Origin of the sequence: Streptomyces sp. NBC_01077 (assembly GCF_045162855.1) — a bacterium.
Taxonomy (GTDB): domain Bacteria; phylum Actinomycetota; class Actinomycetes; order Streptomycetales; family Streptomycetaceae; genus Streptomyces.
In genome coordinates, this window is sequence record NZ_CP108669.1 from 2,558,044 (window position 1) to 2,615,714 (window position 57,671).

A 57,671-nucleotide genomic window follows, 5' to 3' on the forward strand; every position below is an offset into this window, starting at 1 on the left:
GATGTAGCCGCGGACGCGCTGCTGCTGCTTGGCGTTGACCAGGGGGCCGACGCGCTCGCCGGGGACGTACTTGGCGACGGCCTCGGCGGCGAGCGCCACCGCCTCCTCGTAGCGGTCGGCGGGGATCAGCATCCGGGTCCAGGCGCTGCACGTCTGGCCGGAGTTGGACATGACGTTGGCGATGCCGACGGCGACGGCCTTGGGGAGGTCGGCGCTCGGGAGGATCACGTTGGCGGACTTGCCGCCGAGTTCGAGCGCGACCCGCTTGACCGCGCCGCCCGCGAGGGCGCCGATGCGGCGGCCGACGGCGGTGGAGCCGGTGAAGGAGACGAGGTCCACGTCCGGGTGCTCGGCGAGCGCCTGGCCGGCGACCGGGCCGAGCCCGGTGACCAGGTTGAACACGCCGGCGGGCAGGCCCGCCTCGTGCACGGCCTCGGCGAAGAGCTGGGCGGTGAGCGGGGTGTCCTCGGCGGGCTTGAGGACGGTCGTGCAGCCGGCGGCCAGGGCGGGGGCGACCTTGGCGACGATCTGGTGGAGCGGGTAGTTCCAGGGGGTGATGGCGGCGACGACGCCGACCGGCTCGGCGTAGACGGTCGAGTTGCCGACCTTCTCCTCGAAGGGGTGGGCGGCGGCGAGTTCGGCGTACGAGCCGGCCACGGCGATCGGCAGTCCGGCGTGGACGGCGGCGGCGAGCTGCGGCGGGGCGCCGAGTTCGGCGGTGACGGTGGCGGCGATCTCCTCGGCGCGGGCGGCGAGCGCGTCGCGCAGGGCGGCGATCCTGGCCCCGCGCTCGGCGGGCGGGGTCGCGGCCCAGCCGGGCAGCGCGGCGCGGGCGGCGCGTACGGCGGCGTCGACGTCCTCGGCGGTGCCGGCCGGGACGTGGCCGATGACCTGCTCGTCCGCCGGGTTGATGACGGCGATCGTGTCGGGACCGGCGGCGGGGCGCCACTCCCCGCCGATGTACATCGTGTCGTACGCCTTCATTCGCTGTCTCCTCACAGTGCCGACTCGTATCGCCGGCTCGCATCGCCGACCGGACGTTACCGACCGGTTCGCCGTCCAGTCCCAAACTAGCGCTGTTAGTTTTCGGGCGCCAGGGTGCCCCGGAGTGCCCCCGGTCTCAGTACCGAACCGATCGTGCCGCCCCCGCGCGGGCCCTGTCCACGGACACCCCGCACAGCCCTGCGCCCCCGGAACTGGCGGAAGTCTCCTCGCGCCCGACGTGACCCTGGCCCCGGCGCCCCGGCCCCTCCGGTAATTCCCCAGTAACGGCCCGGACCTAGCGTCCCCGACCGAGCCCGCCCCGCCTCCCCAGGGCCTTCCCCAGGCCCGTACGGGGAGGCGGGGCGTCGGCTTCCCCCGTACCAGCGTTGGAGGAGCCACCCACATGCACCTGCCCCGCTCGCCGATCCGGCGCGGAACCACCGTCTGGGCCACGGCCGCCGCCACCCTTACGGCCCTGCTCGTGGCCCCCACCGTGGCCGCGGCGCCGTCCACGGCCGTCGCGCCCTCCCCCAGGGCCGCCGAGGCCGCCGTCGATCCCGGTGTCACCGCCGCCGTCCGCGCCGGGGGCGAGGCGACCTTCTTCGTCGTCCTCGCCGACCGTGCCGACCTCTCGCGGGCCCGCTCGCAGCGCGGCCACGAGAAGAAGGCCCGGACCGCCTTCGACACCCTGCGCACCGAGGCCACCCGCAGCCAGCTCTCCCTGACCCGCTTCCTCGACCGCGCCAAGGTCGGCTACGAGGCGTACTGGATCGCCAACGCCGTGAAGGTCACCGGCGACAAGGCGCTCGTGGAGAAGCTGGCCGCACGTCCCGACGTCGCCTCCCTCCGCCAGGAGCGGCACTACGCCCTCGACACGGTCGAGCAGGCCCCCGCGACCGCCGAGGAGGCGGTGACCCCCGAGTGGGGCGTGAAGGACATCGGAGCCGACCAGGTCTGGTCCCGCTACGACAACCGCGGCGAGGGCATCGTCGTCGCGAACATCGACTCGGGTGTGCAGTACGACCACCCGGCCCTGAAGGGCAACTACCGGGGCAACCTCGGCGACGGCACCTTCAGCCACGACTACAACTGGTACGACCCGACCGGCCAGTGCGCCGCCGGCGCGCCCTGCGACAACAACGGCCACGGCACCCACACCATGGGCACGATCGCCGGCGCGGGCGGCATCGGCGTCGCCCCCGGCACCACCTGGATCGCCGCCAAGGGCTGCGAGGCGCGCAGCTGCTCGGACTCGTCCCTGCTGAAGTCGGGCCAGTGGATCCTGGCGCCGACCGACCACAACGGCGAGAACCCGCGTCCCGACCTCGCCCCCGACATCGTCAACAACTCCTGGGGCGGCGGCAACACGACCTTCTACCAGGACATCATCGAGTCCTGGAACGCGGCGGGCATCTTCGAGGCCTTCGCCGCCGGCAACGCCGGCAACGGCACGAGCTGCTCCACCACCGAGGCCCCCGGCGCCCAGGCCCCGGCCTACGGCGTCGGCGCCTACGACGTGAACGGAAAGATCGCCTCCTTCTCCGGCTTCGGCCCCTCCCTGGTCGACGGCTCCATGAAGCCGAACATCTCGGCACCGGGTGTCGACGTCCGCTCCGCCTGGCCGGGCAACACCTACCGCGCCATCTCCGGTACGTCGATGGCGACCCCGCACGTCGCCGGCGCCGTCGCCCTGCTCTGGTCCTCGGCCCCGTCCCTCATCGGTGACATCGACGGCACCCGGGCGGCCCTGAACGGCTCCGCCCGCGACGTCGACGACACCCACTGCGGCGGCACCGCCGCCGCCAACAACGTGTGGGGCGAGGGCAAGCTCGACATCCTCGCCGCCGTGGACCGCGCCCCGCACTCCGCGGCCACCGTCACCGGCACGGTCACCGACCGGGCGACCGGTACCCCGCTGGCCGGGATCACCGTCACCGCGACGGCCGGTGAGGCCCGCCGCTCGGTGACCACCGACGCCTCCGGCGCCTACCGGCTGACGCTCTCCGCCGGCACGTACGCCCTCACCATCGGCGGCTACGGCTACCGGGACCTCGTCGAGGACGCGCTCACCGTCACCACCGGCCAGTCCCTCGCCCACGACCTCGGCCTGGACGCCGTACCCGCGCACGCCGTGTCCGGCACGGTCCTGGACGTCACGGGGAAGCCCCTGAAGGGCGCCACCGTCCGCTTCACCGACGCCCCGCTCACCCCGGTCGTCACCGATGCCACCGGCGCCTTCCGCTTCCCGGCCGTCGCCGAGGGCGCGTTCACCCTCACCGCCACCCCGGCGGCGCCCGTCCTCTGCAACGGCACCTACAGCTCCGCACTCGCCGTGGACGCCGCGGAGACCGTGACGGCCGCCCTGCCCGCCCGTACCGACGCCACGGGGAACAGCTGCCTCCCCGCCGCGTACGCGTGGACCTCCGCGTCGACGAAGCTGGCGCTCTCGGGCGACGAGAACGCGAAGACGATCGCCCTGCCGTTCCCCGTCTCGTTCTACGGCGTCACCTACAGCCAGGCGAGCGTCACCACCAACGGCCTGGTGAACTTCCTCGCTCCCCGGCTCGGCGACTACAAGAACACCGCGCTGCCGTCCCCCGGCCAGCCCAACGGCATCCTCGCCGCCTTCTGGGACGACCTGACCCTGGACTCCAAGTCGGCCGTGAAGACCGCCGTCAGCGGTACCGCCGGCCAGCGGCGCTTCGCGATCGTCTGGGAGAACGCGGCCTTCGCCGCCGACACCGCCAAGCGCGTCACCTTCGAGGCCGTCTTCGAGGAGGCGACCGGCGCGGTCGTCCTCCAGTACCAGTCGATCGGCGCGAACGCCCTGGAGACCGGCGGCGGCGCGACCGTCGGCATCGAGAACCAGGCGGGCACGGACGCCCTGCAGTACTCCTTCGACGAGCCGGTCCTCATGGACCGTTCGGCCATCCGTATCTTCCCGAAGGCGGCGTGATGACCCACCGTTCCCGGCAGGCCCTGCGCCTCGCCTCCGCCCTCGTCGCGGCCGGCCTCGCGCTCACCGCGCTGCCCGCCACCACCGCGTACGCCGACGACGAGCCCCTCGGCCGGATTCTCACCGACCCCCAGGCCGACGCCCTGGAGCGGCGCGCCGAACCGGCCGCGCCCCTCGACATCACCCCGCAGGACGCGGCACGGAGCGAGCTCCGGGGCACGTCCGGCACCGCCGACACCTCCGACACCACGGCCGGCGGCCTGGCCGTCACCAAGACCTCCGGCCTGGAGACCTACCAGGGGCAGGCCGACACCGCCCAGCTCGGCGGCGGGCGCGGCGACTTCCTCGCCGTGCACAGCCTCGGCACCGTCACCCGGCTCACCGAGGAGGGCCGCGAGGTCTGGAAGCGGGACAACGCCTCGCTCCACGCCGACTGGCAGGTCACGAACATCCGCCCGTGGCAGACCGAGCCCTACCCGGCGCGGATCACCACCGGCTACCACGCCAACAGCCCGTACGCCGACAGCTCCGACCGGGGCTGGACGCAGGGCGACCTGACCGGCGACGGGATCGCGGACGTCGTCTTCACGGCCGACGTCGGCACCAGCCCGTACCGCCCGTTCACCTCCCCCGGCTCCACACTGACGACCGGCACCTTCGTCACCGTCCTCGACGGCGCCACGGGCCGCACCCTGTGGTCGCAGCTCTTCGCCGACGCCCAGCAGGTCACACTCGTCGGCGACACCCTGCTCATCGGCGACCAGCCGTCGACGAACCTCAACTCCGCCAAGGACGCCACCGCCGCCCTGCGGGCCTTCCGCTTCGCGTACGACGGCACGAAGCTCACGCCGTCGGCGACCTGGACGTACGAGACGGGGCAGCGGCACGGCCGGTGGGGTTCGACCGTGCCGCTCGGCGACGGGCGCGTCGCCGTGTCCTGGTACGTGAAGAAGACCGCCACGGATCCCGCCGCGGGCCGCACCCTGGTCCTCGACACGACCGACGGCTCCGTGGCCTGGCAGACGGACAACGACCTCTACTCCCGCCAGCTGGCCTACGACGCGGCACGGAAGCGCCTGGTCGCCCTGGAACAGGCCGACTACCGGGACGGCGTGCGGTACGAGCTGGCCGCCTACGACCCGGCCGAGGGGACCCGCACCACCCTCGACACCCGGGTCAACGCGCTCGGCATCGGGCTGCGGATCGGCCAGCTGCGCGGCGACTCCGCCCCGGAGTACGCGATCAGCGAGGCGACGCTCGACGAGTACCTGTGGGTCAACACCTCCACCATCCGTGCCGTGGACGGCGGCGACGCGGCGGAGCTGTGGTCGCACACCGTCAAGCGCGCCGAGGACAACAACAAGGACGGCGACTCGGCGCTCGGCCTGCGGATCGCCGACGGCAAGGTGCTCGCCTCGTACGTCACCACCGAGGGCAAGGACACCGCCGTCAACCCGGGCGGCGGCCGCTTCGGCACCCTGACCGCGCTGAACGGCCGGGACGGGGAGGTCCGCTGGCAGCACACGGGCGCGACCGCCTCGCCGATCTACGCCCAGCCGTACCGCGAGGACGGCGAGTGGCGCGTACGGACCGTGGACAACGAGCAGAACATCCGCTCGTACCGGCTCGGCAGCGGCCGGCAGGCCGCCATCACCCCGCTCCAGGCCAACCTGAGCACGGGCCTCGCGGCCGACGTCGACGGCGACGGACGCCAGGACGTGATCGTCGGCGGCCAGTCCCAGGGACTGTGGGCCTACGACGGACCCTCGCTGGTCTCCGGGAAGCCCAAGGTGTTGTGGCAGGCCACCCTGCCCGGCTCCGTGCAGGGTGACATCCGGATCGCCGACACCGACGGCGACGGCCGGCGCGACGACCTCGTCGTCGCGGCCGACACGGCGGCGGTGGTCGTGGACGCCCGCACCGGTCGGGTCCGCGAGACCATCGACGGGAAGGGGCAGTTCGTCCGCTCCGTCACGGTGGCGGACCTGGACCGGGACGGCGACGAGGAGATCCTCGTGCCGACCGACGCGGTCCGCGCCTACAGCGGCGGCGGGCGGGCCCTCTGGGCGTACACGCCCGCGCCCGGTCTGGTCTTCTCCGACCTGGCCGTCGCCGAGGGCAAGGTCCTCGGCTCGTACCAGACGCGCGGGGTGAGCGACGGGACGGCCGTCGTCGGCGGGACGGCCCTGGACGCCCGTACGGGCAAGGCCCTCTGGTCGGCGGACCCGACCTGGACCGGCGACGCGGACACCAAGGTCTACGCGGCGCAGCTCTTCCACGGCGTGTACGCCTCGCCCGGCATCCCGTACGCGGACGGGCACGCGGTCGTCCACTCCTGGATCGTGAAGGAGGGAGCCTCCTGGACCACGTACCTGGAGTTCCGTGACCTCTGCACGGGCAAGGTCGTGCACACCTCGACCGGCGGCGGCGCCTGGACGCTCGGCAACTGGTTCACCGGCGACGAGGGCCTCGTCCTCGCCGGGACGGCCTCGCTGCGCACCTTCGGCAAGGACGGCCAGGAGTACGGCATCTACACGCTGCCCACCCTGCACAACGCTCAGTTCGGTACGGGTCCGGGCGGGCGGCGGCTGATCTTCGGCGGCACCGAGGGCGCGGCCTACCTGTGGGACCCGGCCGTCCTCACCGCGGGCGACAACTACCCGCAGCACGTGGCCAAGCTGGGCGGCTACGCGACCCAGAACCTGGTCGTCGCGGACCTCGACGGCGACGGCGTGGACGAGGTCGTCGGGCTCGGCAAGGACGACACCGGCTACGACCGCACGATCGAACTGTCCGGAGGCCGCTATCTCCTCCAGGACAGCGCGGTCCACGGCATGGTGACAGGCAGGCTGACCGCTCAGTAGCCCGCCACGGATCACGGACCCCCGCCCACACCACCGGGCGGAGGTCTCCGGCCATCTGTGGACCGCACCATTCCGGTGCAGCGGCCACCCATTACAGTGGGCGCCCTCATGAGCGCAGACATACCAGCGGGTGCACCTCCGGTGCTGCGAGTGCGCCTCTTCGGCGGGTTCCGGGTCGACCGGGACGGCGGGCCGCCGCTCTCCGAGCGGTGGCCCCGGCCGAGCGCGCGCACGCTGGTGAAACTGCTCGCGGTCTCCCCCGGGCACAGCCTGCACCGCGAGCAGGCGATGGAGATCTGCTGGCCGGACGCGGATCCGGGGTCCGCGCTGGGCAGCCTGCGGGTGGCGCTGCACGCGGCCCGCCGGGCGATCGAACCCGAGCTGGCGCCCCGGTCCGTCTCCTCCTATCTCACCGGTGAGGGCTCGCTGCTGCGGCTCGATCCGCGGACGGTACGGATCGACGCCGACGAGGCCGAGGCGCTGGCGGAGGCGGCGCTCGCGCACGGCGGGCACGCCGAACTCGCCGCCGCCCTGGAGGCGTTCACGGGCGAGCTGCTGCCCGAGGACCGCTACGCACCCTGGGCGGAGGCCCGCCGCGAGCGGCTGTCCGCCCTGCGGGAGCGCACCCTGCTCGCCCTGGCCGCCGCCCACCTGGCCGCGGGCGCGCCCGAGGAGGCGGTCCCGGTGGCCGAGCAGGTCCTCGCGGAGGCCCCCGCCGAGGAGGAGGCACACCGGATCCTGATCGAGGCGTACGTACGGCAGGGACTGCGGCGCCGTGCGGTGGCCCAGTACCACCTGTGCCGGGAGGCGCTGGACGCGGAGTTCGGCGTGCGCCCGGGGCCCGAGACCGAGCGGCTGCACCGGGCGGCCCTCGCCGCGCCCGTGCCGGCCTCCCGCTCCGTGGGGCCCGCGCTGCCGGCCGTGGTGCGGCAGCCGCCCACCGCTCCGCTGCGCGGCCGGGACGACATCCTCGCCCGGCTGCTCGCCGCCGACTCCCCGCCCGTACTCCTGCTCACCGGGGAAGCGGGGCTCGGTAAGACCCGGCTGGCGGGAGAGGCGGCGCGGCGGGCGGCCGCCCGGGGCACGGCCGTCCTGTGGGGCGCGGGACACGACGCGGAGGGGCACACGCCGTACGGGCCGTTCACCGAGGCCCTGGACGGCTGGCTGGCGGACCGGCCGACCGTGGAGCGGGCCAGGGCGGGGGCGGAGTATCCCGAACTGGCGGCGCTGCTGCCGTCCTTGGGGCGGGTGCGTCCGGAGAGCGGGCGCAGTCCCGAGGAGGAGCGGGACCGGCTGTTCCGGGCGACGGCGGGGCTGCTCGGAGAACTGGCGGCAGAGCGGCCCGTGATGGTGGTCCTGGACGACCTCCACGCGGGGGACGCGGGCTCGTTCCAGCTCCTCAGTCATCTTGCCCGTCGGGCACGGGAGGGGGGAAGGGCTTGGCGATTTCTCGCCACCGTACGACCGGAGGAGCTGCCCGCGTCCGATGCCCGCCGCCAGGTGCTCGACCTCCTGGCGCGCCAGTCCCTCGCCGCCGCCGTCGAGCTGCCGCGGCTGTCCCGCGAGGCGTGCGTGGCCCTGACGGCCGACGCGCTGGGAGGCGACGGGTCCGTACCCGAGCGGGTGTGGGAGCTGTCGCTCGGCAATCCGCTGTTCGCGCTCGAACTGGCCCGTGCGGTACGGGACGGGGACGAGCGGCCCAGCGCCCCGGAGGGCGTACGCCAGTTGGTGTCCGAGCGCCTGGGCCGGCTGGGTCCGGCGGCCCGCCGGGTGGTCGACGCGGTGGCGGTCGCCGGTCAGGACGCGGCCCTCACCGAGGTCCTCGACGTGGCCCGGCACGGTGGTCATCCGCGGCTCTCGGCGGCCGAGGCCACGGAGGGGGTGGAGGCGGCGGTCGCGGCCTCGGTGGTCGAGGAACGGCGCGTGGTCTCCGAGGGCCGGCCCGTGGCCGGGCTCGCCTTCCGCCATCCACTGGTCCGGCTGACCTGCTACGAGGGGCTCTCGGCGGCCCGCCGCCGCCTCCTGCACGCGGCGTACGCGGAAGCGGTGCTGCGCCGGCGGCCCGACGCCGTGGACACGCTCGCCTCCCATCTGACCCGGGCGGACGATCCCCGCGCGACCGGCTATCTGCGACAGGCCGCCGAACGGGCCGCCGCCCTGTACGCGAACGACACCGCCGACCGCTACTACGCCGAACTCACCGACCGGCTCGACGCGCTGGCCGCCGACTCCGCGCGGGCGCGGATCGACCGCAGCACCGTGCTGCGCCGCCTGGGCCGGTTCGAGGAGGCCGCACGGCTGCTCGGCGAGGCACTGGAGGAACTGGGCCGGCGCGGGGACGCGGACGGCAGGGTCCTGGCGGCGGCGCGGCTCGCGGAGCTGATGCCGAAGACACGCGGTACGGAGGAGGGGTTCCGGCTGCTCGACGCCTGCCCGCCCGGGACCGGAACCCCGGCGGCCGTGGCGAGCGCCCACCACCTGGCCCGCGCCGTCCTGTGCTTCGTCGCCGGCCGGTACACGGAGGGGGTGGCCTCCGCGCGGGCCGCGGAGACGGCGGCACAGGCGGTGACGGGACCGGAGCGACGCGGACTGCTCGCCAGGGCACTGGCCGCGCGGGCGACCTCGCTGGGACTCGCGGGCCGGTTCGGGGAGGCGGGCCCCGTCGCGGACCGTGCCCTGCCGCACGCGGAGGCGTACGGCGATCCGCAGTTGCTGGCCTCGGTGCTCTCGGTGCTGCGCGAGACTGCACGGCGGGCCGGGCGGCTGTGGGAGGCCATCGCGACGGGCCGTCGGGCGCTCGCCCTCGCGGAACGCTCGGGCGATCCGACGGCGACGGTCTTCGAGCGGGCGAATCTGGCGGAGCTCCACCTGCTGGTGGAAGAGGTGTCCGAGGCCCGCGGGTTCGCCGAGGCGGCGGTGCGGGGAACGGAGTCGGGCACCGGATGGTGCGCGCCGTACGCCCTGGTGGCGCTGGCCCGGGTGCGAATGCGGGAGGCCGGAGACGGGGTCGGAGGCGGGGGCGGCGCCGAAGCAGGGGCCGGAGCCGGAACCGAAGCCGGGGCCGGACTCGGAGCCGGAACCGAAGGCGGATCTGGTGGGAGCGAGCTGCTCGATCCGGCCGAGCGGACGGCGCTGGCCCAGGGAGACCATCAGGCCGCGTTCGAGGTGCGGTCGGCGCGGGCCGAGCTGGCGGTGCGGGAGGGCAGGCCGGCGGAGGCGCTACGGCTCCTCGCCGGGAACCGGGAGGCCGGCACCGCGCATCTGGCGGCCTGGGCGCTGCTCTCGTGCGGGCGGGCCGACGAGGCTGTCGAGGTGGCGCGCGCCGAGGTGGAACGCGCGGAGCGGGCCGGGGAACGGCTCTCCGAGACGGAGGCCCGTACGGTGTGCGCCGCCGCGCTCGCGGCGCTGGGCCGGGAGCGGGAGGCGGCGGAGGGCTTCGACCGGGCGGCCGCCCTCGCGGAGGAGTTGCCGTATCCGGCGGGCGCACGCCGGGTGGCGTGGGCCCGCCGGGGCGGGCAGGACGGCGGACGCGGCTGGGGTCCGCCGTTCAGATCCTCTGGGCGATATCGGTGAGGTGGGCGAAGACCACGATGTTCGCCTCGTAGCCCTTGCTGCGGTCGAAGGCTCCGCCGCAGGTGAGCAACCGCAGTTCGGGTCGCCCGGTGGAGCCGTACACCTCCTTGTCGGGGAACTCGGCCTTGGCGTACGTACGGACGCGGTCGACCGTGAAGACGGCGACCCTGCCGTCGGCGCGGGCGACCCGGACGGTGTTGCCCGGGCTGAGCGAGTCGAGGTTGAGGAAGACGGCCGGCCCGGTGCGGGTGTCGCGGTGGCCGACGACGACGGCGGTCCCGCGCTCGCCGGGGGTGACCCCCTTCGCGTACCAGCCGACGACCTGGGGGCTGTCGACGGGCGGCGTGGCGAGCCGGCCCGCTGCGTCGAGACCGAGTTCGGTCACCGGGGCCTCGATGGTGATGGCCGGTACGGCGACGGTGGTCGGACGTGAACGGGCCAGCGGTGCGGGCGGGGGCGACGGCCGGGGCGCGGGTGTGGCCTTCGGCCGTGCCCTGGGCTTCGCCTTGTGGTCCAGGGCGGCCGGCGCCCCGGCCGCCGCGACCGTCCCGGTTCGCTGGGGAGCGACCGGGCCTGCGGTGGGCGGCGGGTCGGCCGGTTCCTCGTCGCCGACCCACGAGACGACGCCGGTCACCAGGACCGCGGTGACGGTCACGGTCCTGGCGAGCCGGAACAGGCGCCGCCGCCTGCGCGTGACGCGGGACGACCTACGCGGCGCCATCGCCCCGACGGCGGGAGCGGCGGATCAGGACCAGTCCGGCCGTACCGGCGATGCCGGCGGCGACGGCCGCCCCGATGCCGAAGGCGGAGGAGTCGTCGGCGGCGATCTCCGCGCTGCCGCCGCCACCGGCGCCGACCGGGCCGTGCGGGGGCTTGCCGTGGCCGTATCCATGGCCGCCGTTTCCGCCGTTGCCGTTTCCGCCGTTTCCGCCGTTTCCGCCGTTTCCGCCGTTGGGCGCCGTACTGGTGGGCGTGGGCGTGGGCGTGGGGTTGGTGATGACGCCACCGGGGCCGCCGTTGTTGTTCGGTACGCAGGTGACCCGGAAGACCTTCGACTTCGCCGCGCCGTTCTGGCCCACCCACGTCCATTCGACCTTGTACATGCCGGACTGCAGGCCGGTGATGTCGTCCGTGTGTCCGTCACCGTTGCTGTCGACGGCGATGCTGCCGTTCTTCAGCGACGGGTCCTGATTGCCTGGCTGGCCCGGCTGCTCATAGATGTTCCACTGGATGCTCTGCAGGCCGTCGAAGTTGAAGGCTGCGAAGCGGAAGATACATCCGACCTGGGGCTGGTTCGCCTGGCTGGTGTCGGGGGTGCCCTGTCGGTGGACCTTGACGTCACCGTTGTCGCCGGGCGCGGCGAAGGCCGAGGGCGCGCCCGCGAGGGCGAAGCTGCCGAGCGCCAGGGTGGCTGCGGCGGTGGCGGCGAGGGGGCGGACGGTACGAGCGGGCATGCGGGTTCCTCCGGAGGGAGCACGTCGGACAGTTCAACCGATAATCGGACTATCTGTCACAACATGGCTACAGAGGGTGGCGACATGCGCACGCCACCCTCCGAAGTCGCCCGTCCGGCTCAGATGATGCCGAAGAGGATCCCCGACGCGAGGACGACCAGCGAGGTCAGCGCCGCCCACTTCACCGTGAACTTGGTGTGGTCGCCGAACTCCACCTTCGCCATGCCGACGAGCACGTACACGGCGGGGACCAGCGGGCTCGACATGTGCAGCGCCTGGCCGACCAGGGAGGCACGTGCGATCTCCAGGGGCGAGACGCCGTGGGCGGCGCCCGCCTCGGCGAGGACCGGCACGACGCCGAAGTAGAAGCCGTCGTTCGACATGAAGTAGGTGAGCGGGATGCTGAGCACGCCGGTGACCAGGCCCATGTGCGGGCCCATGCCCTCGGGGATGGCGCCGACGAGCCAGTCGGCCATGTGCTTGACCATGCCCGTACCGGTGAGGACACCGGTGAAGACAGCGGCGGCGAAGACCATGCCGGAGACGTTGAGGACGTTGTCGGCGTGGGCGGCGATACGCGCCTTCTGCTCCGCCATCTTCGGGTAGTTGACGGTGAGCGCGAGCGCGGCACCGAGGAGGAACAGCACCGGGATCGGCATCAGTTCGAGGATCATCGCGGCGAGCAGCGCGACCGTCAGGCCCGCGTTGAACCAGTACAGCTTGGGACGGAGGGTCGCACGGTTCGGGTCGAGACCCTGGAAGCCGTCGTCGTCGCCCGCACCGGAGCCCTCGCCGGCACCCTCGTCCGGGCCGGGCGCGTCACCGGAACCGCCGACCGGCTTCTTGGTCAAGTCCACACCGCCGCCGCCACCCGCCGTGACGAGCACCGTGTCGGTCTCGGGCACCAGGAGCTCGTCGAGCGTGAGGTAGCCGATGCGCTTCCGCTCGCGGCGCCCGAGGACGTACGCCAGGACGAAGACGAAGAGCAGCCCCATGCCGAGCGCGGGGATCATCGGGACGAAGATGTCGCCGGCGTCCAGCTTCAGCGCGGTCGCGGCGCGGGCCGTGGGACCACCCCAGGGCAGGGTGTTCATGACGCCGTTCGCGGTGGCGGCGACACCCGTCATGACCACCAGGCTCATGCCGAGCCGCTTGTAGAGCGGATACATCGCCGAGACGGTGATCATGAAGGTGGTGGAGCCGTCGCCGTCGAGCGACACGATCGCGGCGAGCACCGCCGTACCCACGACGATCCGTACGGGATCCGCCTTGCAGAAGCGCAGGATGCCCCGGACGATCGGATCGAAGAGGCCGACGTCGATCATCACGCCGAAGTAGACGATGGCGAACATCAGCATGGCCGCCGTCGGCGCCAGCTTGCCGACGCCTTCGATGACGTAGTCGCCGAGCTGGGCCCCCTGCCCGACCGCCACGCAGAAGAGCGCGGGGATCAGCACGAGTGCCGCGATCGGCGACATCTTTTTCATCATGATCAGGACCAGAAAGGTCGCGATCATGGCGAAACCGAGGACGGTCAGCATGGAGGACACCTCACGTTCACCCTTGAACTCCCGCCGAGCGGCGGTCCGGATGACGGTAGGTGCCCTCTTCCGCCGTTAACAAGATGTTGACGCGTGAGCAATACGAGCAAAACCCCAGGTCAAGACGGGGTCACGGCGAGGGCGCCGCGGCGGGGGCCACCGCCGGGGCGCGGCTGGATCACGGCAGGGGCGAGACCTCGACCGGGAAGCCGTTCAGTACGGCCGTGCCCGACAGGGGATCGATCCGGGAGCCGTCGAGCAGCTGGTTGACGTTGACTCCGGGGCGCTCGGACGCCACGGACAGCCGGGTGCCCGGCCGGTCGTGGCCCCAGCCGTGCGGAAGGCTCACCACTCCCGGGCGCACCCCGTCGGTCACCTCGACCGGCACCTCCAGCTCGCCGCCCTCGCTCTTGATCCGGGCGAGACCGCCGTCGGCGAGCCGCAGCCGGGCCGCGTCGTCGGGGTGCACCTGGAGGGTGCACCGGTTGGTGCCGCCGCCGAGCGCGGGGGTGTTGTGCAGCCAGCTGTTGTTCGAGCGCAGATGGCGGCGCCCGACGAGGACGAGTCCGGTCGGGGGCGCTCCCAGGGCGGCGCGCAGCCGGGGCAGATCGGCGGCGATGGGGGCGGGAAACAGTTCGATCCGTCCGCTGCGGGTCCTGAGGAGCTGCGGGACGCGCGGCTCGAGCGGGCCGAGGTCGGTGCCGTGGGGCGCCCGGCGCAGGTCGTCGAGGCTCAGGTCGTACGGGCCGAGGCGCAGCATCAGGTCGAGCCGGCGCTCCGGCCCGCTGGTGCCGGTGAGCCGGGCCGCGAACTCCCTGGGGTCCGCCCCGTACGCCGGGGAGTGCTCCTGGGTCACCGCCTTGGCGAGGGTGGTGTCGATCGCGAGCTGGTCGACGGCGGAGGGCGGCGCCCCGTGCATCCCGGAGACGGCGAGGATCAACCGGGCGTGGATCTCGCACTCGTCCATGCGGCCGTCGTCGAGGGGGACGACGGCCGGTGTGAACCGGGCCTGGTTGCGGACGGCGAGGGCGTTGAAGGCGAAGTCGAAGTGGGCACTCTGCGACGGCGGCGGCGGGGGCAGGACGACGTGGGCGTGGCGGGTGGTCTCGTTGAGGTACGGGTCGACGGCGACCATCAGGTCGAGGGCACCGAGGGCCGCGTCCAGCCGGTTCCCGTCGGGCGCGGAGAGCACGGGGTTGGAGGCGACGGTGATCAGCGCCCGGATCCGGCCCTCCCCCGGGGTCTCGATCTCCTCGGCGAGCGCGACCATCGGCAACTCCCCCTTGACCTCGGGGTGGTGCGAGACCCGGCTGTGCCGGCGGCCGAGGGCGAAGCCCTTGCCGGGCCCCGCGGGGCGCGGGGCGGGCGCGGTGGCGGAGAGCGGGAAGAGGGCGCCGCCGGGCCGGTCGAGGTTGCCGGTGAGGGTGTTGAGGACGTCGACGAGCCAGTTGGCGAGGGTGCCGTACTCCACGGTGGAGCTGCCCATCCGCCCGTAGACGGCGGCGGTGGGCGCGGCGGCGAGTTCCCGGGCGAGGGCGCGGATGGTGTCCGCGTCCACGTCGCAGGCGTCGGCGACCGCCTCGGGGCTGAACTCCCGTACCCCGGCGCGGACCTCCTCGACTCCCTCCACATGGGCGGCGAGCGGGCCGAGGTCGGTGAGTCCCTCCTCGAAGAGGGTGTGGACGAGCGCGGCGAGGAGGAACGCGTCGGCGCCGGGGCGGATCGCGACGTGCCGGTCGGCGAGGCGTGCGGTGCGGGTGCGCCGGGGGTCGACGACGGTGAGGGTGCCGCCGCGCCGGCGCAGTGCCTTGAGCCTGCCGGGGAAATCGGGGGCGGTGCACAGGCTTCCGTTGGAGTCCAGCGGGTTGGCTCCGAGGATCAGCAGGTGATCGGTGCGGTCCAGGTCCGGCACGGGGATCGCGAAGGGGTCTCCGAACAGCAGGCCGCTGGAGACGTGCTTGGGCATCTGGTCGATCGTCGACGCCGTGAAGAGGTTCCGGGTGCGCAACGCGCCGATCAGCAGGGGCGGGTAGAGGGCGCCGGCGATCGTGTGCACATTGGGGTTGCCCAGGACGATACCCACGGCATCCGGCCCGTACTCCTCGATCAGCGGCCGAATTCCGGCGGCGATCGTGTCGAACGCCTCCTCCCAGGTCGCCTCCTGGAGCCGGCCGTCCTTCCTGACCAGGGGGCCGCGGAGCCGGTCGGGGTCGGAGTCGACCTCGGGGAACGCGGCGCCCTTGGGGCAGATGAACCCCTGACTGAAGACGTCGTCGCGGTCACCTCGCGCCCCGGTGACCCGGGTTCCCTCGATCGTCAGGGTCAGTCCGCAGGTCGCTTCGCAGAGGGGACAGATGCGCAGGGCGGTGGACATGGCGTCTCCCTGGGGCGGCGTCGGGTGGCGCCGAGCATACCGACCGGTAGGCACGCATGGGAGGGGTCTGCGGAAGTTACGAGAGCGAGGGCGCCAGATACGCGTGGAGCAGACAGCGGGTCTCGTCGACGAGGGCAGGGTCACCGGCGGGGTCCGTACGGAAGGCGAGCCGGACGAGAGCGTCGGCGGTCTCGACGCCGACCAGGACCTTTCGCCGCAGGACGTCGTCTGCGGGGCGGTTCAGATGGGTGGCGAGGAGTGCGCAGAGACGCTCGGCGACCAGGCGGTTGGGGTCGTCGACGGCGCTCCCGGCCGCATCCTCGCCTTCGCCCGCGGCCTCGCCGTCGCTCTCTCCTTCACCGCCGCCGCTCTCCCCCTCACCTCCGCTCTCGCCGGGAGCGGGGGCCGGCACGCCGAAGTCGACGAGGGCGAACCCCGGGACGGTCCGCTTCATCTCGATGAACTCGTCCAGGACGCCGTCGATGGCCTCGTGGGCGTCGGGGCGCGGCGACGCGGCAAGGCGGGCGGAGACCCGCCGGGCGTACTCGTCGAGGTTGCGGTGCGCGAGGGCGGCGACCATCGCCCGCTTGTTGCCGAAGAAGCGGTAGACGGAGCCGATGGGGACTCCGGCGCGGACGGCGACGGCGCGGGTGCTCAGCTGTTCGTAGCCGGTCTCGTCGAGGAGTTCGGCGCAGGCGCCGAGAATCCGGGCGAGCCGTTCGGCGCTGCGCTGCTGGACGGGGGCCCGGCGGAGCGTGGACGGGGTCTGGGGGCTGGTCTGGGGCACGGGGACCATGATGCCGCTCCGGTCGGGCTCAGGCGATCAGCAGGCCGATGCCGCCGAGGGTGTACGCGATCATCAGCGCGAACAGCGGGAGTTGGCCGGCGACCGCGCGATCGGGCGGGAAGAGGCGCACGGAGCGGTCGTGGGCGGCGACGACCCCGAGGACGTGACCGGTGACGATCGCGGCGACCTGAAGCGTCGCGAGGCCGCCGGGGCCCAGGAACGGGGCGGGTGCGAGGGCGTTGTCAGTGCCCCCTGCCAAGATGACTGTACGTAGCCCTTCTGTGACGAAGAGCGAGAAATAGTGGGCCACGAGATAGCCGAGGGCGATGGGCAGGAGCGAGTGGGCGAAGGAGGTGAGCGGGGTGGTGAGGGTGCGGTTCATCAGGCGCAGGGCGCCCGCGCAGAGTCCGTAGCAGGCGGCGACGAGGGCGACGGCGGCGAGGAGGCCGAGTGTGGCGGTGGGGGTGGGTCCGAGGGGGGAGGTCTGGAGGGTGGTGATCCAGCGGGGGTTGTCCGAGAGGCCGTCGTAGGCGGTGGATCCGAGGAGGACACAGACGGTGGCGACGAGGCCGGGGGTCTGCGGGGTGGCGTCGAGGCCGTGGAAGGGGGAGCGCAGGACGAGCCGGCCGTCGGCGCGGCGGCCGAGCGGGGAGAGCCGGGACAGAAGGGAGGAGTACACCTCGAAGGGGTCGGCGTGGGCGAACCATCGGTCGCCGTAGCGGCCGGCGCCGATGAGCTGGGCGCCGGTGTGGGCGGCGAGGGCGATCAGGAGGGTGCGGGAGGAGGTGTTGTCGGGGGCGACGAGTTCGAGCCAGGTGAAGAGGAGGAGCCCTAGGGCGGCCGGGCGGATGCCGACGGCGGCGGGCAGGGGGCGGGGTGTGTGCGGCGGGTGCAGGGCGTGGAGGGCACGCAGGGGGTTGAGGAGGCGCCAGACGGGGCCGAAGAGGAGGGAGGCGGGGACGAGTCCGACCCAGAGCAGGACGTAGAGGGCGCCGGGCGCGGGGTTGCGGTCGGGGTCGTCCGGGCCGAGAAGGAGGTGGAGGAGGAGGACGAGAGCGGCGACGGCACCGAGGAGCCGGAGCGCGGCGCGGGTGGCGGGGGCGTCGGCCACCCGTTGGAGGGCGGCGGGGAGCGGGCGTCCTGACAGGTCGCCGCGGAAGCGGGAGGAGGACCAGAGCAGCCCGAGGGCGAGGAAGGAGATGAGGAGCGCGGCGAAGGCGCCCGCGTAGGCGTAGAAGGGCGAGAGGGGGAGGTCGTGCCGGGAGCCCACGCCATGGGCGAGCGGAAGACCGAGATCGGGAGAGGAGGCGCGGGCGGGGGCGGTGAGGGCGACCCGCGCGGCCTGGCCGACCTCGGCGGCCTGGGTGAGGAGGTCGGTCATCGGACGACGAGTTGGGTCACGAGGAGTCCGGACTCGTGGGTCTCCACCTCGAAGAGGCCGGTGCGGTCCACGGTGAGGGTGAGGGAGGCGGGTGCGCCGGGAGGCAGGGGCAGTTCGCGGTCGTAGCCGTGCACATGGAGGGTGTCGGCGCGATCGCTGGTGACACGGAGGGTGAGGCGTTCGCCCTTCTTCAACTCGATGCGGGAAGGGGGTGGTGAGACGGTCTTGCCGGTGATGGTGAGGGTGACCGTCCGGCCGGGGTCGGGCGGGCGGGACTCGGTGGGGCGGGGGCTCGCGGGAGCGGAGGGGGTGGGGCGGGGGCTCGCGGGAGCGGAGGGGGTGGTGGCAGCGGGCGTCGACGTGGCGGGGGCAGGGGTGCCGTCCAGGCGGACGGCGGTCTGGACGGGGGTGCCGGCGACGGCCCAGACCGTGTGGTCGTCCGCGTGGAGCCGGACGGTCACGGTGTGGGCACCTGGCGGCACGTACCCCCACGGGCCGTAGAGGCGGGCGGTCTCCCGGCCGTCGACGAGGAGGCGGGCGTGGCCGCGGCCCGGGAGGGCCGCACCGCCGGTGCTCTCGGGGGTGAAGCGGAACCTCTCAACCGTGAGGTGGACGTTCCAGCCGCCCTCACTGTCGGGACGGGCCTCGGCCTTGACGGTGGGCGCGTCCGCCGTCGGCACCTCCCGGAGCCGGTGGCCGCCCTCGTCGCGGGTCGGGAGCAGAGTGCCGCTGCTCCCGGTGGCCTCCTGGTGGCTGGTGCCGGGCTTGTGATGGGTGGTGGCCCGGCCGCCGCAGCCCGCGAGGGCGAGCGCGGCGGCCAGGACGAGGACGAGGACCAGCACCGGTGCTGGCACCGGCACCGGCACCAGGGACGCGACGGACGCCCGGGGCGCCAGGGCGTGACCGGGCGTGACCTTGTGCGGGTACGTCATGCCGTTCCCTCCCCGTGCGACCGCGTCTCGGTGGCCGGCTCGTGATCGGCCCTCGACCCCGGCTCGGGCACGGACCCCGGCTCGGGCACGGACCTCGGCTCGGGCACGGACCCCGGCGCCTGCTCCCCTCCCGCCGCGCGCGGGTCGCGGGCTCCCGCTGCGACCACCGCCCACAGGACCCAGACCACGCCGAGCAGGAGGCGGAGCCAGGCGGGGCTCAGGGGGATGCCGGGGACCATCAGGATCGCCTTGTCGAAGGCGTCGAGGAGGGTGAGGGCGCCGAGGACCACGGTGGTCCAGGCGAGGACAGGGCGGGTGGGGCGCAGGGCGAGGCCGAGGAGGGTCCACCACACGCCGGTGAGCAGCAGCGCGAGGGCCGGGACGACGGTCGGGGTGAGGGCGAGGGTCGAGCCGGCGACGTCGAGGGCGAGGCCCGCGAGGCCGATGAGGGTGGCCGCGCCCGCGAGGCGGTTGCCGCGCAGGCGGCGCCACCAGAGGGCGAAGCCGGCCAGGGCGAGGACGAGGGAGCTGCCGAGGGCGAGTTGGGTCTCGACGCGCTGGAGACCGCGGGCGCCGTACCAGTCGCAGCCGGCCGGGAGGCGGCGGGCCTGGACGTTGTAGTCGGCGCAGACGAGGAGTTGGGCGAGTTTGACGGGTTCGCCGATGAGCCGGTCGGTGTTGCCGGAGACGTCGCCGCGGCGGGCCCCGCAGTCGGGCAGGGCACCGGGGCTGGCGGCGCCGGTGTCGGACTGCCAGCAGTTGCCGCCGCCCTGGCCGTCCCACCAGACGTCGCTGCGGTTGGGTCGGGCGGTGCCGGACTTGTCGACGCCGAGGTGGTTGCCGGCGTAGCGGTTGTGGTGGGAGGTGTCGGTCTGCTTGCCCCAGGCGGACTCGCCGCGGATGAAGGCGGGGACGGCGCTCAGGTAGAAGGCGGCGCGCTGGTGGCCGTAGACCCAGTTGTTCTCGTAGAGGTTCCAGTTGCCGCCCGCGGTGATGATGCCGGTGCCGGGGGGCATGGAGATCTGGGGGCAGACGACGCCCTGTTCGTAGCCGCGCTCGACGGGCGGTCTGGCGCAGGTCCCGTCGGCGACGTACGGGTAGTAGTTCTGGTTGTTGTCGTGGATCAGGTTGCGTTCGAAGCGGGCGTGGTTCTGGGGGAGTCCGGGGTGGCCGGGGAAGGCGGAGTCCATGGAGGCGCCGCCCATGTTGTGGTCGAACTCGTTGTCGTGGACGTAGACGGAGTCTCCGGCGGTACCGGAGTAGCCGACCATGTTGTGGTGGCTGCGGCAGCCGGTGATCTCGATGGAGTAGCGCGGGACGTCGTAGCCGCGGCCGTCGTTGATGTCGGAGGCCGAGCCGGGGTAGATGCCGGAGTCGCCGTTGCCGTAGGACTCGCAGTTCTTGTAGAGGCCGTGGTCGGAGGCGAAGGTGAGGAAGCCGTACTCGTCGTTCCAGCGGGTGAGGACGTCGTCGATGACGAAGCCGTCGGCGGCGAGCACGTACAGCGAGTTGAACGTGGTGCGCTGGGCGGTGAAGTTGCGGAAGTAGATGCCGTCGGTGCCATCGGCCCGCAGGCCGTTGAGTTTCTGGTACTTGGCGTCGATGACGACGTCGAGGCGGGAGGCTCCGGTGCCTTCGATCTGGAGGTTCTTCTTGCCGAGGATGGCGACCAGGTTCTGGTTGTGCGGGCACTGCCGCTGCTGCTCGTAGCTGAGGATCTGGTAGCCGAGCGAGGATTTGGGGGCCTTGAGCGTGGCGCAGGCTCCGGTGGGCGGGGGCAGTGAGGGCTCCTCCTCGTACAGGCCGGGGAGGATCGCGATGGTGAGGCCGGGCCGGTCGACGGCGTCGACGGCCTGCTGGAGGTGGCGGTAGCCGTCGCGGGCGCAGCGCTCGTAGAGGGCGAGGTTGCGGGTCTTGAGGGTGGCCGGGAAGCCGGAGATCCGGCGTTCGAACGCGGCTCGGTCGGTCTTGCAGACGAGGAGGTCGGGTTCGCCGGTGCGGAGCTTCGGCACGGTGCCGGAGCCGTCGGGGAAGGTGACGGGCCGCTCCTCGTGGGCCTGGGCCCCGGGGGCGGTGAGCAGGGCTGCGGCGAGCGCCGCGAGCACGACCGTGAGCGCGAGGACGAACCTTCGGGTCCAGGACATGCGCGTGAGAGTAGAGCATTGTTCATCTTTTTTGACCCCCTCACGCACGCATTCGATCCCTCGTTCGGGACACCGGGAGCGAGACCGGCACCCGATGCCCCGTTGACGGGAGCCGCGCGGAATCCTACGGTCACCCATAGGATTCCCTTGTGGGCTTCCCTTGCGGGCTCAGGACAGGAGCGGGCGATGACCACGGAGCAGGCCAGGAAGACGGCCGAGGCGCTCGAATACAGCACCGGATTCGGCAACGAGCACAGCTCGGAGGCGATCCCCGGCGCGCTGCCGCACGGCCGTAACTCGCCGCAGCGGGCACCGCTCGGTCTCTACGCCGAGCAGCTCAGCGGCAGCGCGTTCACCGAGCCGCGGGCCCACAACCGCCGCTCCTGGCTCTACCGGATCCGCCCCTCGGCCGCGCACCCGCCGTTCACCCGGATCGACAACGGCTCCGTCCGCTCCGCGCCCTTCGACGAGACCGTGCCCGACCCCAACCGGCTGCGCTGGAACCCTCTGCCCGACCCGGCCCCCGGCACCGACTGGCTGGCCGGCCTGTGGACCCTCGGCGGCAACGGCGACGCGACCCAGCGCGCCGGCATGGCCGTGCACCTGTACCACGCCAACGCCTCCATGGAGCGGGTCTTCGGCAACGCCGACGGCGAGCTGCTGATCGTCCCGGAGCACGGCGGCCTCCTCCTCCGTACCGAGCTGGGCCTGCTCGCCGTCCACCCCGGCGAGGTCGCGCTGATCCCGCGCGGGGTCCGCTTCCGCGTCGACCTCCTCGACGCCGCGTCCGACGGCGGGCAGAGCCCGACCGCCCGCGGGTACGTCTGCGAGAACTACGGGGCCCCGTTCCAGCTCCCCGACCTCGGCCCGATCGGCGCCAACGGCCTCGCCAACGCCCGTGACTTCCGGGCCCCGGTCGCCGCCTACGAGGACGTCGAGGGTCCGGTCGAGGTGGTCAACAAGTACTGCGGCAACCTCTGGTCGGCGACGTACGGCCACTCGCCGCTCGATGTCGTCGCCTGGCACGGCAACCACACGCCGTACGTCTACGACCTGCACCGTTTCAATGTCATCGGGACGATCTCGTACGACCACCCCGACCCGTCGATCTTCACGGTCCTCACCTCGCCCTCCGACACCCCGGGGCTCGCGAGCGTGGACTTCGTGGTCTTCGCCCCGCGTTGGCTGGTCGGCGAGGACACCTTCCGGCCGCCGTACTTCCACCGCAATGTGATGAGCGAGTACATGGGCCTCATCGAGGGCGCGTACGACGCGAAGGCGGAAGGCTTCGTGCCGGGCGGCGGCTCGCTGCACAACATGATGTCCGCGCACGGCCCCGACCGGGAGACCTTCGACCGGGCGAGCGCCGCCGAGCTCCGGCCGCAGAAGATCGACGACGGCCTTGCCTTCATGTTCGAGACCCGCTGGCCGGTGACCGCCACCCCGCAGGCCGCGGACGCCGACCACCTGCAGAAGGGGTACGACGACGTATGGCAGGGTCTTGAGCGCCACTTTCGGCCGTAGTGTCTCGGCCGTAAGCCCGTAGCCTTCGTACGGAGAACCCGTGACCGCCTTCGCTCCCGACTCGCTGGTCCTGAACCGCAAGCTGCCGCTCTGGTATCAGGTCTCGCAGTCGCTGCGCGCCTCGATACTGGGCCGCACGCCCGACGCCTCGCTGCGACTGCCCACCGAGGAGCAGCTCGCGGCGCACTACGGCGTCAGCGTGCTCACGATGCGCCAGGCCCTCAAGGAACTCGAGGAGGAGGGCCTGATCAGCCGGCACCGGCGGCGCGGGACCTTCATCGAGCCGGGCGCCCGGCGCTCCACCCCGCGCCGGCTGCTCGGCTCGATCGACGCGATCGTGGCCCAGCAGTCGGGCGAGCGGACGACGGTCCTCGGGCACGGCACCGAACCGGTGCCGGGTGAGCTCGCCGAGCACTTCCCCGACCTGACGGAGATCACGGCGTACCGGCGGCTGCGCCACGACGGGGAGAGCGGCGAGCCGACCAACTGGGCGGAGAACGCGGTGCGTCCCGAGCTCGCCGCCGCGATCGACCCGGCCGATCTGGAGCGCTGGCCGATGACGAAGGTGCTGCGGGACGTCGTCGGGGTGCGGATCAGCCGCATCACGGACACGGTCGAGGCCCGCCTCGCCGACCCGGAGACGGCGTCGCTTCTCCAGGTCCCGCTCCTGTCGCCGATCCTCCACTACACCGGCGTGACCTACGACAAGGACGGCAGGGTCGTCGACGTGGCGCGCATCCGCTACCGCGGCGACCGCTTCTCCTTCACGGTGACGGTCGAAGCCCAGTAGCGGGAGGCCGGGCCTCCGGACAGTGGAGACCCACGGACGGCGGTCGTTAGCATGCGGGGCGTGACGGAAGCCCCCGGAGCGAACAACGCCGATCTGCCTCCCCTCGCCGACGCGCCGCCCGTCGCCGACCTCCCCCTCCTCGACGACCTCATGCCGTGGTCCGTCGCGCCGCTGCGCTTCGGCCGCTCGTGGATCGTGGCGCCGGACGCGCGGACGCTACGGTCCCGCTGGGACCGCCTGGTGGCCGCAGAAGGGGCCGAGCGCGAGGCCCTGTTCCGCCCCAGCCGGGCGCGGACCCCGTCGAGTGCGGTCGCCGCGCTGCCGGGCCAGCGGACCGGGACCGTGCGCTGGGCCCGTGAGTCGGGGCCGTGCCCGGAGCCGGTACGGGTCGCGCGCGGGCCGTTCGACGAGCAGCTGCTGCTGCCCGACCACCGGCTGATCGACACCGCACGCCCGGAGCTGTGGCGGGTCGCCGGGGAGCCGCAGCTCTTCGCCGTCGAGCAGGGGTACGTGCCCGGGGCGGGCGGCCCCGCGCTCCTGGTGACGGCCGCGCTGCCCGAGGGCCGCTCCCCCGCAGGCCGGCCGGGCCGGATCCGTCCGCTGTTCCGGCGCCCCGGGGGCCTGGAACTGAACCTCGCCCCCGGCCTCCTCGGCTTCCTCGGCGAGCGGTACGGGCACGAGGTCGACGCCCTGGAGTGGCTCGGGTGGACAGTGGCGGCGGCCCGCCCCTCCCCCGCCGGATGCCGGGTGCCGCTCCCCGAGGACCCGGAGGTCTGGGCGGCGGGTGTGGCGCTCGGCCGGGACCTCGTCGACATCCAGGTGCGGGGTGCGCTGAGCGGGACGAAGCCGCGGCTGCCGGGCGGGCGCCGTCCGTACGTGCGGGCGGCGGTGCCGCCTCGCCCCGAGGCGATGACGTACGACGTGGCCGACGAGGCCCTGTGTCTCGACGAGGGCCGCATCTCGCCCGTACCGGCGGAGGCCTGGGAGTTCAGCGTCGGCGGGGCGCGGGTCCTGGAGCAGTGGTTCGCGCACCGGACCGCCCCGGCGGAGCCGGGCTCGCTCGACGCGATCGGGCCGGCGGCCTGGCCGCAGGAGTGGACCTCGGAGCTGCTCGACCTGGTCACGGTGCTCGCGCTGCTCGGCGCACGGGAGCCGGAGCGGGCGGCCTTCACCTCGGAGGCGGCCGGATCCGCGGGCCGGGAGGAGCTGCGGGCGGCGGGCGTCCTGCCTCCGCCGGCCGGGTCCCGCCGCCCCGCCTCCGTCCTCGACCATCAGGAGGAGGGCCCGGAGGGCCAGTTCGCCCTCCTCTAGACCCTCAGGCGACTGGCCCCTCAGGTGACCGGCCCCTCAAGCGACGTCTCATCGGGGCACGAACGAGTCGAGCACCCGGCCCAGGGTCCGGTCGAAGACCTCCTCGGCGTCGAGGGGTTCGGCCCCCGCCCCGGCCAGGACGGCCGCGAGCCTGGGGTAGCCGCCGCCGGTGAGCTGCCGGGTCAGATAGGCGGTGCGTACGGCCTGCTCCTGCTCGCCGGACCAGGGCAGCGAGCGGGCGCGTTCGGCGAGGGCGATCTCGTTGGCGACGATCGTCATCACGGTGCCGTTGACTGTGGCGATCAGCTCCATCTTGGTTCCGCCGGGCAGGTCGAGGTCGTCGAGGCAGCCCAGGCAGTACTCCAGGAACCGCAGGGCGTTGGGGCCGTACGCGTATCCGGTGGTCATCAGCCGGATCACCCAGGGGTGCCGGTGCAGGATCGTCCGGGCCTGGCGGGCGATGTCGACCATGTCCGCGCGCCAGTCGCCGCTGGGCGTGTCGGGGAGTTCGTACGCGCTGCTGGCCCCGTCGACCATCAGCTCGTACAGGTCCTCCTTGCGCGGGACGTAGTTGTAGAGCGACATGGTGCCGCAGCCGATCTCGGCGGCGATCCGCCGCATGGAGACGGCGTCGATGCCGTCGGCGTCGGCGATGCGCATCGCGGCCGCCACGATGTCACTTCTGCTGTACGCCGGTTTCGGGCCTCGGCCCGCGCGCTCGGGCCGCGCCCAGATCACTTCCGGTTCGGCCGCTCGGCCCGCCATGGATCATCACCTCGTCCCCCATCGTAGTTACGTACGCCGTACGTAGTGCGATATGGTCGCACCATGACGACTACGTACGCTGTACTTAGTGAGGGTCTGCAGAAGCGATACGGCGATGTCCACGCCCTTCGCGGCCTCGACCTCGCCGTCCCCGAAGGCTCGGTATGCGGCGTCCTCGGCCCCAACGGCGCCGGCAAGACCACCGCCGTCCGTGTCCTCACGACCCTGGTGAAGCCCGACGCGGGCAGCGCGCGGGTCGCCGGCCACGACGTGGTGCGCGACCCGGCGGGGGTACGGGGGCGGATCGCCGTCACCGGGCAGTACGCCTCCGTCGACGGCGATCTGACCGGTGCCGAGAACCTGCGGCTCTTCGCCCGGCTGCTGCGCGCCCCGCGCGCCCGCGCCGACGAGCTCCTGGAGCAGTTCGGCCTCACCCCGGCCGCCGGACGCCCCGCCCGCACGTACTCCGGCGGCATGCGGCGCCGGCTCGACCTGGCCGCCAGCCTGCTCGTACCGCCGCGGGTCCTCTTCCTCGACGAGCCGACGACAGGGCTCGACCCGCACAGCCGCAACGGGATCTGGGACGCCGTACGGGAGTTGGCGACCCAGGGCACCACCGTGCTGCTGACCACGCAGTACCTGGAGGAGGCAGACCAGCTCGCCGACGACATCGTCCTGATCGACGAGGGCCGGGCGGCCCAGCGCGGCACCCCGGCCGAACTCAAGGCGCTCGTCGGCAGCTACGCCGAGGTCGTCGTCGCCGACCCCGCGGCCCTCGCCGCCGCCGCGGCCGTCCTCGACCGGCTGACCGGCTCGGCCCCGGTCCTGGACACCGAGCGCCGCACGGTCGGCGCGGTGACCACGGACACCACCCTCACCCTCCCCCGGATCGTCCGCGAGGTCGACGCGGCCGGGGTCCTCCTCATCGACGCCTCGCTGCGCCCGCCCACCCTCGACGAGGTGTTCCTCCGCCTCACCGACCGGAAGGAGCTCGTCGCATGAGCACCGCGCTCGTCCACGAGGAAGGAGCCCGTCGCATCGGCTCCGCCCTCGTCCACGACGGAACCGCCGTCCTCGGCCGCCACCTCCTGCGCATCCGGCACGCGCCCGCGATCACCGTGATGACCCAGACGATGCCGATCGTGTTCCTGCTGTTCTTCGGGTACGTGTTCGGCAGCGCGCTCGCGATGCCGGGCGCCGAGTACCGGTCCCACCTGGTGCCCGGTCTCCTGGTGGCAACGGCCGCCGGTGGCCTCATGACGGGCATGTTCCAGGCCGCCCAGGACTCCCACCGGGGTGTCATGGACCGCTTCCGGACCATGCCCGTGAGCCGGTCCGCCGTCCCGCTCGGACAGGCGCTCGCCGACCTCGTGGCCAGCGCCGTCGGCACGGTGCCGCTGATCCTCGTCGGGCTCGCCATGGGCTGGCGGATCGAGGGAACGGCCCCGGAGGCCCTGGGCGCCTTCGGCCTCCTGCTGCTCTTCCGTTTCGCGACGACCTGGGTGGGCATCCTGCTCGGCCTCGCCTCGAAGAGCGAGGAGGCGGCGGGGCAGCTCGGCAGCGCCACGTTCATGCTGCCGCTGCTCTCCAACGCGTACATCCCGACCGACGACATGCCGGGCTGGCTGCGCACGGTCGCCGAGTGGAACCCGATCTCGGCGGTCACCACGGCCGTACGGGTCCTCTTCGGCAACGCGCCCGTCCCGGCGGACGCGGCCTGGCCGGTGGCCCACCCGGTCGCCGGGGCGCTCCTCTGGTCGCTCGGCCTGATCGCCCTCTTCGCCCCGCTCGCGGTCCGCCGCTACACCCGGGGGTGATCCCGCGCGCGGGGCCCCGGGTGACATACCCCCTGGTGACAAGGACCGGCCCGCAGGGTAGGCAGGTCTTCCATGAGCACTCAGCCACTCCCGCTCGAAGGGATCACGGTCGTCGCCGTCGAGCAGGCCGTCGCCGCCCCCTTCGCCACCCGGCAACTCGCCGACCTCGGCGCCCGCGTCGTCAAGATCGAGCGCCCCGACGGCGGGGACTTCGCCCGGGGGTACGACACGGCCGCCCGGGGCCTGGCCTCCCACTTCGTGTGGTGCAACCGCGGCAAGGAGTCCGTGGCGGTCGACCTCAAGGACCCGCGCGGCCTCGCCCTCGCCCGGCGGATGGTGGCCGGCGCGGACGTCTTCGTGCAGAACCTGGCACAGGGGGCGGCGGCCCGGCTCGGTCTCGACGCCGCCACCCTGTGCGCCGCGCACCCGCGGCTGATCGCGGTGGACGTCTCCGGGTACGGGGCGGAGGGGCCGTACGCGCACAAGCGGGCGTACGACATGCTCGTCCAGTGCGAGGCGGGCCTGGTGTCGGTGACCGGGACGCCGGAGCAGCCGGTCAAGTCCGGGATCCCGGCGGCCGACATCGCCGCCGGGATGTACGCCTTCTCGGGGGTCCTCGCCGCGCTCGTGCGGCGCGGCACGACCGGCCGGGGCGGCCCGGTGGAGGTCTCCCTGCTCGACTCGCTCGCCGAGTGGATGGGGCATCCGTTGCACCACGGGTTGCATGGGGGCACACCCCCGGCGCGAACGGGGCTCGCGCATGCGGTGATCGCTCCCTACGACGCCTATCCGACGGCGGACGGGGGCCTGGTGCTGCTCTCCGTGCAGAACGATCGGGAGTGGCGGCGGCTCGCCGAGCAGGTCCTCGGCCGGCCCGAGCTCGCGGACGCCCCGGACTTCGCGACGAACACCGCGCGGGTGGCGGGCCGTGCGGCGACGGACGCCGTGGTCGCGGAGGCACTCGCCCCGCTGACCGCGCCCGAGGCTCTGGCCGGGCTCGACGCGGCCGGCATCGCCTGCGCCCGGCTCAACACGGTCGCGGAGCTCGCGGACCATCCTCAGCTGACGGCCCGGGACCGATGGCGGGAGGTGGAATCGCCGGTCGGGCCGCTGCGTTCGCTGCTGCCGCCGATCGTGTTCCCGGACGCGCCGGAACCACGTATGGACCGGATCCCGGCCCTGGGGCAGGACACGGACGAGGTCCTCGCCGAGCTCGGGGTGCCGGAGGCGGAGGTGAAGGAACTGCGGGGTGCGGGTGTGATCGCCTGAGGCCGACCGGGTCGCCGAGTCCGCCCGCGGCGTCGGGCCTGCCACCGGGTACGACTGAACGCCGGACGGGCGGGGACACGTCCGGCGGTGTCGCAGTCGTGACAGTCGAGGCAGTCGTGACGGTCGACGAAGTCGTGGAAGTCGACGTGGTCGTGAACGTCGTGCCGGTCGGAGTCCTACGGGCGACCGGGCGGAAGCGGGCGGGAACCTCGGGGTTGCTCGGCCCGGTGCGCCCGACTCCTAGCGGCGCGTCCCGAAGAGGGAGCGGCGCAGGCGGCGGAGCGGGGCGAAGAGCGAGACCCGTGCGCTGCGGCTGCGGTGACCGTGCACCGGAACCTCGGGCGTACGCGACGTCAGTTCACGCATCAGCAGCGTCGCCTCGGCCACCTCACGCTGGGGCAGGGCGGGACCGCCGAGCACCGCGAGATGACGGTCGAGGCGCGAACTCGTCGCGCTGCTCCCGCAGGTGATGGCAGGCACTCGCGGCCTGCTGCGCATTGCTATCTGTTCCATGTCACTCCCCACCCGTACAAGGGCACCCGACCCAGGGCAGGTTAACCCTATCGCCCCGCGGTGACACCCGTGTATCCCGGCGTCGGGATGCACGGCACTCGTACGGGGGTTGACGGTCACTGTCCGAATCCATCTGATTCCAGGGCGAGTTGGACAGGATTCGAACACCTGCCGAACCGTCACGAACCATCCTGCACTCCGGACCGGTATGTCCGAGCACCCGGACCGGTGTGATCTCCACCACCAAGATCGTTCAAGTCGCCACGCCGGGGGCGGAGGCACGCACAACCGAGGGGCGGAGGCACGCACGGCCGACGGACGGAGGCACGCACCGCCTACGGACCGGGCCCCGCACCATCGACGAACCGGAGCCGGGAGGGCGCCCCTCGGCTACCGTGGATCCATGACGGTGATCGCGGGTCGTTACCGGCTTCTGGACGTCCTCGCCGAGGGGGCGACGGGCACCGTCTGGCGTGCCCTGGACGAGACGGGCCGCCACGAGGTGGCCCTGAAGGAGCTCCGGGCCCCGGACGGACTCCCGGCGGACGACGTTCCCCTTCTGTACGCGCGGCGCGAGCGTGAGGCGCGGACCGCCGCCCGGATCTCCCACTCCGCTGTCGTGCGCGTCCTCGGGGTGGCCACGGAGGACGGCCGGCCCTGGGCCGTCATGGAGCTCGTACGGGGGCTCACCCTCGCCGAGACCCTGGAGGCGGCCGGCCCGCTGCCGCCGCGCGAGGCCGCACGCGTCGGCGCCGAGGTACTCGCCGGCCTGCGGGCGGCGCGGGAGGCGGGTGTCCCGCACCGGGGCGTGAATCCGGAGCACGTCCTCCTCGCCAACGACGGACGGATCGCGGTGACCGGCTTCGGTACGGCTCCGGGGGACGATCCGGGGCCGGAGGCGGAGCTGCGCGCCCTGGGGACGCTTCTCTACGCGACGGCGTCGGCACTGCCGTCGGCGCCGCCCTCGAAGGACGACAGGGCCGGGGAGCTCCGCACCCTGATCGAGGGGCTGTTGCGTGAGGACCCCGAGCACCCTCCGACCGCGGACCGGGTCGAGCGGGAGCTGCGACGGTTGGCGGCGGGAGGGGCGCGGCCCGCGCGGGTGGATTCGTCCGCCGGAACGTCCCCCGCTCCGACGGACGCTCCGACAGGAGGCGAGTCGGGCCGTCGGAGGGAGAGCGGCGACGGCAACGGCAACGGCCCTACGGCACCCAGGAGTTCACCTCCGAAATCCCCCACCCGGTCGCACAGGACGAGGTCGCCCCGCCGGGCCCACGTCCTCCTCGCCGGGCTGATCGGCGCGCTGCTCATCGCGGGAGCCTTGGCGTATCACCTGGTCCGGGACGACGGACGAGGCGCCGGGCCCGGGCCGGGCGGCGTGACGAGCACCGCTCCGGCCGGCCCCGGCGCCACGGACGGCGCGGGCGGCGGTCCGGTTACACCGCGTTCCTGAAGCTGGGTAGGTAGCCGCCGGACTGACCGGAGGCCGTCGGGTGGTAGGACTCCCCGATGTTGAGCCAGTTGACGCTGTGCAGCCAGGAGGAGCTGGAGCAGATCTCGTGTCCGGTGAAGGCCGGGACGACGCTGGAGAACGTGTAGCCGTGGTCGGCCGCACGCTTGGCGACGGCGGCGTTGAGGTAGTCGGAGGCTCCGTTGATGGCGCTGCGCTCGTTCTCGCTCAGGCCGGCGACGCAGCTGCCGCCCAGCTGGTAGAAGCGCGGGTAGCCGAGGACGACCACGTGGGCGGCGGGCGCCTTGTTCCTGATCGCCGTGTAGACGGAGTCGAGCTTGCCGGGCAGCGTCGTGTCGACGTAGCTCTTGGCCTGATTCACACGGCTGATGCAGGTGGCTTCGGACTGCAGCACACAGGTCGTCATGACGTCGGCGAAACCGGCGTCATTTCCCCCGATCGTGAGGGAGACCAGGTCGGTGGCGGACGAGAGCGGGCCGAGCTGATTGGCGGTCACATCACCCGTTCGGGCGCCCGAGCAGGCGGTGAACGCGAAGGAGGAGGGGGCGTTCGCGTTCTTCCACAGCACCGGAAACGCCTTCGTGGAGCGCTTGCAGTCGCCGCTGGCGCTGTCGTAACTCCCGGAGCCGACACCGGAGGAGTACGAGTCGCCAAGGGCCACGTAGTCGAGTGCGGCGGTCTCGGCCGCCTGGGCGGCGCCCGCCCCGGTGAGGGCGAGGACGGCACCGAGGAGGAGCGAGGACGAAAGGGCGGCAAAGCGGGACAGTCTCATGGAACCTCCCTGTAGCAGGATCTCTGCGCTACCAGGTAGTAGCATCGGATCCGCCGGACCGGAAGTGTTCATGTCAAAACTGGGGATGAACGTCGTCCGATCCTCCGTCAGGGACCGTCGAGATCCGGCCACGACAGGAAGCGGAAGCTCCGATCCCGCCAAACGGTCGAACGAGAACGCGACACATTCACACGACAAAGCACAGGGATGTGATCCCGTATCACTGTTCCCTGCACGCAAACGGATTGACCGAATCCGATCGGGACGGTTGCACATCTGACCGTCGAAGCTTCGCCAAACCGCAGAAAAGCGGGCCACAGATCAGGGACTTGCCATACAGTCCCATTCATCAATACCGTCGTACATCTCACCCGCACCGATCCATCACGCAAAGCGGCTCAGGGGAGGGCTCTAGCATCGCTGATGGTCCCGGAGCGGGGCGCGGTAGGGGGGTGCCGTGCTCGGTGTTCGAATGTGCGCCGAGTCGCGGGTACCGCGCGGCCAGACATGCCAACTCGCTGTTCCCGCAAGGAGATCGCTTCCGCGTGGGCGAAGTGAGAACCCCCCTTTCGAACCGGACACACCATCGGACCGCCCAAGGGGTGGGCGGCCCACCGGACGAGAGGGAAACCAGACCCATGAGCTCGTTCCTGCGCCCATCCGTCTCGGGCCAAGAAATGACCGAGCCGAGTCGAATAGCCGCCCAGTACCGGGCCATCACCTCACATCTGGCGATCACTCCGCCGGTGAGTGTTGTCATTCCCGCGATGAACGAAGCCGAAAATCTTCCGTACGTGTTCAAGACGCTGCCGGAATGGATTCACGAAGTCGTCCTCGTCGACGGAAATTCCACCGACAACACGGTGGATGTCGCCCGTGAACTCTGGCCGGACGTCAAGGTCGTGAAGCAGGTCGGCAAGGGCAAGGGCGACGCGCTGATCAGCGGATTCGCCGCCTGCACCGGCGACATCATCGTCATGGTCGACGCGGACGGCTCGGCCGACGGCCAGGAGATCGTCTCCTACGTCTCCGCCCTCGTCGGGGGCGCCGATTTCGCCAAGGGCTCCCGTTTCGCCAACGGCGGCGGCACGGACGACATGACGACCATACGCAGACTGGGCAACTGGGCCCTCTGCTCCCTCGTCAACCGGAAGTTCGGCGCCCGGTACACCGACCTCTGCTACGGCTACAACGCCTTCTGGCGTCACTGCCTCGACAAGATCACCCTCGACTGCACCGGATTCGAGATCGAGACCCTGATCAACATCCGGGTCGTCACGGCCGGCCTCAAGGTGCAGGAGGTGCCGAGCCACGAATACAACCGCATTCACGGCGTCAGCAACCTCAACGCCGTGCGCGACGGCATCAGGGTCCTGAAGGTCATCCTCAGGGAGAAGGCCGTCAGCAAGGCCGCCCGCCGCCGACCCGCCCCGTTCTCGGTCAACATCCCCCGGGGAGAGGTGTCTTGAACGACCGCACGTCCCCGCACGGCTTCTCGGTGGTGATCTGCGTCTACACGGAGGAGCGGTGGGAGGACATCCTCGCCGCCGTCGACTCCGTACGGAAGCAGTCGCTGCCCGCCCTGGAGACACTGCTCGTGGTCGACCACAACGAGCGGCTCCTCTCCCGGCTGACCGAGGAGTACGCGGAACAGCGGCTCACCGATGAGGTGCGGGTGCTCGCCAACGCGGGCCCCCGCGGCCTCTCCGCCGGCCGCAACACCGGAATCGCCGCCGCCCGCGGCGAGTTCGTGGCCTTCCTCGACGACGACGCCGTCGCCGAGCGGGACTGGCTCCACCACTTCGCCGCCGCCTACGACGACCCGCGCGTCATGGCCGTCGGCGGCCGGACCCTGCCCGCCTGGGCGTCCGGCCGCCGCCCGGCCTGGTTCCCGGAGGAGTTCGACTGGGTCGTCGGCTGTACGTACCGGGGCCTGCCCCCGGGCCGCGTCCCCGTACGCAACGTGCTCGGCGGCAACGCCTCCTTCCGCCGTACGGCCTTCGACGCGGCCGGCGGATTCGCCACCGGCATCGGCCGGGACGGCGACCGGCGCCCCCTCGGCGGCGAGGAGACAGAGCTGTGCATCCGGCTCTCCAAGGCGCTGCCCGAGGCGATCCTGCTCATCGACGACCGGGCCGTCATCCACCACAAGGTGCCCCCTGTCCGCGAGCGCTTCGGCTACTTCCGTACCCGGGTGTACGCCGAGGGCCTCTCCAAGGCGCTCGTCGCCCGGAGTGTCGGCGCACAGAAGGGCCTGGAGTCCGAACGGCGCTACACCACACGGGTGTTGCCCGCCGGAGTCCTGCGCGGGATGCGCGACGCGCTGCGCGGGCGCTCCGGCGGCGCGGGCCGGGCCGGGGCGATCGTGACCGGCGTGACGGTCGCGGCCGGCGGCTACGCGCTCGGGACGCTGCGGGCCCGAAGGAACGGAACGACCTTCTCCTGGGGGCCGATCGAACGGGCCGGGGCCGGAGGCGGGGAAGCGGCCCGGGAGAGGGCCGGGGAAGCGGCCCCGACCGACGCCGGGGCTCCCGAAGGAGCGACCTCCCGATGACCGAGACCGAGACCGCGGCCGGGACCACCACGGGCCCGATGACCGGGACCGCGGCCGGGACCACCGCCGTGCCCATCCTCATGTACCACGCCGTCGACCCGGATCCGGCGCCCGCGACCCTCGGGCTCTCCGTCACCCCCGAGGCCTTCGCGGCGCAGATGGAGGTGGTCGCCGAGCGGGGGTTCACCCCGCTGACCACAGCCGCGCTCGCCGCCGCCTGGCGCACCGGCGGCCCGCTGCCCGCGCGGCCGCTCCTCGTCACCTTCGACGACGGGTACGAGGGCGTGCACCGATACGCCCTGCCGGTGCTCGCCAAGCACTCCTTCGCGAGCACGGTCTTCGTCTCCACGGGCTGGCTGCGCGGCAGGCACGAGACGGGTGGCGCGCTCGACACCATGCTCGACTGGGCGCAGGTGCGGGAACTCGCCGACGCCGGCACGGAGATCGGCGGGCACAGTCACACCCACCCTCAGCTCGACCAACTCGACGCCCGGCGGCTCCGGTTCGAGACTCTGCGCTGCCGGGAGGTCGTCGGCGAGGAGCTCGGAACATCCCCCGCCTCCTTCGCGTACCCGTACGGGTACTCCAGCCGCCGGGTCCGCCGTACGGTCCGGGAGGCCGGCTTCACGCAGGCGCTCGCCGTCGGCAACGCGCTGGCCAGGCGCCGTCAGGGGCCGTACGCCCTGGAGCGGGTGACCGTGCGCCGGACCACCGGCGTCGAGGAGTTCACACGGCTCGTGGAGGGCCGGGCGATCGCCCGGAACTTCGCGGCGGACCGGGCCATGACGAAGGGGTACGCGCTCGCGCGGCGCGCCCGGGGCGCGGTGCGGGGCCACTGGATCTGAGCCCCTGGTCCGGCTCCGGGGCAGGGCCGTCCCACGACTCGTCCCGTTCAAAACCCGGTGCACGGAATGCCCGGTTGCCGGATCATGGGCGCCATGGCTGACACCCCACCGGTACCGTCCGAGCCGCAGCGGTCGCTGCCGATCCGGCTCAACCTCGACGACAGCGACTCGCCCGCGGACGTCGTGGACGCGCTGTTCCTCGGCCGCTTCGCGACCGGGGAGCAGCCGCACTCGCACAGCACCTCCCTGGACCGGGTCAAGCCCGAGGCGACGCTCCTTCCCGCGGGGGCCACCGTGCTGCGGGCCGCGAAGGACGACGACCGCAGCGCCGTGCTCGCCGAGGGCGAGGGGTGGACGCTGCTGATCTCCCGCTGGAACCGGGGCGCCGACGTCACCGTCACGGCCGTCGACGCGGACCTCGCCGAGCGGGTCCTGAAGGAGGCGACCGACGGGGCGAAGGACGAGCCGGAGCCCCAGCCGGAGAACGTGACGATGGGGTTCTGGTACGTGTCCCCCCGGCGCGGCCCGCACCGGACGACCCGGCAGATCAGCGCCGGGACCTGGGACGAGGTCCGGCCCAACTACGCGGCGCCGGTGGCCGAGTCGATGGACCGGCTGATGAAGGTGACGCCCGAGTCGATCGCCGGCCGCCTCCTGCTGCTGCACGGCCCGCCGGGCACGGGCAAGACGTCAGCGCTGCGCACCCTCGCACGGTCGTGGCGTGACTGGTGCCAGGTGGACTGCGTGCTCGACCCGGAGCGGCTCTTCAACGACGTCGGCTATCTGATGGACATCGCCATCGGGGAGGACGAGGGCACGGCGAAGGGGCGCTGGCGGCTGCTGCTCCTGGAGGACTGCGACGAGCTGATCCGGGGCGAGGCGAAGCACACGGCGGGGCAGGCCCTGTCACGGCTGCTCAACCTGACGGACGGTCTGCTCGGCCAGGGCCGCAATGTCCTCGTCGGCGTCACCACCAACGAGGACCTGGAGCGGCTCCACCCGGCCGTGGTCCGTCCGGGCCGCTGCCTGGCCCGCATCGAGGTGGGGCCGCTGAGCCGGGCCGAGTCGGTGGAGTGGCTCGGGCGCGAGGAGGACGTGCCGCGCGAGGGCGCGACGCTGGCGGAGCTGTTCGCCCTGCGCCGCGGCACGCCCCCGGCGGAACTCCCGGAACCCCGCACGGCGGGGGCGGGCCTGTACCTCTGAGGATGCTCCAGGTCGGTCAGCCGTCGTAGGCCGCGCGCAGGGCCTCGTTCATCGCGGCCTCCGCCGCCTCGCGGCTGAGGCCGAGGCGGCGGGCCTCCTCGGCGTACTGGGCGGCGGCGGTGGCGGCCCTACGGGTGGCCGCGTCCCCGGCGGCGGCGACGAAGGTGCCGTGACGCCCGCGCGTCTCGATCACCCCGTCCGCCTCCAGTGCCTTGTACGCCTTGGCGACCGTGTTCGCGGCGAGGCCCAGCTGCTCCGCGAGCCCTCGTACCGTCGGCAGCTTGTATCCGACCGGCAGTCTGCCGGACCGGGCCCGCTCCGAGATCTGGGCACGCAGTTGTTCGTACGGAGCGGTGGTGGATTCGTGGTCCACGGCGATGGTGAGTGTCACCCCGCCGATTCTGCCCCCACCCCACCGGAAAATGGGAGGCGGCGGTAGGTCACCGGCCCGTAGCGTGCGGCCACATGACTGTGATCGTCCGTGATGTACGGGCCGAGGATGCCGAGGGCTTCGCCCGGGTGCGCCGGGCCGCCCTCCCCTTCATGCTCGCCACCGCCGAGCAGCTCGTCTTCGACTGGGCGCACGCCCACCCCGAGAGCCACTACCGCCCGCTCGTCGCCGTGACCGAGTCCGGCGGGATCGTCGGGACCGCCCAGGTCGGCATCGCGCACGACGCGGCGGAGCCCGGGATCGGCTACGCGAACGTGTACGTGGACCCCGCGTACCTGGGGCACGGTGCGGGGACGCTGCTGCTGCGCGCCGCCGAGGAGCACCTGGCCGAGCGGGGAGCGCGGACCCTGTACAGCTGGGTCCTGGACGCGCCGGAGAACCTCGCCTGGGCCGAGCGACGGGGGTACTCCCCCAGCCGTTCCGCCTACTTCCTCCGGCTCGACCTCACCACCGTCGAACTGCCGCCGCTCCAGGCTCCGCCGGCCGGTGTCGAGCTGCTGACGGCCGAGGACTTCGCGGCCGATCCTCGGCCGCTCTTCGAGCTGGACGCGCTGACGACGGCCGACGAGCCGAGCGACGTGGGGGCGGAGCTCGACGACTACGCGCACTGGCGGGCGACCACCTGGGAGCACCCGCTCTTCGACCGGGCGCTGACGACGGTCGCGGTGGTGGACGGCGTTCCGGCGGCGTTCAGCGCGGCGCAGACGGACGGTCTCGGCCGGTACAACTCGGGAATGACGGGCACCGGACCCGACTTCCGGGGCCGCGGGCTCGCGAAGCTCGCCAAGAACACGTCGCTGCACCGGGCCCGGGCGGCGGGCTGCACGGAGGCGTTCACCGGGAACGACACCGGGAACGAGCCGATGCTGGCGATCAACAAGTGGTTCGGTTACGAGGTCGGCGCACGGGAGGTACGGCATGTCCGGACGATCGGTTGAGGTCACCCTGACGAAGGCGGGCAGGACGAAGATCCGCTACCCGGCGGAGGTGCTCACGGAGGACGGTGCCCGGCTCTCGGTGCGCGCGCCGTGGGCGGCGGAGGGGGTACGGGACTTCGGCTTCGTACGGTTCGAGCCGGGCGATGTCTTCGTGGAGCACTTCTGGCGCGACCGCTGGTTCACGGTCAAGGAGGTGTGGTCCGCCGACGGCGCCCTGAAGGGCTGGTACTGCGACATCACCCGGCCGGCCGTGATCGACGGCTCCGGAGTGGTGGTCGAGGACCTGGACCTGGACCTGTGGGTGTCGGCGGACGGCAGCGAGGTGCTGCGGCTCGACGAGGACGAGTTCGCGGCGAGCGGGCTCGCCGCCTCCGATCCGGAGGCGGCGGCGTGTGCCGTGGTCGCCCTCGACGAGCTGGAAGTGCTGGGACGCGAGGGCCTGATCGAGCTGCTGCGCTGACTCCGGCCGGCGACTCGGATCAGCGCAGTACGACGGGGGCTTCCTCGGCGGCGAGGAAGCCGGGAGCCGGCAGGCCCGTCTCGCCGGTCGTGAGCTGCATGAGGGTGGCCCGCACCGTGGCCGTACCCGGGCGGTAGGCGGGGTCCTTCACGACGGAGGTGTTGACCCACTCGTGGAGGTGTCCGTCGCAGACGGCCTGGGTGCCGCCGATCCCGGCGGAGCTGTCCCCCTGGACGAGGGTGGAGCTGACGAAGACGGGGCCGGCGCTGTCGTCGAGGCAGCGGTACATGCCGGAGAGGGTCACCGTGCTGTCGTCGCCGACGGTTCCGTATCCGTAGACGGAGAGGCCGTCGGCGGAGAAGTCGTCGAGGGAGCGGCCGGCCGACGAGGGGCCGTCGGCGGAGAAGGGGCCGGCCCCTCCCGCGTGGGCGAGAGGGGCGACGGCGACGGAGGCGAGCAGGGCGCCTGCGGCGAGGACGAGTCGGACGCGCATGAGCGGGGTCCCTTCGGGGTGGGGGATGGTGCTGCCCGCCAGGGATACCGGATCCGGCCGCCGTGTGGCCGAAACTCACCCTATTGGGGGCGAGTTGAGCAACTTTCGGTAGTGAATACGGTCGTACGGTCCGTCCATGCGACGCTCGACGACCTCATAGCCGTACCGCTCGTAGACCTTCTGGTTCTCCCACATCATCGCGTTGGTCAGCAGCCTGACCTCCGGAAGCCCGAGCTCGCGCGCCCGGGACTCCACGAAGCCGAGCAGCCGGCGGCCCAGGCCGGTGCCCTGGGCGTCGGGGTGAACGGCGACGTTGTCGAGATGGAGGTGGTCGGCCTCGGCCCTGAGGACCACGAGGCCGACCACCGGGTCACCGGCGACGAACACCCGCCCGGCGGCCACGTCCGCCGCGTGGTCCGCCTCCATCGGGGCCGGTACGAGACCGATGCGGTCGATGTAGTGGTGATAGGCCGCGTCGGTCACGGCCTTCACCCTCGGGACGTCGGAGCTCGTCGCTCGGCGGATGTCCTGTGTCATGCCGACACGTTACGACGCCGGACGACCACCTTCCTCAGCAGCGGCCAGGCGAGCAGGAGCACGACGACCGTGTACACGGTGATCGAGAAGGGCGTGTTCACCAGACCGGTCACCGAACCGTCGCTGATCTGCAGGGCGCGGCGCAGCTGCTGTTCGGCGGCCGGGCCGAGGATGACCCCGATGACGGCCGGAAGGACCGGGAGTCCGTAGCGCCGCATGCCGAGCCCGATCAGGCCGATGACCAGCAGGATGACCAGGTCGAGCGCCTCGCCGCCCACCGCGTACGCGCCGACGGCGGCGAAGAAGAGGATGCCGGCGTAGAGGTACGGGCGCGGGATGCGCAGCAGCTTGGCCCAGACGGGCGCGAGCGGCAGGTTGAGCGCGAGCAGCAGCACCATGCCGACGAACAGCGAGGCGATGAGGCCCCACACCAGGTCGGGCTCCCGCTCGAAGAGCAGCGGACCGGGCTGGATGCCGTACTGCTGGAACGCCGCCAGCATCACGGCGGCGACGGCCGTCGTCGGCAGCCCCAGGGTCAGCATCGAGACGAGCGTCCCGGCCGCCGAGGCCGAGGCCGCCGACTCGGGTCCCGCCACGCCCTCGATGGCGCCCTTGCCGAACTGCTCCTTGTGCTTCGAGAGACGCTTCTCCGACACGTACGAGAGGAAGGTCGGGATCTCCGCGCCCCCGGCCGGGATCGCACCGAACGGGAAGCCGATGAGGGGGCCGCGCAGCCAGGACTTCCAGGTGCGCCTCACATCGTCCTTGCCCAGCCAGGGACGCCCGACCGGAATCGCCTCCCCCGCCGTGCGGCGCAGGTGCGCGGCGACCCAGAGGGCCTCGCCGATGGCGAAGAGTCCGACCGCGACGATGACGACGTCGACGCCGTCGGCGAGCTGGAGCGAACCGAAGGTGAGGCGTTGCTGCCCGGTCATCTGGTCGAGGCCGACCAGGCCGATCGTGAGGCCGATGAGCAGGGAGGCGAGACCGCGGATGCGGGAGGAGCCGAGGACCGAGGTCACCGCGATGAAGGCGAGGACCATCAGGGCGAGGTAGTCGGGGGCGCCGATGTCGACGGCGAGCGCGGCGACCGTCGGGGCGAGGACGACGAGCAGGATCGTACCGATCATGCCGCCGGCGAAGTGGCCGATGGCGGCCGCGGCGAGCGCCTGCGCGCCCCGGCCCGCCTTCGCCATCGGATTGCCCTCGATGGCGGCGACGACGGCCGCGCTCTCCCCGGGCGTGTTGAGGAGGATCGAGGTGGTGGAGCCGCCGAACATGGCGCCGTAGTAGATGCCGGCGAACATGATGAACGCGCCGGTCGGTTCGAGGCCGTAGGTCACCGGGAGCAGCAGGGCCACGGCCATGGCGGGGCCGATGCCGGGCAGGACGCCGATGGCGGTGCCGAGGAGCACGCCGATGGCGGCCCAGAGCAGGTTCATCGGGGTGAGTGCGGTGCCGAAGCCGTCGATGAGGGAGTTCAGGGAATCCATGGATCAGATCACTCCCATCAGCGGACCGCCGGGCAGCGGGACGCCGAGCAGTGTGTCGAAGACGACGTAGGTCAGGAGCGAGAGGGCGGCCGCGATCAGCGGGTCGCGGTGGAAATGGCGGCTGCCGAGCGCGTAGGCCGCACCCCAGAAGAGGAGCGCTCCGGCGACGGGGAAGCCGACGGGGCCGATGAGGACGGCGAAGGCCAGGAAGACACCGGCGAGGAGCAGGACCGTACGCCAGTCGGCGGGCTCGGTCAGGTCGACGTCCTCACCGGCCTCGGCCTCGCCGCGGCCGCCGCGCAGGACGTCGACGGAGAGGAGGACGGCGACGACGAGCAGTCCGCAGCCGACGATCAGGGGGACGGTGGCGGGGCCGACCGGGCCGCGGCCCGCGAGGTCGGCGTCGAGGGTGAGGGCGTCGGTGAGGACGAGCACGCCGAGGGCGAACAGCAGGACTCCGACGCCGAGTTCGGACCGCTCGCGGAGCCAGCTCTTCAGGGGCGCGGTCTTCGAGGTCTCTGCCTTCGAGGTCTCGTTCGTCGAGGTCCCGGTCGTCGAGGTCTCGGTCTTCAAGGTCTCGTTGTTCGTGGTCTCGTTGTTCGTGGTCACAGCCCGAGCTCCTTCAGAACGGAGCCGACACGGCGGTCCTGCTCCGCGAGGAAGGTGCCGAACTCCTCGCCGGGCAGGAAGGCGTCGTTCCAGCCGTGGGTCTTCAGCGACTCGCGCCACTGCGGGGAGTCGCGCAGTTCGGTCACCAGGGTGACGAGCTTCTCGCGCTCGGCGTCGGAGAGGCCGGGCGGGGCGACGATGCCGCGCCAGTTGGTGAACTCGGTGTCGAGGCCCGCCTCGCGGAGCGTGGGGGCGTCGAGGCCGGGGACCCGCTTCGGTCCCGTGACGGCGAGCAGGCGCAGCTCGCCCGCCTTGATCTGGTCGAGGTACTCGCCGACGCCGGAGACGCCGAAGGCGACCTTGTCGCCGAGGATGGAGGCGAGGAGCTCGCCGCCACCGTCGAAGGGGACGTAGTTGACGTCCTTCGGGGCGATCCCGGCGGCCTGGGCCATCAGCATCGGGGCGAGGTGGTCGGGGCCGCCGGGCGAGGAGCCGCCGCCGACGGGGAGCTTGCCGGGGTTCTTCCTCCAGGCGGCGAGCAGCTCGTCGATCGTCCGGTACGGGGAGTCCTTGCCGACCACGACGATGTCCTGCTCCTCGGTGAGCCGGGCGATCGGGGTGGTGTCGGCGAGGGTTCTGGGGGTCTCGTTGGTGTGGACGGCGCCGACGACGCCGAGGCCCATGGACATGGCGAGCCGGCCGTTGCCGCGTTCGCCGACGAGCCGGGTGAGACCGACGGTGCCGCCCGCGCCGGGCAGGTTGAAGACCTCGACGTCGCCGGTGAGACCGGCTTCCTCGGCGTTCTTGGCGGCGGTGCGGGCGGTGATGTCGTAACCGCCGCCGGGGGTGTTGGGGACCATGAAACGCAGGCCGGGTATCTGGGTGCCGGTGTCGGAGCCGCTGCCGGGACTGAGCAGTGGCGGACCCACCAGCACCAGGAGCGCGGCCCCGAGGAGGGCGAAGGGGGTGCGCAACCGCACGTGTGCCGCCTCTCAGGTAGAAGGGAAATGGGGGTGTGAGGTGGCCCACATGTTGCACGTACGTGAAGAAGCTGTCTCTCTTCCGCAATCAACGGACGTTGTGGTCGTTGTGGTCGGGACCTAGCGTGGGTCGTCGTGACGAACGTGCTGGTGGTGGACGACGACTTCATGGTCGCCAAGCTGCACTGCCGCTATGTGTCGGCGGTGGCGGGCTTCACGGTGTCCGGGGTCGCGCACAGCGGCGCCGAGGCCCTGCGGGCGGCCGAGCGGCTCAGGCCCGACCTGGTGCTCCTCGACGTGTTCCTGCCGGACATGGACGGCATCCAGGTGCTGCGGGAGCTGCGCGCGGCGGGCCTGGGCATGGACGCGCTCTTCATCACGGCGGCGCGGGACGTGGGCACGATCCGTGAGGCGCTGCGGGCGGGGGCGCTGCACTATCTGATCAAGCCGTTCAGCCAGGCGGCGCTGCACGAGCAGCTCCGCCATGTGGCGTCGCTCCGCAGCCGCCTCGACGAACTCGACGAGGCCCGCCAGGAGGACGTCGACCAGATCTTCGGCACACGCCCCCGCGGCTCCCGGGAACTCCCGAAGGGCCTGGCCGCCCACACGGCCGACCTGGTCGACTCGGTCCTCCGCGCCCACCCGGAGGGCCTCTCCGCCACGGAGTGCGCGGAGGCCGGCTCCCTGTCCCGGGTGAGCGCGCGCCGCTACCTGGAGTACTTCGCGGAAACGGGCCGCGCGGAGATCACGCTGCGGTACGGGGGGACGGGACGGCCGGAGCGGCGGTACCGGCGACTGGGGTGAGGCCTCTTACGAGGAACGACCGCCGTTCCGGTACTGGTGGAGAAGTTCTTCGGCCCGGACCGTCCAGGGGTGCGTCGGGCCCAGTACTCGGGTCCGTCCCTCCACGAGGATCTCTCCCTGCTCGATCGCGTCGGCGTGGTGTCCCAGGGCATGGAGGACAGCGCTGAGGGTACGTCGCGCGTTGAGGAGCAAGGGATAGTCCGGGGCATAGATGCGTCCGTACCCGGAAACAGCCTTGCGTGCGTGGGGCAACGCTTCAGCAGGTCTCTCCGCGGCGGCGAGTGCGTACGCGTAGTTCAGTTCGGCTCCGAGTGTCATGGGGTGTTCCTCCCCGGCGGCGCTCCGGCAGTCCGCGACGACGGCGGGACCCGTGGCGAGGATCTCGTCCCGGTCCGGAAGTGCGCCCGCATCCGGGTGCGCGGCGAATTCCAGGAGGCACTTCCGCGCGATCAGCGTGAGCGGGTGAGATGCGCCCAAGGCCTGCTCCCGGCCTTGAACCGCTCGCCTCGTCAGAAGGATCGCTTCCTGGAGTCGACCGAGGTTGAAGAACGGGCCTCCCAGCCGCAGACACGCCTCCAGCGTGTCCGGAGCATCGGGTCCGAGGACTCGCTCGCAGTCGTCGAGCACCTCTCCGCAGACGACCTCGGATTCCTCGAAGCGTCCGAGCCGAAAGAGGGCGCGGCCCACCCTCATGCGGAGCCTGAGGGCGAGCACGTTGTCGGCGGGCAGGCGCCGGGTGACGAGTTCGAGGGCTTCCTTCGCCAGGGTGAGCGCGGAGGCGTAGTCCCCCGACCTGTGCACGGCGATGACGAGCCGGAGGGCGCAGTCGGCCGCTCCCTCCACCACGGCGGGGTCGGCATTCCAGCCGACCACGCGCCGGAGGAACCCGGTGACGTGGGGAGCGAGCAGAGTCACCGCAGGGTCCTGGACCCCCCGTTCGGGCACCTCCGGCAGGAGGGTCCTGAGCAGGCGGGTGGCCGTCGTCGCGAGCCGTTCGCGCTGGTCGTCGGGGGTGGCCCGGGCGACGCTGTCGAGAAGGATCCCGTGGACGCGCAGACAGCGCACCCGGCCCGGCACGAGCTCGGTCAGGGAGTGGTCGAGGAGTCCGCGGAGCGCGGATTCGACACGGGACGGGTGGAGTTCCGTGCCGAGGTCGGCACCGGAGAGGAGGGTGAGCGGGAGCGGGTCGCCGGCCCAACAGGCGAGCAGGCGCAGCAGGGCGGTGGCCTCGGGGAGCCCTTGAGCGGTGAGCGCGTCGAGGGAGAGCTGCCAAGTGCGGCTGAGCAGGTGGCGGGACTCGGCGCCTGTCTCGGCGCCCCGGTCGAGGAGTTCGATGGGGTGGAAGCCCGCACCGCCGTCGAGTCCGTGCCGGTAGTCGGCGAGGTTCCAGGGGTCGATGATCTGGTGGGCGAGGAAGCCGCCGGCGAGGGTGAGCGCCAGGGGAAGGCGCCCGAGACGGTCGGCGACGTCCGCCGCCTCCTCCGCGCTCCCCGCGTGGGGGGCGAGGTCCTGGAGGACGAGAGCGGCGTCCTCGCGTGGAAGGACACCGAACTGGAGGAGCTCGGCGCCCGGCCACCAGTGGGCGGCCGCCTGGCGGGTGGTGACGACGACGATGCCGGCGGGGCTGGTGCGCAGCCACCCGCCGTCGCGGAGGACGGCAGGGGTGTCGGCGTTGTCCAGGACGAGTATCCAGGGCCGTTCGGAGGCGTCGAGGTGGTGCCAGACGAGGTCGGCGGCGGGACGCAGCCCGCTCCTCGCACCGGTGAGTTCGGCGTCGGTGGCGCCCCGGTCTGCCGCGACGGCGAGCATCCCGGCGCGCAGGGAGGCCGGGTCGGAGGCGTTGACCCAGAGTCCGATGCGCCCGGCGTGGTCGGTGGCGTGACGGAAGAGGGCATGGGCGACGGCGGTCTTGCCGCACCCGCCCATGCCGTGGAGGACGTAGGCGCGGTTGCCGACACCCGGCTCGACGGCGGCGCGGAGACGGTCCATCTCGCCGACGCGGTCGCGGAGTACGACGGGGGTGCGGCCGACCGCCGGGTGACGGACCGAGTCGGGGCCCGCCCACTCGGGGGCGTGGTGATGGTGCTCGACGATGTGCTGGTCGCCCGAGGCCTGGTACACCCGTCCGTACCCGTCGGCCCGTGCGTCGTTGGCGCCGCTCATCGCTGATCGATGTGCTGGTCGCGGCCTGCCTGGTACACCCGGGCGTGTCCGGAGGCGGTGGCCTGCTGCGTCACCGACGGGACGTCGGGCGTGAGGGGCTGCAGCTCGTCCATCAGCCTCCGCAGCGCCGCGGCCTCCTCGGGGTGGGTCACGAGCAGCCGCCGGATACGGCCCTGCCACTCCACCCCCAGTTCGCCGCCGGTCTCGGCGTCGCCGCCTGCCTGCGCGGCCAGCAGGTCCGTCCGGGTCACCTCGAGCTCGGCGGAGATCGCCTCCGCCCGCTCCGGCTCGGCACGGCGCCACAGCGAGGTGATCCCTTCGCTGACGCGCTGCCACGCCTCGGTCGTCAGCAACGTCACCAAGGTCGTCCCCGCCGTGCCCGCCAGCACGGCCAACTCCGCGTCCAAGAACCCTCCCCCTCCGGCCTGTTGTCACCTGTCGCCCCAGAGTATCCGGGCAGGCCCGGACAACGCAGAGAGAATCCGCCAACCACGGGGCGGGGCACCGGCCCTTGTCTGAGCCGCTGCTTAGCGGTTCCTTAAAGCGGTCCTAAGGATCGCCGTATCCCGCTCTCCAGCGGGTTCTTCGCGGATTCGGGCAGCTAGCTTTCTGGGCACCCCCCCACATCACCCTCGTGAAGGAGCTGTCCCCCCATGACCTCTCGCCGTACCGCCGCCGTCACCGCCACCGCGGTTCTGGCCCTCTCCGGGCTCGCCTCCGGGCCCGCGTTCGCGCACGGGTCGATGACCGATCCGGTGAGCCGGGTCTCGGCCTGTTACGCGGAGGGGCCCGAGGCGCCGAAGTCGGCGGCCTGCAAGGCGGCCGTGGCGGCGAGCGGTACGCAGGCGTTCTACGACTGGAACGCGGTGAACATCGCCAACGCCGCCGGCAAGCACCGTGAGCTGATTCCGGACGGCAAGCTGTGCAGCGCGGGCAACGACAAGTACCGGGGGCTCGACCTGGCGCGGGCCGACTGGCCGGCGAGCAGCCTGAACTCCGGTGCGCACACCTTCCGTTACAAGGGGACCGCGCCGCACCGGGGCTCGTTCGCGCTGTACGTGACGAAGGACGGGTACGACCCGTCGAAGCCGCTGAAGTGGTCCGACCTGGAGGGCAAGCCGTTCGCGACGGTGACCGACCCGCGGATGGAGAGCGGCGACTACGTCTTCCAGGGCACGGTGCCGAACAAGTCCGGCCGCCACCTGATCTACTCGATCTGGCAGCGCTCCGACTCCCCCGAGGCCTTCTACACCTGCTCGGACGTCGTGTTCGGGAAGGACAGCGGCGGTACGGCCCCGGCACCGACCGCCTCCGCGCCGAGCGACGAGCAGATCGAGGAGGGTCAGGACGAGTCCTCGGTCGAGCACGGCGGGCACGGGGACGGTGACGCCTCCACGGGTGCGGAGGAGACGGCGGCGCCGACCGAGCAGCCGGGCCGGGCGAGCCGGGAACCCGGCCCGTCCGCCGAGCCCGAGGGCGTCGAGACGTCCTCCGCCGCGCCCAACGCGCCCGCCCCCGCCGCCGGTTCGGGCTCCGGCTCCGGTGAGGTGCTCGCCGAGACCGGTGGCGACGCCACCACGCCGTATCTCGCGGTCGGTGGCGCCGCCGTGCTCACGCTCGGTGCGGCCGTGCTCTTCGGGTCGGCCCGGCGGCGCCGTACGCAGGGCTAGTCGGGTCAGCCGACCACAGAGAGGCAGGTGGTCGGGGTCGCGTGGGCCGGGTCGAGGGCGTTGGCCACCTCGTGGAAGGTGACCCGGTCCACCGTGCCGATCGCCACGTGCTCGGACAGATCGAGCGCGCACTTGTCCTGGATGAGGACGTTGGTGACGTTCGGGCCGCTCAGGAACTGCGAGCGGTACGGGGTGACCACCTCGTCGTACTGGGTCGCGATGACGTGGTAGCGGACGCCGGGCACGGTGTCGCCGCCCTCGTTGAGCTTGGTGATGAAGGACGAGCCGGCGATCTGGTCGGCGAGGCCGGGGGTGTTGGCCTTGATCAGGTCCTCGGCGCCGGGGAAGTACGGCAGCAGCTTGGTGAGGCCGAGCAGGGTGGTGCCGTGGTTGTCGGGGGCGATCCCGACGAGCGCGTTCACCTTCTCGGCCCCGCCGAGGAACTTGAGGTACCAGCGGGGCATCATGCCGCCCTGCGAGTGTCCGACGAGGTCCGCCTCGGGGGCGCCCGTGGCGGCGAGGACCTGGTCGACGTACGTGTCGAGCTGTCCGGCGGACGCGGCGATGGGCCCGAGTCCGTGGAAGAACGGCACGTTCGGCAGCTGACCGTAGTCGAGCGAGAAGACGCAGTAACCGCGGTTGACCAGGTAGGGCGCGAGGCCCAGCCAGTTGTCGACGGAGTTCCCGAGGGTCCCGTGGACGAGGACGACGGGGCGGGGGTGCGCGGCGGAGGGCTTGCAGGAGTAGTCGTTCCAGCCCCGGCTGGTGGTGGCGGTCTCGGCCTGGGCCGAGGCGGCGGTCGGGGCGAGCGTGGCGGCGGCGGTCAGCAGCAGTACCGACAGCGCTCTGACGGCGTGTTTCCAGGGCAGCATCGGGCGATCTCCTTGCGGCTCAAGGGGATGGTGGGGGTGCTACGCCCTGCGGTCCGGACCACAAGTGGGGATGCGCGGTGGGGATGCGCTTCAAGCCAAGCTACGCACGGGTAGCCTTGGCTGGGAAGTTACGCGTCGGTAAAAAGTGATGTGTCGTCACAAGAGCCTGGTGAAACGCCCGTCAGGCCGCCAGCGACCCCGGCAGCACCGCTCGCGGACCGAATTTCGCCCGTGCCTTGTCCGCCACCGCCTCGATCCGCCGGGCCTTCTCGTCCGCCGGGTCCAGGGACAGCTGGTGCGCCGCCCCCTCCGCGCCCGTCAGGCCCTCGGCGCGCAGGGCGATGCCCCGCACCCGGGCCCGCTGGAGGCCGAAGGAGTCGTGGACGGCGTACCCGAGGGTGGTGAGCGCCGCCGAGTGGGCGGTGGGTTCGGGCAGGGTACGGCTCCGGGTGGTCGTGGTCCGGTCGGCGTACCGCACGGTGACGGCGAGCGAGCGGCACACCTGCCCCTCCGTGCGCAGCCGGGTGCCCAGCTCCTCGGCGAGCGAGAGGAGGGCCCGGCGCTGCTGCGTCCGGTCGGTCTCGTCGCGCGGGAAGGAGCGTTCGGCCGCGACCGACCGGGAGACCGCGTGCGGGACGACGGGGGTGCGGTCGACGCCCCGGGCCCGCTCCCACAGCTCACGGCCGGTCTTCGCGCCGACGAGCCGCTGGAGCACGGCGAGCGGCGCGTCCGCGACGCGGCCGACGGAGTCGAGTCCGTAGCCACAGAGGGTACGGGCGGTGGCGCGGCCGACGCCGTCGAGCGCGACGACCGGCCGGTCGCGCAGGAAGGCCGCGGGGTCCTCGACGACCAGGGTGACGCCGGGCCGGGCCTCGCTCGCGGCCATCCGGGCCAGCATCGGGTTGGGCCCGGCGCCGATGACGCAGTCGACGCCGTACAGGGCGAGGGCCCTGACCCGGATCACCGAGGCGAGCTCGGCCGGGCTCCGGTCGAAGTAGCGCAGTGCACCGCGCACGTCGGCGAGCGCCTCGCAGGGCGGGGCCGCCTCGACGACGGGGGTGAATTCGGCGAGCAGGTCGACGAGCCGGGGGAAGAGCGCTTCGGCCCCTCCCTTTCCGAAGGCGGGGAGTTCGAGCCGGAACCGTACACAGAGGATCATGCCGCTCTCCCCTCTCCCACATCCGGTACCCGTGTCCCTGTTCGGTGCCTTACGCCCCCACCTGCTCTCTCACCCTAGAGCATGTTCGAATATTTGTGCGAGTCGATTGGATGAGGACTCCACCACCCCCGTCAACCAAGGTTGACGCAAGGCGGATGTCAACGTAAGTTGACGACATGACCGATGCGACCGATCTCGCCGCACGGGCGGGCGACCGCGACCCACGGGTCGGGCTACGGGCCGTCTCCGCCCTGAGGCGACTGCTTGAACAGCTGGAAGCCGTCCAGGTGCGCAGTGCGCGCAACCAGGGGTGGTCGTGGCAGGAGATCGCGACCGAACTGGGAGTCAGCCGGCAGGCCGTCCACAAGAAGTACGGGAGGCAGTGATGTTCGAACGGTTCACGAAAGCCGCACGCGCCGTGGTGAAGGGCGCGGTCGAGCACGCGGAGCGGGGCGGCGCCACGGTCGTCACCCAGGAGCATCTGCTCCTCTCCCTGCTCGACGGGGAGCACACCCGGGCGACGGACGCGCTGCGCACGCTGTGCCCGCCGGACCGCCGGACGTCCCTGCTGGCCGCCCTGACCGACGCCCGGCGCCGCGCGGGACTCTCCCGGGCGGACGAGGAGGCCCTGGCGGACCTCGGTATCGACGTCGGTGCGATCGTGGCGCGGGTCGAGGAGACCCACGGCGCGGGCGCGCTGGCGGGCGACCGCAAGGACTCCGGATGGCGGTCGGGTCGACGGTCCTTCTCGCGGGAGGCCAAGACCGTCCTGGAGAAGTCCCTCCGGGTGGCGCTGGCCCGCAAGGACCGGGAGATCGGCGACGAGCACATCCTCCTGGCGCTCACCACGACCGGCGGGGTCGTCGCGGAGGTCCTGGCCGACCACGGCGTCACGTACGCCTCCGTCGACACGGCGGTCTCCAGGGCGACGACCCCCTGACACTCGCGGGCTCAGCCCGCCGATCCCGGGCTGCTGTGCCACAACTTCCGTCCGCTCGGGGCCCCTTCGCCCGCCGGCTTGAGGTCGGCCCAGGGGTTCATCTCGTAACCGGTGGACATGGTGATGCGCCGGCCGGAGTCACCGTTGCCTCCGGCCGGGACGGCCTGGTCGGCAGGGTCGGTCGGGGTAGTCGGGGCGGCCGGGTCGGTCGGGGCGGCCGGGTCGGGTTCCGCGAGCCGTTCGCCCACCGCGTCCAGACCGCCGGACGCCCGGAGTTCGACGAGTTCGGCGAGGTTCCAGGCGGCGGCGCCGACCACGCTGACGCTGCGGGGGCCGCGCCGCTGCACCACGCCCCGGACCAGGAGCAGCCAGGAGTGGAAGACGGTGTGGGCGCAGCGCTCGTGGGCGTCGTCGAAGAAGGCGAGGTCGACCAGGCCGGTGCCGTCGTCGAGGGTGGTGAAGATGACCCGCTTGCCGGAGCGGATCGGCGGGGTCTGGGTGGCGGCCTTGGCGCCCGCGACGAGGACGGTCCTGCCGTGCGGGGTCTCGCGGAGGCGCTGGGCGGAGACCACGCCGAGTTCACGCAGGAAGGCGTGGTGGTCACCCATGAGGTGGCGGGAGGCGTCCATGCCGAGGATGCCGAGTTCGGCGCTGAGGCGTTCCGTCTCGTCGAGGTCGGGCAGGCCGACGGGGGCGGTCTTCCCGCCCTGGGCGAGCGGGAGTTGGCCGCCGTGGGAGGCGGCTCCCCGCTGGATGCGCCGGAGTTCGGTGAGGTGGAGGAGGAGGTCTCGACGGTTGGCGCCGAAGGCGTCCAACGCGCCGACCTGGGCGAGCCGTTCGGCGACGGGGGTGCGGGGGCGGGCCCGTTCCCAGAAGTCGAGGAGGGAGGCGTACGGCTGTCCGGCCTCGATCCGCCCGCTCTCGGCCTCGCTGATGCCGTGCACGTCGACGAGGCCCAGCCGGAGCCCCCACCGCACGGGAGAATCAGACACCAGTTCGATACAATGGGCGACCGCCGACCTGTTCACATCCAGCGGCAGTACCGGCACTCCCCGCCGCCGCGCGTCCGCGAGCAGCAGCCGCTTGGGGTACATGCCGGGGTCATGGGTGAGCAGCCCGGCGTAGAAGGCGGCCGGGTGGTGCGCCTTGAGCCAGGCGGACTGGTACGTCGGTACGGCGAAGGCGACGGCGTGCGCCTTGCAGAAGCCGTACGAGCCGAAGGCCGCCACGATCTCCCAGGTACGGGCGACGACCTCGTCCGCGTATCCGCGCGCCGAGGCCTCCCGGGCGAACCAGAGCTTGATCCGGCCCTGCGACTCCGAGTCCGAGAGCCCGCGCCGCACCTGGTCGGCCTCGTCGCGGCCGCAGCCGGTCATGATCCGTACGATCTCGATGATCTGCTCGTGGAAGACGACCACGCCGTACGTCTCCCGCAGCGTCTCCGCCAGGTCGGGGTGCGGATAGCGGACGGGGGCGCGGCCGTGCCGGGCCTCGATGAAGGGGCGGACCATGTCGGCGGCGACCGGGCCCGGCCGGAAGAGCGAGATGTCGACGACGAGGTCGTGGAAGGTGGCGGGCTGGAGCCGGCCGACCAGGTCGCGCTGGCCCGGCGACTCGATCTGGAAGCAGCCGAGGGTCTCGGTGGAGCGGATGAGCCGGTACGTCTCGGGGTCGCCCTCCGGGACCGCGTCGATGTCCGGACGGGTACCGGTGGCCCGCTCGACCTCGGCGACGGCGTGGGCCATCGCGGACTGCATCCGCACCCCGAGGACGTCGAGCTTGAGCAGTCCGAGGTCCTCGACGTCCTCCTTGTCGAACTGGGACATGGGGAAGCCTTCGCCGCTGGTGGGCACCACGGGGGTACGGGTGAGCAGCGAGGCGTCCGAGAGCAGGACCCCGCAGGGGTGCATGGCGGTTCCGCGCGGGAGCGCGTCAAGGGCCTCGACCAGTTCCCAGAGCCGCCCGAACTTCTGCCGCTCGCCCGCGAGTTCGCGTAGTTCGGGCAGTTCGTCGAGGGCGGCGAGCGCGTCGCGGGCGCGGATGTGCGGGAAGGCCTTGGCGATCCGGTCGATCTCGGCCGGGTCCATGGAGAGGGCCGCGCCCACGTCCCGCACCGCGTGGCGGACCCGGTAGGTCTCGGGCATGGAGACGGTGGCGACGCGCGCGGTGCCGAAGCGGTCGATGATCGCCCGGTAGACCTCCAGGCGGCGGGCGGACTCCACGTCGATGTCGATGTCGGGCAGGGCGGTGCGGCGCTTGGAGAGGAAGCGTTCCATCAGGAGGCCGTGCTCGACCGGGTCGGCGTGGGCGATGCCGAGGAGGTGGTTGACGAGGGAGCCGGCGCCGGAGCCGCGGGCGGCGACCCTGATGCCCATCTCCCGTACGTCGTCGACGACTTGGGCGACCGTCAGGAAGTAGGGGGCGAAGCGGTGGTGGGCGATGACGTCCAGTTCTCGGTGCATCCGGTCCCAGTAGGCGCCCCGTTTCTCGTACCCCTTGAGGATCATTCCGGCGGCGGCCCGGGAGGTGAGGACGCGCTGGGCCGTGCGGTGCTCGGCGCCGACGAGGTGCGGTTCGGGGAAGTGCGCGGAGCCGATGCCGAGGTCGTCCTCGGGGTCGACCAGGCAGGCGGCGGCGACCGTCGCGGTCTGTTCGAGGAGCCGGTGGGCGGTGTCCCGGCGGAAGCCGGCGGCCTCGACGATCCGTTCGGCGGCGGCCAGCATGTCGTCGGCCCCCTTGAGCCAGGCGGAGCCGCTGTCGAGCTCCTTGCGGGGGTCGACGGGGACGAGGCGGCGGGCGGAGTCGAGGACGTCGGCCACCGGGCCCTGGCCTGGGTCGGCGTACCGGACGGCGTTGCTGAGGACCGGCCGGACGCCCTGCTCGGCGGCGAAGCCGACGGTACGGGCGGCGAGCCGCAGGGAGCCGGGCCCGGTGCCGGGGCGGCCGTGGTCGACGGCCGCGAGGCGCAGCGCGTCGCCGTACCGCTCGCGCCAGGGGGCGAGCAGTCGGACGGCGCGGTCGGGGCGGCCGGCGGCAAGGGCGCGTCCGACGTCGGACGCGGGGCCGAGCAGGACGAGCACGTCGTCGCACAGGGCGGACCAGGGCAGCAGGGGCCGCTCCCCTCCCCCGGCGTGGGCGGCGGTGATCATCGCGCAGAGCGAGGCCCAGCCGGTGCGGGAGCGGGCGAGGAAGAGGGCGCGGGGCGCGGACTCGTCGACGAAGGCCCCGCCGCGGACGGGCACCCGCCGTATGTCCTGCGGGCCGCCGCCGGACGCCCGCGTCCGCACCGGTGTCTGCGCCGGCACCGTCGCCTCGTACCCGAGGTCCACGCCGAACAGTGGGCGGACCCCCGCCTTCGCGCATGCCTTGGCGAAGCGGATCGTGCCCGCGAGGGTGTCGCGGTCGGTCAGGGCGAGCGCGTCCATGCCGCGCTCGACGGCACGCGCGGCCAGGCTTTCGGGGTGGGAGGCGCCGTAGCGCAGGGAGTAGCCCGACGCGGTGTGCAGGTGCGTGAATCCCGGCATGGCGCACCTCCCGGCTCCCGCATCGAAATCGTACGTACGTTCCCACCCCCCCGTTCTTCACCTTAACCCATTTCGAACGTCCGTACGATAAGCCGCACGAGTGACACCCCACCGCTCCCCGAGTCAGCCATTCGGACCCCTCCCACCTGCAGAAACACCCCCTGCCCCGGAGCGTGGGGACATGAGTCTCGTCGACGAACTGAAAAGCGCCGTCACCCCCCGAGCCGCCCTGCTGGTCGTCGGCGTCTTCGCCCTCCAGCTCCTGTTCATCGCCTCGTACGTCGGGGCCCTGCACCACCCCGAGCCGAGGGACGTCCCCTTCGGCGTCGTCGCACCGCAACAGGTCTCCACCCAGCTCGTCGGACAGCTGGAGAAGCTCCCCGGCGCCCCGCTGGACCCCCGTGCGGTCGCCGACGAGGCCGCCGCACGGAACCAGATCCTGAACCGGGACATCGACGGCGCTCTGATCGTCGACCCCGCCGGCCGCACCGACACCCTGCTCGTCGCCTCCGGCGGCGGCACCGTGCTCTCCTCCGCCCTGGAGACGATCCTCACCCAGGTGGAGGCGACCCAGCAGCGCACCGTGCGGACGGTCGACGTGGCGCCCGCCTCGGCGGAGGACTTCGACGGGCTCTCGGCCTTCTACCTCGTCGTCGGCTGGTGCGTCGGCGGCTACATCTGCGCCGCGATCCTCGCGATCAGCGCGGGCTCCCGGCCCGCCAACCGGGAACGCGCGATCATCCGTCTCGGGGTGCTCGCGATCTACTCGGTCCTCGGCGGTCTCGGCGGCGCGATCATCGTCGGCCCGATCCTGGGCGCCCTGCCCGGCAGCGTCGCCGCCCTGTGGGGCCTGGGCACCCTGGTCGTCTTCGCCGTCGGCGCCGCCACCCTCGCCCTGCAGTCGGTCTTCGGGATCGTCGGCATCGGCCTGGCGATCCTGCTGATCGTGGTCGCGGGCAATCCCAGCGCGGGCGGCGCCTTCCCGCTGCCGATGCTGCCCCCGTTCTGGAACGCGATCGGCCCCGCCCTGCCACCGGGCGCGGGCACCTGGGCGGCGCGCTCGATCGCGTACTTCAAGGGCAACGACATGACCGGCTCGATGCTGGTCCTCTCGGCCTGGGCGGTCGTCGGCGCGGCGGTCACCCTGGTGATGTCCTCGCTGAAGCGCAAGCCGGAGTCGGAGCCGATCGCCACGGAACTCGGCACCCCGAGCGACGCCCGGACCCACTGAGAAAAGCTCTGGCCCACCCGCCCACGGGGCCGTTATGTTCGCCGGGCATCACCGATCGCCCCCGAACCGACAAGGCTCTCTGTGACATTCGTTCGCCCCGCCCGTCCCGACGAACTTCCCGCCCTGGTCGAACACCCCGACGATCCGGAACGCAACGCCGCCACCCGCGCGTACCTCACCCAGCTCCTCGACAACGCGTGCACCCGGCCCGAGTGGTGCCTGGTCGCCGAGGACGGCGACGGGCAGCTCACCGGCAGTGTGGTGCTGTGGACCATGCCGGGGCACGAAGTCCCGCTCGCCGTCGTGCTCTTCGAGGCGCCGGCGGACTCGCCGGAGACCGGGTCCGCACTCCTGGACGCGGCGGCCGCCACGGCCGGGGAGCTGGGCGCGACGGAGCTGGAGCACGTCGTCGACTCCCCCGCCCAGGCCCCGCAGTTCCAGCGGAACCCGGAGCGCCGGGGTGAACTGCTGCGCCGGTCCGGATACGCGGTGATCCGCGACGGCCGCCGTTTCAGCCTCCGGCCCCCCGTCGAAGCCGGTGGGACCGGCGGGACCGGTGGGACCGGCGGGACCGGCGGACTGCCCGCCGACGACCCCCGCCTGACCTTCCGCTCGCTCGCCGAACTCGGCCCCGAGCCCTTCGTCGCGGTCCTCGCCGAGCTGCTCGTGGACACCGCCGACGCCCGGCTCGCGGCCGATGTGCAGCGGCACGGCGCCCGGCGCGCGGCCGAGCTGCTCTTCGAGGAGACGGCCCAGCTGAAGCACGAGCCCGAGTGGTGGGAGCTCGGATACGACGCGGACGGCACCGTCGCCGTGATCAGCCTGCCCGCCGAGAACCCCAGTGTCCCGGTGATCGGTTTCGTCGGCGTCGCCCCCGCCCACCGCGGGAAGGGGTACGCCGCCTCGGTCGTGATCCGGGGCACGCGTGTCCTGGTCGCCGCCGGGGCCACGGAGATCCGCGGGGACTGCGACGCCGCGAACGTGGCGATGGCCAGGGCATTCGAGCGGGCCGGGTACGCGAACTTCGCCGACCGGCTGGAGTTCGCCCGCGCCCTCTGAGCCGTACGTACCGCAGGCCTGTGGCACGTACGGGAGGCCGCCCCGCGCTTCCTCGCGCGGGGCGGCCTCCCGTGTCCGTCCGGCGGTCACGCGCCGTAGTACGCCCGGGTCATCAGTTCCTTCATGTCGTCGATCATCGGCATCCGCGGGTTGGCCGGCGCGCACTGGTCGGCGTACGCGTTCATCGCCTGCTGCGGCAGGGCCGCGAGGAAGGCCGCCTCGTCGACGCCCTCCTCCTGGAAGGAGGCGGGGATGCCGCACCGGGTGCGGAGCTCCTCGACCGCGCGGGCGTAGGACTCCACACCCTCCTCCGGCGTCGCGGCCGGCAGGCCGAGCGTCCGCGCGATCTCCTGGAAGCGTTCGGGGGCCCGGTAGACCTCGGCCTTCGGCCAGGGCACGGCCTTGTGGGTGACGGTGCCGTTGTGGCGGATCACGTGCGGGAGCAGCAGCGCGTTGGTGCGGCCGTGGGCGACGTGGAAGGTGTTGCCGAGGGTGTGGGCCATGGCGTGGACCAGGCCGAGGAAGGCGTTGGCGAAGGCCATGCCGGCGATGGTGGACGCGTTGTGCATCTTCTCGCGGGCCTCGGGCGCCTTGGCGCCCTCCTTCACGCAGGTCTCCAGGTTCTGGAAGATCAGCTTGATCGCCTGGAGGCACTGGCCGTCGGTGAAGTCGTTGGCGTAGGCGGAGACGTACGCCTCGGTGGCGTGGGTCAGGGCGTCGAAGCCGGAGTCGGCGGTGACGGTGGGCGGCAGGTTCAGCGGCAGCACCGGGTCGACGATGGCGACGTCCGGGGTGAGCGCGTAGTCGGCGAGCGGGTACTTCTGCGCGGCCTCCGGGTCGGAGATCACCGCGAAGGGGGTGACCTCGCTGCCCGTGCCCGAGGTGGTCGGGACGGCGACGAGCCTGGCCTTCTCGCCGAGCTGCGGGAAGCGGTAGGCGCGCTTGCGGATGTCGAAGAACTTCTCCTTGGTGTCCGCGAACTCGACCTCGGGCCGCTCGTACATCAGCCACATGATCTTCGCCGCGTCCATCGGGGAGCCGCCGCCGAGGGCGACGATGGTGTCCGGGCGGAACTCCCGCATGGCGGCGGCGCCGGCCTGGACGGTGGCGAGTTCCGGGTTGGGCTCGACGGAGTCGATGACCTGGATCGTGACCGGTTCCTCGCGGCCGTTGAGGATGTCGGCGACCTTCCGGACGAAGCCGATCTCGCCCATGGTCCGGTCGGTGACGATCGTGACCCTCTTCAGACCCTCCATCTCTCCGAGGTAGCGGATGGCGTTGCGCTCGAAGTAGATCTTCGGCGGCACCTTGTACCACTGCATGTTGGTATTGCGCCGTCCGATCCGCTTGACGTTGATCAGGTTGACCGCGGTGACGTTTCCGGAGACGGAGTTGTGTCCGTACGAGCCGCAGCCGAGCGTGAGGGAGGGGAGGAAGGAGTTGTAGACGTCGCCGATGCCGCCGAAGGTGGAGGGGGCGTTGACGATGATCCGGATCGCCTTGACGCGCCTGCCGAACTCCTCGGCGAGCTCCTCGTCCTCGGTGTGGACGGCGGCGCTGTGGCCGAGGCCGTGGAACTCGACCATGCGGGCGGAGAGTTCGAGGCCGTGCTCGGTGGAGCAGGCCTTGAGGGCGGCCAGGACCGGGGAGAGCTTCTCGCGGGTGAGGGGCTCGCCCTCGCCGACCTCGGCGCATTCGGCGAGGAGGATCGAGGTGTTCTCGGGGACCTCGAAGCCGGCCTGTTCGGCGATCCACCGCGGGGACCTGCCGACGACGTCCGCGTTGAGCTTCGCGCCGCCGCAGTCGGTGGAGTGGGCGGTGGTGCCGAAGACGTACTCCTCCAGCTTGGTCTTCTCGGCGGCGGTGACGACGTGGGCGCCGAGCCGTTCGAACTCGGCAATGCCCTCCTCGTACACCTCCTTGTCGAGGATGACGGCCTGCTCGGAGGCGCAGATCATGCCGTTGTCGAAGGCCTTGGAGAGCACGATGTCGTGGATCGCGCGCTGGAGCCTGCCGCTGCGGGTGACATAGGCGGGGACGTTGCCGGCGCCGACGCCGAGGGCGGGCTTGCCGCACGAGTAGGCGGCCTTGACCATGGCGTTTCCGCCGGTGGCGAGGATGGTGGAGACGCCCTCGTGGTTCATCAGGAGGCCGGTGGCCTCCATGGAGGGTTCCTCGATCCACTGCACGCAGGCGGCGGGCGCTCCGGCGGCGACGGCGGCGTCGCGGACGATCCGGGCGGCCTCGGCCGAGCAGTGCTGCGCGGAGGGGTGGAAGGCGAAGACGATCGGGTTGCGGGTCTTGAGGGCGATGAGCGCCTTGAAGACCGTGGTCGAGGTGGGGTTGGTGACGGGGGTCATCGCGCAGATCACGCCGACGGGTTCGGCGATCTCGGTGATGCCGTTCAGCTCGTCTCGGCGGATGACTCCGGCGGTCCTGAGGCCGGCCATCGAGTGGGTGACGT

At 72.6% G+C, this 57,671-nt stretch carries 46 protein-coding genes (2 of these 46 only partly in view); 22 read left to right on the forward strand and 24 right to left on the reverse strand.

The features are described from left to right. On the reverse strand, positions 1–984 hold the 5' portion of the coding sequence (locus OG462_RS11400) for an aldehyde dehydrogenase family protein (protein ID WP_406056977.1). 408 nt of this gene lie to the left of the window's left edge; only the first 984 of its 1,392 coding nucleotides appear in the window; its start codon is at positions 982–984; its stop codon lies beyond the left edge, outside the window. A gap of 403 nt (positions 985–1,387) precedes the next feature. Between OG462_RS11400 and OG462_RS11405 the strand changes: the two genes are divergently transcribed. From OG462_RS11405 to OG462_RS11415, 3 genes are all read left to right on the forward strand, one after another. Beyond that, positions 1,388–3,940 carry a S8 family serine peptidase gene (locus OG462_RS11405; protein WP_406056979.1) on the forward strand — a complete coding sequence of 851 codons (2,553 nt, stop codon included), beginning with the start codon at positions 1,388–1,390 and terminating at the stop codon, positions 3,938–3,940. After that, on the forward strand, positions 3,940–6,804 hold the full coding sequence (locus tag OG462_RS11410; protein ID WP_406056981.1) for a VCBS repeat-containing protein: 2,865 nt from the start codon (positions 3,940–3,942) through the stop codon (positions 6,802–6,804). Before OG462_RS11405 ends, OG462_RS11410 begins: the two co-directional genes overlap by 1 nt. Positions 6,805–6,945: 141 nt before the next feature. After that, positions 6,946–10,377: an ATP-binding protein gene (locus OG462_RS11415; RefSeq protein ID WP_406056982.1), complete on the forward strand. Its 3,432-nt coding sequence runs from the start codon at positions 6,946–6,948 to the stop codon at positions 10,375–10,377. On the opposite strand, the gene OG462_RS11420 is transcribed toward OG462_RS11415, so the two are convergent. From OG462_RS11420 to OG462_RS11455, 8 genes are all read right to left on the reverse strand, one after another. After that, positions 10,352–11,098, reverse strand: a complete 747-nt coding sequence (locus OG462_RS11420; protein ID WP_406056984.1) for a class F sortase — start codon at positions 11,096–11,098, stop codon at positions 10,352–10,354. The genes OG462_RS11415 and OG462_RS11420 overlap by 26 nt on opposite strands. Beyond that, complete coding sequence (locus tag OG462_RS11425; RefSeq protein WP_406056986.1) at positions 11,085–11,831, reverse strand: hypothetical protein; 747 nt, start codon at positions 11,829–11,831, stop codon at positions 11,085–11,087. The genes OG462_RS11420 and OG462_RS11425 overlap by 14 nt, the downstream gene beginning before the upstream one ends. A 119-nt stretch (positions 11,832–11,950) precedes the next feature. After that, positions 11,951–13,372, reverse strand: a complete 1,422-nt coding sequence (locus tag OG462_RS11430) for a CitMHS family transporter (RefSeq protein ID WP_406056988.1) — start codon at positions 13,370–13,372, stop codon at positions 11,951–11,953. A gap of 178 nt (positions 13,373–13,550) precedes the next feature. Further along, positions 13,551–15,746: a molybdopterin oxidoreductase family protein gene (locus OG462_RS11435; protein ID WP_406056990.1), complete on the reverse strand. Its 2,196-nt coding sequence runs from the start codon at positions 15,744–15,746 to the stop codon at positions 13,551–13,553. A 76-nt stretch (positions 15,747–15,822) separates the two neighbouring features. Continuing rightward, positions 15,823–16,542, reverse strand: a complete 720-nt coding sequence (locus OG462_RS11440) for a TetR/AcrR family transcriptional regulator (protein WP_406056992.1) — start codon at positions 16,540–16,542, stop codon at positions 15,823–15,825. A 19-nt stretch (positions 16,543–16,561) separates the two neighbouring features. Beyond that, on the reverse strand, positions 16,562–17,914 hold the full coding sequence (locus OG462_RS11445; RefSeq protein ID WP_406056994.1) for a hypothetical protein: 1,353 nt from the start codon (positions 17,912–17,914) through the stop codon (positions 16,562–16,564). Then, entirely contained in the window at positions 17,911–18,846 is a 936-nt protein-coding gene (locus OG462_RS11450; RefSeq protein ID WP_406056996.1) for a hypothetical protein, read from the reverse strand. The genes OG462_RS11445 and OG462_RS11450 overlap by 4 nt, the downstream gene beginning before the upstream one ends. Then, a complete protein-coding gene (locus OG462_RS11455; RefSeq protein WP_406056998.1) occupies positions 18,843–20,990 on the reverse strand; it encodes a right-handed parallel beta-helix repeat-containing protein in 2,148 nt (715 codons plus the stop codon). The genes OG462_RS11450 and OG462_RS11455 overlap by 4 nt, the downstream gene beginning before the upstream one ends. Positions 20,991–21,176: 186 nt before the next feature. Here OG462_RS11455 and hmgA point away from each other — a divergent pair, with 186 nt between their 5' ends. From hmgA to OG462_RS11470, 3 genes are read left to right on the forward strand one after another with little or no spacing between them, the layout of a single operon-like run. Then, a complete protein-coding gene (gene hmgA / locus OG462_RS11460) occupies positions 21,177–22,514 on the forward strand; it encodes a homogentisate 1,2-dioxygenase (protein ID WP_406057000.1) in 1,338 nt (445 codons plus the stop codon). Positions 22,515–22,554: 40 nt separating this feature from the next. Further along, entirely contained in the window at positions 22,555–23,304 is a 750-nt protein-coding gene (locus OG462_RS11465) for a GntR family transcriptional regulator (protein ID WP_406057001.1), read from the forward strand. Positions 23,305–23,355: 51 nt separating this feature from the next. Beyond that, positions 23,356–24,615, forward strand: coding sequence for a type ISP restriction/modification enzyme (locus OG462_RS11470; RefSeq protein WP_406057003.1), 1,260 nt, complete (start codon positions 23,356–23,358; stop codon positions 24,613–24,615). 48 nt (positions 24,616–24,663) lie between these two features. On the opposite strand, the gene OG462_RS11475 is transcribed toward OG462_RS11470, so the two are convergent. Further along, the gene (locus tag OG462_RS11475) at positions 24,664–25,380 is read right to left on the reverse strand and encodes a TetR/AcrR family transcriptional regulator (protein ID WP_406057005.1); all 717 of its coding nucleotides are present in this window, start codon (positions 25,378–25,380) and stop codon (positions 24,664–24,666) included. A gap of 63 nt (positions 25,381–25,443) precedes the next feature. Here OG462_RS11475 and OG462_RS11480 point away from each other — a divergent pair, with 63 nt between their 5' ends. The 3 genes from OG462_RS11480 (at position 25,444) to OG462_RS11490 (ending at position 28,466) form a co-directional block, all read left to right on the forward strand. Beyond that, positions 25,444–26,382 (forward strand): ATP-binding cassette domain-containing protein, encoded by a 939-nt coding sequence (locus OG462_RS11480; protein ID WP_406057007.1) that lies wholly within the window; start codon positions 25,444–25,446, stop codon positions 26,380–26,382. Then, positions 26,379–27,197: an ABC transporter permease gene (locus OG462_RS11485; protein WP_406057009.1), complete on the forward strand. Its 819-nt coding sequence runs from the start codon at positions 26,379–26,381 to the stop codon at positions 27,195–27,197. Before OG462_RS11480 ends, OG462_RS11485 begins: the two co-directional genes overlap by 4 nt. A 72-nt stretch (positions 27,198–27,269) precedes the next feature. Beyond that, positions 27,270–28,466, forward strand: coding sequence for a CaiB/BaiF CoA transferase family protein (locus OG462_RS11490; protein ID WP_406057011.1), 1,197 nt, complete (start codon positions 27,270–27,272; stop codon positions 28,464–28,466). A gap of 240 nt (positions 28,467–28,706) precedes the next feature. Here OG462_RS11490 and OG462_RS11495 read toward each other — a convergent pair whose 3' ends face one another. Further along, positions 28,707–28,979 carry a hypothetical protein gene (locus OG462_RS11495; protein ID WP_329277144.1) on the reverse strand — a complete coding sequence of 91 codons (273 nt, stop codon included), beginning with the start codon at positions 28,977–28,979 and terminating at the stop codon, positions 28,707–28,709. Positions 28,980–29,382: 403 nt separating this feature from the next. On the opposite strand from OG462_RS11495, the gene OG462_RS11500 reads away from it, so the two are divergent. Continuing rightward, positions 29,383–30,432 carry a serine/threonine-protein kinase gene (locus OG462_RS11500; protein ID WP_406057013.1) on the forward strand — a complete coding sequence of 350 codons (1,050 nt, stop codon included), beginning with the start codon at positions 29,383–29,385 and terminating at the stop codon, positions 30,430–30,432. On the opposite strand, the gene OG462_RS11505 is transcribed toward OG462_RS11500, so the two are convergent. Further along, a complete protein-coding gene (locus OG462_RS11505; protein WP_406057015.1) occupies positions 30,416–31,222 on the reverse strand; it encodes an SGNH/GDSL hydrolase family protein in 807 nt (268 codons plus the stop codon). The two genes, OG462_RS11500 and OG462_RS11505, sit on opposite strands and share 17 nt — an antisense overlap. Positions 31,223–31,860: 638 nt before the next feature. Here OG462_RS11505 and OG462_RS11510 point away from each other — a divergent pair. From OG462_RS11510 to OG462_RS11525, 4 genes are all read left to right on the forward strand, one after another. Continuing rightward, positions 31,861–32,691, forward strand: a complete 831-nt coding sequence (locus OG462_RS11510; RefSeq protein WP_406057017.1) for a glycosyltransferase family 2 protein — start codon at positions 31,861–31,863, stop codon at positions 32,689–32,691. Next, positions 32,688–33,776, forward strand: a complete 1,089-nt coding sequence (locus OG462_RS11515) for a glycosyltransferase family 2 protein (protein ID WP_406057019.1) — start codon at positions 32,688–32,690, stop codon at positions 33,774–33,776. Before OG462_RS11510 ends, OG462_RS11515 begins: the two co-directional genes overlap by 4 nt. Before the next feature lie 38 nt (positions 33,777–33,814). Next, positions 33,815–34,621 (forward strand): polysaccharide deacetylase family protein, encoded by an 807-nt coding sequence (locus OG462_RS11520; protein ID WP_406066475.1) that lies wholly within the window; start codon positions 33,815–33,817, stop codon positions 34,619–34,621. 84 nt (positions 34,622–34,705) lie between these two features. Next, positions 34,706–35,824: a DUF5925 domain-containing protein gene (locus tag OG462_RS11525; protein ID WP_406057021.1), complete on the forward strand. Its 1,119-nt coding sequence runs from the start codon at positions 34,706–34,708 to the stop codon at positions 35,822–35,824. A gap of 16 nt (positions 35,825–35,840) precedes the next feature. Here the strand turns inward: OG462_RS11525 and OG462_RS11530 are convergent, their stop codons facing one another. Further along, entirely contained in the window at positions 35,841–36,215 is a 375-nt protein-coding gene (locus OG462_RS11530; RefSeq protein WP_406057022.1) for a GntR family transcriptional regulator, read from the reverse strand. Positions 36,216–36,289: 74 nt separating this feature from the next. Here OG462_RS11530 and OG462_RS11535 point away from each other — a divergent pair, with 74 nt between their 5' ends. Beyond that, positions 36,290–37,213, forward strand: coding sequence for a GNAT family N-acetyltransferase (locus OG462_RS11535; protein WP_406057024.1), 924 nt, complete (start codon positions 36,290–36,292; stop codon positions 37,211–37,213). Beyond that, the gene (locus tag OG462_RS11540) at positions 37,194–37,673 is read left to right on the forward strand and encodes a DUF402 domain-containing protein (RefSeq protein WP_406057026.1); all 480 of its coding nucleotides are present in this window, start codon (positions 37,194–37,196) and stop codon (positions 37,671–37,673) included. The genes OG462_RS11535 and OG462_RS11540 overlap by 20 nt, the downstream gene beginning before the upstream one ends. Before the next feature lie 19 nt (positions 37,674–37,692). On the opposite strand, the gene OG462_RS11545 is transcribed toward OG462_RS11540, so the two are convergent. From OG462_RS11545 to OG462_RS11565, 5 genes are all read right to left on the reverse strand, one after another. Next, positions 37,693–38,166: a DUF6299 family protein gene (locus tag OG462_RS11545; RefSeq protein WP_406057028.1), complete on the reverse strand. Its 474-nt coding sequence runs from the start codon at positions 38,164–38,166 to the stop codon at positions 37,693–37,695. A gap of 75 nt (positions 38,167–38,241) precedes the next feature. Further along, complete coding sequence (locus OG462_RS11550) at positions 38,242–38,703, reverse strand: GNAT family N-acetyltransferase (RefSeq protein ID WP_406057030.1); 462 nt, start codon at positions 38,701–38,703, stop codon at positions 38,242–38,244. Beyond that, positions 38,700–40,196 (reverse strand): tripartite tricarboxylate transporter permease, encoded by a 1,497-nt coding sequence (locus OG462_RS11555; RefSeq protein WP_406057032.1) that lies wholly within the window; start codon positions 40,194–40,196, stop codon positions 38,700–38,702. Before OG462_RS11555 ends, OG462_RS11550 begins: the two co-directional genes overlap by 4 nt. A gap of 3 nt (positions 40,197–40,199) precedes the next feature. Next, positions 40,200–40,694 carry a tripartite tricarboxylate transporter TctB family protein gene (locus OG462_RS11560; protein WP_406066477.1) on the reverse strand — a complete coding sequence of 165 codons (495 nt, stop codon included), beginning with the start codon at positions 40,692–40,694 and terminating at the stop codon, positions 40,200–40,202. A gap of 107 nt (positions 40,695–40,801) precedes the next feature. Further along, entirely contained in the window at positions 40,802–41,785 is a 984-nt protein-coding gene (locus OG462_RS11565; RefSeq protein WP_406057034.1) for a Bug family tripartite tricarboxylate transporter substrate binding protein, read from the reverse strand. A gap of 135 nt (positions 41,786–41,920) precedes the next feature. On the opposite strand from OG462_RS11565, the gene OG462_RS11570 reads away from it, so the two are divergent. Further along, positions 41,921–42,589, forward strand: coding sequence for a response regulator (locus OG462_RS11570; protein ID WP_328945445.1), 669 nt, complete (start codon positions 41,921–41,923; stop codon positions 42,587–42,589). A 6-nt stretch (positions 42,590–42,595) separates the two neighbouring features. Here OG462_RS11570 and OG462_RS11575 read toward each other — a convergent pair whose 3' ends face one another. Together OG462_RS11575 and OG462_RS11580 are read right to left on the reverse strand one after the other, a co-directional pair. Further along, positions 42,596–44,752 carry a tetratricopeptide repeat protein gene (locus OG462_RS11575; protein ID WP_406057036.1) on the reverse strand — a complete coding sequence of 719 codons (2,157 nt, stop codon included), beginning with the start codon at positions 44,750–44,752 and terminating at the stop codon, positions 42,596–42,598. Beyond that, complete coding sequence (locus tag OG462_RS11580) at positions 44,749–45,159, reverse strand: hypothetical protein (RefSeq protein WP_406057038.1); 411 nt, start codon at positions 45,157–45,159, stop codon at positions 44,749–44,751. The genes OG462_RS11575 and OG462_RS11580 overlap by 4 nt, the downstream gene beginning before the upstream one ends. Before the next feature lie 246 nt (positions 45,160–45,405). Here OG462_RS11580 and OG462_RS11585 point away from each other — a divergent pair, with 246 nt between their 5' ends. Further along, complete coding sequence (locus OG462_RS11585; RefSeq protein ID WP_406057040.1) at positions 45,406–46,422, forward strand: lytic polysaccharide monooxygenase; 1,017 nt, start codon at positions 45,406–45,408, stop codon at positions 46,420–46,422. 5 nt (positions 46,423–46,427) lie between these two features. Here OG462_RS11585 and OG462_RS11590 read toward each other — a convergent pair whose 3' ends face one another. Next, positions 46,428–47,294 (reverse strand): esterase/lipase family protein, encoded by an 867-nt coding sequence (locus tag OG462_RS11590; RefSeq protein WP_406057042.1) that lies wholly within the window; start codon positions 47,292–47,294, stop codon positions 46,428–46,430. Positions 47,295–47,475: 181 nt separating this feature from the next. Further along, positions 47,476–48,453 (reverse strand): DNA polymerase thumb domain-containing protein, encoded by a 978-nt coding sequence (locus OG462_RS11595; RefSeq protein ID WP_406057044.1) that lies wholly within the window; start codon positions 48,451–48,453, stop codon positions 47,476–47,478. 176 nt (positions 48,454–48,629) lie between these two features. On the opposite strand from OG462_RS11595, the gene OG462_RS11600 reads away from it, so the two are divergent. Next, positions 48,630–48,839 (forward strand): helix-turn-helix domain-containing protein, encoded by a 210-nt coding sequence (locus OG462_RS11600; RefSeq protein WP_030315760.1) that lies wholly within the window; start codon positions 48,630–48,632, stop codon positions 48,837–48,839. Next, the gene (locus OG462_RS11605) at positions 48,839–49,393 is read left to right on the forward strand and encodes a Clp protease N-terminal domain-containing protein (protein ID WP_406057047.1); all 555 of its coding nucleotides are present in this window, start codon (positions 48,839–48,841) and stop codon (positions 49,391–49,393) included. Before OG462_RS11600 ends, OG462_RS11605 begins: the two co-directional genes overlap by 1 nt. An 11-nt stretch (positions 49,394–49,404) precedes the next feature. Here the strand turns inward: OG462_RS11605 and OG462_RS11610 are convergent, their stop codons facing one another. Further along, positions 49,405–52,917 (reverse strand): DNA polymerase III subunit alpha, encoded by a 3,513-nt coding sequence (locus tag OG462_RS11610; protein WP_406057049.1) that lies wholly within the window; start codon positions 52,915–52,917, stop codon positions 49,405–49,407. A 181-nt stretch (positions 52,918–53,098) separates the two neighbouring features. Here OG462_RS11610 and OG462_RS11615 point away from each other — a divergent pair, with 181 nt between their 5' ends. Together OG462_RS11615 and OG462_RS11620 are read left to right on the forward strand one after the other, a co-directional pair. After that, complete coding sequence (locus OG462_RS11615; protein ID WP_406057051.1) at positions 53,099–54,148, forward strand: DUF3533 domain-containing protein; 1,050 nt, start codon at positions 53,099–53,101, stop codon at positions 54,146–54,148. Between the two features lie 81 nt (positions 54,149–54,229). Further along, positions 54,230–55,207, forward strand: a complete 978-nt coding sequence (locus tag OG462_RS11620; protein WP_406057053.1) for a GNAT family N-acetyltransferase — start codon at positions 54,230–54,232, stop codon at positions 55,205–55,207. Between the two features lie 86 nt (positions 55,208–55,293). Here OG462_RS11620 and adhE read toward each other — a convergent pair whose 3' ends face one another. Beyond that, positions 55,294–57,671, reverse strand: partial view of a bifunctional acetaldehyde-CoA/alcohol dehydrogenase gene (gene adhE / locus OG462_RS11625; RefSeq protein ID WP_406066479.1) — the 3' portion only. It continues 202 nt past the right edge of the window; the window shows 2,378 of its 2,580 coding nt (coding positions 203–2,580); the start codon falls outside the window, past its right edge; its stop codon occupies positions 55,294–55,296.

Excerpts from the sequence above, each read along its gene's own strand:
- OG462_RS11590 (WP_406057042.1), bottom strand. The coding sequence starts at position 47,294 with ATGCTGCCCTGGAAACACGCCGTCAGAGCGCTGTCGGTACTGCTGCTG.
- OG462_RS11495 (WP_329277144.1), bottom strand. The coding sequence starts at position 28,979 with ATGGAACAGATAGCAATGCGCAGCAGGCCGCGAGTGCCTGCCATCACC.
- OG462_RS11545 (WP_406057028.1), bottom strand. The coding sequence starts at position 38,166 with ATGCGCGTCCGACTCGTCCTCGCCGCAGGCGCCCTGCTCGCCTCCGTC.
- OG462_RS11475 (WP_406057005.1), bottom strand. The coding sequence starts at position 25,380 with ATGGCGGGCCGAGCGGCCGAACCGGAAGTGATCTGGGCGCGGCCCGAG.
- OG462_RS11575 (WP_406057036.1), bottom strand. The coding sequence starts at position 44,752 with ATGAGCGGCGCCAACGACGCACGGGCCGACGGGTACGGACGGGTGTAC.
- OG462_RS11555 (WP_406057032.1), bottom strand. The coding sequence starts at position 40,196 with ATGGATTCCCTGAACTCCCTCATCGACGGCTTCGGCACCGCACTCACC.
- OG462_RS11595 (WP_406057044.1), bottom strand. The coding sequence starts at position 48,453 with ATGATCCTCTGTGTACGGTTCCGGCTCGAACTCCCCGCCTTCGGAAAG.
- OG462_RS11480 (WP_406057007.1), top strand. The coding sequence starts at position 25,444 with ATGACGACTACGTACGCTGTACTTAGTGAGGGTCTGCAGAAGCGATAC.
- OG462_RS11540 (WP_406057026.1), top strand. The coding sequence starts at position 37,194 with ATGTCCGGACGATCGGTTGAGGTCACCCTGACGAAGGCGGGCAGGACG.
- OG462_RS11410 (WP_406056981.1), top strand. The coding sequence starts at position 3,940 with ATGACCCACCGTTCCCGGCAGGCCCTGCGCCTCGCCTCCGCCCTCGTC.
- OG462_RS11425 (WP_406056986.1), bottom strand. The coding sequence starts at position 11,831 with ATGCCCGCTCGTACCGTCCGCCCCCTCGCCGCCACCGCCGCAGCCACC.
- OG462_RS11435 (WP_406056990.1), bottom strand. The coding sequence starts at position 15,746 with ATGTCCACCGCCCTGCGCATCTGTCCCCTCTGCGAAGCGACCTGCGGA.
- OG462_RS11450 (WP_406056996.1), bottom strand. The coding sequence starts at position 18,846 with ATGACGTACCCGCACAAGGTCACGCCCGGTCACGCCCTGGCGCCCCGG.
- OG462_RS11605 (WP_406057047.1), top strand. The coding sequence starts at position 48,839 with ATGTTCGAACGGTTCACGAAAGCCGCACGCGCCGTGGTGAAGGGCGCG.
- OG462_RS11470 (WP_406057003.1), top strand. The coding sequence starts at position 23,356 with ATGCGGGGCGTGACGGAAGCCCCCGGAGCGAACAACGCCGATCTGCCT.
- OG462_RS11610 (WP_406057049.1), bottom strand. The coding sequence starts at position 52,917 with ATGCCGGGATTCACGCACCTGCACACCGCGTCGGGCTACTCCCTGCGC.
- OG462_RS11490 (WP_406057011.1), top strand. The coding sequence starts at position 27,270 with ATGAGCACTCAGCCACTCCCGCTCGAAGGGATCACGGTCGTCGCCGTC.
- OG462_RS11615 (WP_406057051.1), top strand. The coding sequence starts at position 53,099 with ATGAGTCTCGTCGACGAACTGAAAAGCGCCGTCACCCCCCGAGCCGCC.
- OG462_RS11585 (WP_406057040.1), top strand. The coding sequence starts at position 45,406 with ATGACCTCTCGCCGTACCGCCGCCGTCACCGCCACCGCGGTTCTGGCC.
- OG462_RS11525 (WP_406057021.1), top strand. The coding sequence starts at position 34,706 with ATGGGCGCCATGGCTGACACCCCACCGGTACCGTCCGAGCCGCAGCGG.
- hmgA (WP_406057000.1), top strand. The coding sequence starts at position 21,177 with ATGACCACGGAGCAGGCCAGGAAGACGGCCGAGGCGCTCGAATACAGC.
- OG462_RS11520 (WP_406066475.1), top strand. The coding sequence starts at position 33,815 with ATGACCGGGACCGCGGCCGGGACCACCGCCGTGCCCATCCTCATGTAC.
- OG462_RS11535 (WP_406057024.1), top strand. The coding sequence starts at position 36,290 with ATGACTGTGATCGTCCGTGATGTACGGGCCGAGGATGCCGAGGGCTTC.
- OG462_RS11500 (WP_406057013.1), top strand. The coding sequence starts at position 29,383 with ATGACGGTGATCGCGGGTCGTTACCGGCTTCTGGACGTCCTCGCCGAG.
- OG462_RS11445 (WP_406056994.1), bottom strand. The coding sequence starts at position 17,914 with ATGACCGACCTCCTCACCCAGGCCGCCGAGGTCGGCCAGGCCGCGCGG.
- OG462_RS11510 (WP_406057017.1), top strand. The coding sequence starts at position 31,861 with ATGAGCTCGTTCCTGCGCCCATCCGTCTCGGGCCAAGAAATGACCGAG.
- OG462_RS11550 (WP_406057030.1), bottom strand. The coding sequence starts at position 38,703 with ATGACACAGGACATCCGCCGAGCGACGAGCTCCGACGTCCCGAGGGTG.
- OG462_RS11600 (WP_030315760.1), top strand. The coding sequence starts at position 48,630 with ATGACCGATGCGACCGATCTCGCCGCACGGGCGGGCGACCGCGACCCA.
- OG462_RS11505 (WP_406057015.1), bottom strand. The coding sequence starts at position 31,222 with ATGAGACTGTCCCGCTTTGCCGCCCTTTCGTCCTCGCTCCTCCTCGGT.
- OG462_RS11440 (WP_406056992.1), bottom strand. The coding sequence starts at position 16,542 with ATGGTCCCCGTGCCCCAGACCAGCCCCCAGACCCCGTCCACGCTCCGC.
- OG462_RS11455 (WP_406056998.1), bottom strand. The coding sequence starts at position 20,990 with ATGTCCTGGACCCGAAGGTTCGTCCTCGCGCTCACGGTCGTGCTCGCG.
- OG462_RS11420 (WP_406056984.1), bottom strand. The coding sequence starts at position 11,098 with ATGGCGCCGCGTAGGTCGTCCCGCGTCACGCGCAGGCGGCGGCGCCTG.
- OG462_RS11405 (WP_406056979.1), top strand. The coding sequence starts at position 1,388 with ATGCACCTGCCCCGCTCGCCGATCCGGCGCGGAACCACCGTCTGGGCC.
- OG462_RS11430 (WP_406056988.1), bottom strand. The coding sequence starts at position 13,372 with ATGCTGACCGTCCTCGGTTTCGCCATGATCGCGACCTTTCTGGTCCTG.
- OG462_RS11485 (WP_406057009.1), top strand. The coding sequence starts at position 26,379 with ATGAGCACCGCGCTCGTCCACGAGGAAGGAGCCCGTCGCATCGGCTCC.